46 protein-coding genes, 2 CRISPR repeat arrays and 2 other annotated features (1 of these 50 only partly in view) are annotated in these 57,671 nt (G+C 52.2%); of the genes, 8 read left to right on the top strand and 38 right to left on the bottom strand.

Annotation, left to right across the window (positions count from 1 at the left end; all coding sequences use genetic code 11):
* Positions 1–496 precede the first annotated feature (496 nt).
* The 30 genes from yajC to ezrA form a co-directional block, all read right to left on the bottom strand.
* The gene (gene yajC, locus NGM66_RS05055; RefSeq protein ID WP_245155247.1) at positions 497–946 is read right to left on the bottom strand and encodes a preprotein translocase subunit YajC; all 450 of its coding nucleotides are present in this window, start codon (positions 944–946) and stop codon (positions 497–499) included.
* A 71-nt stretch (positions 947–1,017) separates the two neighbouring features.
* On the bottom strand, positions 1,018–2,163 hold the full coding sequence (tgt, locus tag NGM66_RS05060) for a tRNA guanosine(34) transglycosylase Tgt (protein ID WP_208910052.1): 1,146 nt from the start codon (positions 2,161–2,163) through the stop codon (positions 1,018–1,020).
* Positions 2,164–3,101: 938 nt separating this feature from the next.
* A complete protein-coding gene (gene queA, locus NGM66_RS05065; protein ID WP_208910054.1) occupies positions 3,102–4,136 on the bottom strand; it encodes a tRNA preQ1(34) S-adenosylmethionine ribosyltransferase-isomerase QueA in 1,035 nt (344 codons plus the stop codon).
* A gap of 15 nt (positions 4,137–4,151) precedes the next feature.
* Complete coding sequence (gene ruvB / locus NGM66_RS05070) at positions 4,152–5,171, bottom strand: Holliday junction branch migration DNA helicase RuvB (protein ID WP_208910056.1); 1,020 nt, start codon at positions 5,169–5,171, stop codon at positions 4,152–4,154.
* Positions 5,172–5,190: 19 nt separating this feature from the next.
* Positions 5,191–5,796: a Holliday junction branch migration protein RuvA gene (gene ruvA / locus NGM66_RS05075; protein WP_208910057.1), complete on the bottom strand. Its 606-nt coding sequence runs from the start codon at positions 5,794–5,796 to the stop codon at positions 5,191–5,193.
* An 80-nt stretch (positions 5,797–5,876) separates the two neighbouring features.
* Complete coding sequence (mutL, locus tag NGM66_RS05080; RefSeq protein ID WP_208910059.1) at positions 5,877–7,883, bottom strand: DNA mismatch repair endonuclease MutL; 2,007 nt, start codon at positions 7,881–7,883, stop codon at positions 5,877–5,879.
* Between the two features lie 592 nt (positions 7,884–8,475).
* A complete protein-coding gene (gene mutS, locus NGM66_RS05085) occupies positions 8,476–11,187 on the bottom strand; it encodes a DNA mismatch repair protein MutS (RefSeq protein ID WP_208910060.1) in 2,712 nt (903 codons plus the stop codon).
* 28 nt (positions 11,188–11,215) lie between these two features.
* The gene (locus tag NGM66_RS05090; protein ID WP_208910061.1) at positions 11,216–12,010 is read right to left on the bottom strand and encodes a TIGR00282 family metallophosphoesterase; all 795 of its coding nucleotides are present in this window, start codon (positions 12,008–12,010) and stop codon (positions 11,216–11,218) included.
* A gap of 555 nt (positions 12,011–12,565) precedes the next feature.
* Positions 12,566–14,125, bottom strand: a complete 1,560-nt coding sequence (rny, locus tag NGM66_RS05095; protein WP_208910062.1) for a ribonuclease Y — start codon at positions 14,123–14,125, stop codon at positions 12,566–12,568.
* Positions 14,126–14,339: 214 nt separating this feature from the next.
* Positions 14,340–15,473, bottom strand: a complete 1,134-nt coding sequence (gene recA, locus NGM66_RS05100; protein ID WP_208910063.1) for a recombinase RecA — start codon at positions 15,471–15,473, stop codon at positions 14,340–14,342.
* A 90-nt stretch (positions 15,474–15,563) separates the two neighbouring features.
* Entirely contained in the window at positions 15,564–16,814 is a 1,251-nt protein-coding gene (locus NGM66_RS05105) for a competence/damage-inducible protein A (protein ID WP_208910064.1), read from the bottom strand.
* 210 nt (positions 16,815–17,024) lie between these two features.
* Positions 17,025–17,724: a CRISPR direct-repeat array (repeat unit 28 nt; unit sequence GGATCACCCCCACACCTGTGGGGAATAC).
* Between the two features lie 170 nt (positions 17,725–17,894).
* The gene (gene pgsA, locus NGM66_RS05110; protein ID WP_208910066.1) at positions 17,895–18,482 is read right to left on the bottom strand and encodes a CDP-diacylglycerol--glycerol-3-phosphate 3-phosphatidyltransferase; all 588 of its coding nucleotides are present in this window, start codon (positions 18,480–18,482) and stop codon (positions 17,895–17,897) included.
* A gap of 69 nt (positions 18,483–18,551) precedes the next feature.
* Positions 18,552–19,490, bottom strand: a complete 939-nt coding sequence (locus NGM66_RS05115) for a helix-turn-helix domain-containing protein (RefSeq protein ID WP_208910068.1) — start codon at positions 19,488–19,490, stop codon at positions 18,552–18,554.
* A gap of 112 nt (positions 19,491–19,602) precedes the next feature.
* The gene (gene yfmH / locus NGM66_RS05120; protein WP_258115418.1) at positions 19,603–20,892 is read right to left on the bottom strand and encodes an EF-P 5-aminopentanol modification-associated protein YfmH; all 1,290 of its coding nucleotides are present in this window, start codon (positions 20,890–20,892) and stop codon (positions 19,603–19,605) included.
* Positions 20,882–22,162, bottom strand: coding sequence for an EF-P 5-aminopentanol modification-associated protein YfmF (yfmF, locus tag NGM66_RS05125; protein ID WP_208910072.1), 1,281 nt, complete (start codon positions 22,160–22,162; stop codon positions 20,882–20,884). The genes yfmH and yfmF overlap by 11 nt, the downstream gene beginning before the upstream one ends.
* Before the next feature lie 867 nt (positions 22,163–23,029).
* A complete protein-coding gene (locus tag NGM66_RS05130) occupies positions 23,030–23,878 on the bottom strand; it encodes an amino acid ABC transporter substrate-binding protein (protein WP_208910074.1) in 849 nt (282 codons plus the stop codon).
* Between the two features lie 12 nt (positions 23,879–23,890).
* Positions 23,891–24,526 (bottom strand): amino acid ABC transporter ATP-binding protein, encoded by a 636-nt coding sequence (locus NGM66_RS05135; RefSeq protein WP_208910076.1) that lies wholly within the window; start codon positions 24,524–24,526, stop codon positions 23,891–23,893.
* 18 nt (positions 24,527–24,544) lie between these two features.
* Positions 24,545–25,186, bottom strand: a complete 642-nt coding sequence (locus tag NGM66_RS05140) for an amino acid ABC transporter permease (protein WP_208910078.1) — start codon at positions 25,184–25,186, stop codon at positions 24,545–24,547.
* A gap of 179 nt (positions 25,187–25,365) precedes the next feature.
* Positions 25,366–25,595, bottom strand: a binding site (T-box leader).
* 108 nt (positions 25,596–25,703) lie between these two features.
* Positions 25,704–26,510, bottom strand: coding sequence for a septum site-determining protein MinD (gene minD / locus NGM66_RS05145; protein ID WP_208910080.1), 807 nt, complete (start codon positions 26,508–26,510; stop codon positions 25,704–25,706).
* A gap of 2 nt (positions 26,511–26,512) precedes the next feature.
* Complete coding sequence (locus NGM66_RS05150) at positions 26,513–27,184, bottom strand: septum site-determining protein MinC (RefSeq protein WP_208910082.1); 672 nt, start codon at positions 27,182–27,184, stop codon at positions 26,513–26,515.
* A gap of 18 nt (positions 27,185–27,202) precedes the next feature.
* Positions 27,203–27,733 (bottom strand): rod shape-determining protein MreD, encoded by a 531-nt coding sequence (gene mreD, locus NGM66_RS05155; RefSeq protein WP_208910084.1) that lies wholly within the window; start codon positions 27,731–27,733, stop codon positions 27,203–27,205.
* Between the two features lie 12 nt (positions 27,734–27,745).
* Positions 27,746–28,597, bottom strand: coding sequence for a rod shape-determining protein MreC (gene mreC, locus NGM66_RS05160; protein WP_208910086.1), 852 nt, complete (start codon positions 28,595–28,597; stop codon positions 27,746–27,748).
* Positions 28,598–28,681: 84 nt separating this feature from the next.
* Complete coding sequence (locus NGM66_RS05165) at positions 28,682–29,686, bottom strand: rod shape-determining protein (protein WP_125575288.1); 1,005 nt, start codon at positions 29,684–29,686, stop codon at positions 28,682–28,684.
* Between the two features lie 153 nt (positions 29,687–29,839).
* Entirely contained in the window at positions 29,840–30,505 is a 666-nt protein-coding gene (locus NGM66_RS05170; protein WP_208910088.1) for a JAB domain-containing protein, read from the bottom strand.
* A gap of 44 nt (positions 30,506–30,549) precedes the next feature.
* Positions 30,550–31,869: a bifunctional folylpolyglutamate synthase/dihydrofolate synthase gene (locus NGM66_RS05175; RefSeq protein WP_208910090.1), complete on the bottom strand. Its 1,320-nt coding sequence runs from the start codon at positions 31,867–31,869 to the stop codon at positions 30,550–30,552.
* A gap of 564 nt (positions 31,870–32,433) precedes the next feature.
* Positions 32,434–35,100, bottom strand: coding sequence for a valine--tRNA ligase (locus tag NGM66_RS05180; protein ID WP_208910091.1), 2,667 nt, complete (start codon positions 35,098–35,100; stop codon positions 32,434–32,436).
* 69 nt (positions 35,101–35,169) lie between these two features.
* Positions 35,170–35,384 (bottom strand) — a binding site (T-box leader).
* A 21-nt stretch (positions 35,385–35,405) separates the two neighbouring features.
* Complete coding sequence (gene tpx / locus NGM66_RS05185) at positions 35,406–35,915, bottom strand: thiol peroxidase (protein WP_208910094.1); 510 nt, start codon at positions 35,913–35,915, stop codon at positions 35,406–35,408.
* Positions 35,916–36,092: 177 nt separating this feature from the next.
* A CRISPR array of direct repeats spans positions 36,093–37,036; the repeat unit is 28 nt; unit sequence GGATCACCCCCACACCTGTGGGGAATAC.
* Positions 37,037–37,193: 157 nt separating this feature from the next.
* Positions 37,194–38,411: a tRNA uracil 4-sulfurtransferase ThiI gene (gene thiI / locus NGM66_RS05190; RefSeq protein ID WP_208910096.1), complete on the bottom strand. Its 1,218-nt coding sequence runs from the start codon at positions 38,409–38,411 to the stop codon at positions 37,194–37,196.
* A 20-nt stretch (positions 38,412–38,431) separates the two neighbouring features.
* Entirely contained in the window at positions 38,432–39,577 is a 1,146-nt protein-coding gene (locus tag NGM66_RS05195) for a cysteine desulfurase family protein (protein ID WP_208910098.1), read from the bottom strand.
* Between the two features lie 571 nt (positions 39,578–40,148).
* Positions 40,149–41,897, bottom strand: coding sequence for a septation ring formation regulator EzrA (gene ezrA / locus NGM66_RS05200; protein WP_258115423.1), 1,749 nt, complete (start codon positions 41,895–41,897; stop codon positions 40,149–40,151).
* 176 nt (positions 41,898–42,073) lie between these two features.
* Between ezrA and msrC the strand changes: the two genes are divergently transcribed.
* Both msrC and rpsD read left to right on the top strand, forming a co-directional pair.
* Complete coding sequence (msrC, locus tag NGM66_RS05205) at positions 42,074–42,544, top strand: free L-methionine (R)-S-oxide reductase MsrC (protein ID WP_208910102.1); 471 nt, start codon at positions 42,074–42,076, stop codon at positions 42,542–42,544.
* A 198-nt stretch (positions 42,545–42,742) separates the two neighbouring features.
* Entirely contained in the window at positions 42,743–43,348 is a 606-nt protein-coding gene (gene rpsD / locus NGM66_RS05210) for a 30S ribosomal protein S4 (protein WP_208910111.1), read from the top strand.
* 140 nt (positions 43,349–43,488) lie between these two features.
* Here the strand turns inward: rpsD and NGM66_RS05215 are convergent, their stop codons facing one another.
* A complete protein-coding gene (locus tag NGM66_RS05215; RefSeq protein ID WP_258115426.1) occupies positions 43,489–44,532 on the bottom strand; it encodes an AI-2E family transporter in 1,044 nt (347 codons plus the stop codon).
* Positions 44,533–44,554: 22 nt separating this feature from the next.
* A complete protein-coding gene (locus NGM66_RS05220; RefSeq protein ID WP_208910225.1) occupies positions 44,555–45,154 on the bottom strand; it encodes a DUF1054 family protein in 600 nt (199 codons plus the stop codon).
* 78 nt (positions 45,155–45,232) lie between these two features.
* On the opposite strand from NGM66_RS05220, the gene NGM66_RS05225 reads away from it, so the two are divergent.
* From NGM66_RS05225 to NGM66_RS05240, 4 genes are all read left to right on the top strand, one after another.
* On the top strand, positions 45,233–45,685 hold the full coding sequence (locus tag NGM66_RS05225) for a YueI family protein (protein ID WP_208910227.1): 453 nt from the start codon (positions 45,233–45,235) through the stop codon (positions 45,683–45,685).
* 43 nt (positions 45,686–45,728) lie between these two features.
* Positions 45,729–46,982 (top strand): replication-associated recombination protein A, encoded by a 1,254-nt coding sequence (locus NGM66_RS05230; RefSeq protein ID WP_208911051.1) that lies wholly within the window; start codon positions 45,729–45,731, stop codon positions 46,980–46,982.
* A 527-nt stretch (positions 46,983–47,509) separates the two neighbouring features.
* Positions 47,510–47,797: a hypothetical protein gene (locus tag NGM66_RS05235; RefSeq protein WP_208910229.1), complete on the top strand. Its 288-nt coding sequence runs from the start codon at positions 47,510–47,512 to the stop codon at positions 47,795–47,797.
* A gap of 96 nt (positions 47,798–47,893) precedes the next feature.
* On the top strand, positions 47,894–48,373 hold the full coding sequence (locus NGM66_RS05240) for a universal stress protein (RefSeq protein ID WP_125575355.1): 480 nt from the start codon (positions 47,894–47,896) through the stop codon (positions 48,371–48,373).
* 562 nt (positions 48,374–48,935) lie between these two features.
* Here NGM66_RS05240 and NGM66_RS05245 read toward each other — a convergent pair.
* A complete protein-coding gene (locus tag NGM66_RS05245) occupies positions 48,936–49,793 on the bottom strand; it encodes a helix-turn-helix transcriptional regulator (protein WP_208910231.1) in 858 nt (285 codons plus the stop codon).
* A gap of 492 nt (positions 49,794–50,285) precedes the next feature.
* Between NGM66_RS05245 and NGM66_RS05250 the strand changes: the two genes are divergently transcribed.
* Positions 50,286–51,506 (top strand): RNA-guided endonuclease TnpB family protein, encoded by a 1,221-nt coding sequence (locus NGM66_RS05250; protein WP_208910233.1) that lies wholly within the window; start codon positions 50,286–50,288, stop codon positions 51,504–51,506.
* Positions 51,507–51,624: 118 nt separating this feature from the next.
* Here NGM66_RS05250 and NGM66_RS05255 read toward each other — a convergent pair whose 3' ends face one another.
* Complete coding sequence (locus NGM66_RS05255; RefSeq protein ID WP_208910235.1) at positions 51,625–53,241, bottom strand: glycerophosphodiester phosphodiesterase; 1,617 nt, start codon at positions 53,239–53,241, stop codon at positions 51,625–51,627.
* Positions 53,242–53,349: 108 nt separating this feature from the next.
* On the opposite strand from NGM66_RS05255, the gene NGM66_RS05260 reads away from it, so the two are divergent.
* On the top strand, positions 53,350–53,604 hold the full coding sequence (locus tag NGM66_RS05260) for a hypothetical protein (protein ID WP_258115428.1): 255 nt from the start codon (positions 53,350–53,352) through the stop codon (positions 53,602–53,604).
* 197 nt (positions 53,605–53,801) lie between these two features.
* Here the strand turns inward: NGM66_RS05260 and NGM66_RS05265 are convergent, their stop codons facing one another.
* The 4 genes from NGM66_RS05265 to NGM66_RS05280 form a co-directional block, all read right to left on the bottom strand.
* Entirely contained in the window at positions 53,802–54,944 is a 1,143-nt protein-coding gene (locus tag NGM66_RS05265; RefSeq protein WP_208910237.1) for a D-alanine--D-alanine ligase family protein, read from the bottom strand.
* 74 nt (positions 54,945–55,018) lie between these two features.
* Entirely contained in the window at positions 55,019–55,993 is a 975-nt protein-coding gene (locus NGM66_RS05270; RefSeq protein WP_208910239.1) for a DUF2785 domain-containing protein, read from the bottom strand.
* A gap of 22 nt (positions 55,994–56,015) precedes the next feature.
* Positions 56,016–56,864 carry an SPFH domain-containing protein gene (locus tag NGM66_RS05275; protein ID WP_208910241.1) on the bottom strand — a complete coding sequence of 283 codons (849 nt, stop codon included), beginning with the start codon at positions 56,862–56,864 and terminating at the stop codon, positions 56,016–56,018.
* A 680-nt stretch (positions 56,865–57,544) separates the two neighbouring features.
* On the bottom strand, positions 57,545–57,671 hold the final stretch of the coding sequence (locus tag NGM66_RS05280) for a glycine cleavage system H family protein (RefSeq protein ID WP_208910243.1). Its footprint extends 176 nt past the window's final position; the window shows 127 of its 303 coding nt (coding positions 177–303); its start codon lies off the right edge, out of view; the stop codon is at positions 57,545–57,547.

The following is a 57,671-nucleotide window of genomic DNA, read 5'->3' on the forward strand; positions in this document are numbered from 1 at the left end:
AGGAAACTCCCACGGCTGAACCCATATTTGGCGAACTCTCGGCTACAAGTGTGCATGCTAATAACAGTCAGCTTAGCCCCAGATAGCAGCCCAACTGACAATCAATCTTTAGCTAACACAGTGTTGCCGATAATCATCAACCTGCCAGAGATGATGCCAACTGTGTCGAGCCGAGAGACCGCTCCGCAGGCTGGAGGTGTCTCCCATAAGCAGGCAAAATCCCTGACTGACGCAGGCTTATGGTTTCACCAATATTAGCGGACAGAACATTGGCCTCCTGGGAAGCAACGCGCTAATACAATCATTTATGGCCGCCTATCCTACGAGAAATGACATCAGATTTATCTGCTAACTGCCGTTACGTCGGGATTAGCCTAAATGTTTCGACGGATTCTTCAGCGAAAGGGTTACTTTTCTCCGGCTAATTTCGTTAGTACCAGTAAAGGGAAATTTATCGCGAAAAAAAAACGGCCTCCAGGAGACCGTACTTTTCGCACTATTTAGCTGAGTCATCATCAGTTGACTCGGTAGCGTCGTCCGTTGCTTTGGCGTCGCTAGCTGAATCATCAGCGGCACTGTCAGCTGGCTTGTCGTCGCTAGCAGCTTCACTGGTCTTTTCTTCAGCGGCTGGGGCCGTCACAGCTTGCGGTGCTTGTGACGTTACCTGCGCAATGGCCCGCAGGTCAAAGACTAAGTAGATACCATCACAGTCCAAAGTTGCCGTTTGGTCCGCTTGGTTGATTTCATCGATCACACCGTGTAACCGGCCAATCGTGATGACGTGATCACCCTTTTTAAGTTGGCTCATCATGTCACGGTGCTTCTTTTGTTGCTTTTGTTGTGGCCGCAACATCAAGAAGTACATCAACGCTAAGAAAACAACTAAGATAATCAACGTTGAGTAACCGCCACCAGCACCGGCAGCAATCGTTAAGTTTCCTAACACATTTGTTCACCCCTTTATGGTCTATCTATTGGACAACTTTACCAGAATCCAAGGAATCCGTCCAATTATTTTTAGAAATTCTTCGGATGTTCGGCATTGTAGCCGTACTTTTCAAACACTTCTGCCCGTAAGTCTAGTAAATTATCATCTAAAATGGCCTGGCGCACCCGTTTCATCAGGTGATGCAAGAAGTACAGGTTGTGATAACTGGTCAAGCGACGGCCGAAGTCCTCGTCTGCCTTGAACAGGTGCCGCAAGTACGCCCGGGTGTAGTGTCGGCAAACGTAACAGTCGCATTCGTCGTCGATGGGGCCAAAGTCGTGAGTGTACACGGCATTTTTGACCACCAGCCGACCGTGACTGGTCATGCAGGTCCCTTTGCGGGCGATTCGTGTCGGCAACACGCAATCAAACATGTCGACCCCACGCATGACCCCGTCAATCAAGGAATCTGCGGTCCCCACACCCATTAAATAGCGTGGCTTGTTTTCCGGCAATAATGGCGTCGTAAACGCCAAGATGCGGTTCATTTCTTCCTTGGACTCACCGACGGACAACCCACCGATCGAGTATCCCGGAAAGTCCAAGCTGACCAGGTCTTTGGCGGATTGCCGCCGCAGGTCCTCGAAGCCGGCTCCCTGAACGATACCGAAGAGTCCCTGAGTATCTGGATTAGCATGGGCCTTCAAGCCCCGTTCCGCCCAGCGACTAGTCCGTTCGACGGAATGCTTCACGTAGTCATAACTTTCAAAGAATGGCGGGCATTCGTCCAAGCTCATCATGATGTCGGGACCTAATTTATTCTCGATATCGATGGCCTTTTCCGGTGACAAGAAGAGCCGGTCGCCGTTGATCTCATTTCTGAAATGAACGCCTTCTTCGGTCAACTTACGATGCTTGGCCAGTGAGAAGACTTGGAAGCCCCCGGAATCAGTCAAAATTCCCTTATTCCAGTTCATGAATTTGTGCAGGCCCCCGGCCTCTTGGACCAGGTCCGGCCCGGGTTGGAGCCACAAGTGATAGGTGTTGGCCAAGATAACTTGTGAGCCCATCTCGTCCAATTCCTCGGGACTAATGGCGCCCTTCATTGCGGCCTGGGTGCCAACCGGCATAAACATCGGCGTTTTAAACGTGCCGTGCGGGGTAATCAATTCCCCTAGCCGCGCGCCAGTGTGTTTTTCAGTTTTAATCAGGCGATACTTAATCGCGGGTTCCATGGATCATCCTCCGTTAATTCTAAATCTTTTCTACATTTGCGTTTGGTTTTGGGCAGCATTGGTGGTGTAGTCGCCTCCCGTTACGCGATCTCTAGGCTGGAACGCTGGGGGAGGACGGTCCGAGCCAAAGACCGGTCTCGAACCTTGCTTTAAGCCGGAAAATCACCGTCTTAAAGTCACCAATTTAGCAGTAAAGGACACTGCTAAATTCCCCGGCTGAGCCTAGAATCGCTCCACTCCCGGCTAAGCTAGTACTCATCCGCAACCCAGACCGAACTTTCTCGGCCTAATCCAGTCAGCAATACCGGAATCAGGTATCCGCAGCCTAGATGAACCTGACCATCAGGTAGCATCAGCGAGGTTAAACCAGTGGTACTACCATCATGTGAACCATAAAGTAGATCATCCACTCTCGATATCAGCTACGTAAATTATTCATCGTCACAACTCAGCTATCAGAGCCGAAAGCCGCTATCCGCAACTTAGATTGATTTTCCCACCAACATCACCTTAGTCCAGTTAAGTCAGTGCTACCATGTGAGTCGTGGTCAGGCAGGTGTGGAACCCTGTGTCGGTGGTGTTAGACCGCGTTCTTCAGCGACCTTACACCACAAAACGCCAGTGAGATTCAACCAGTGGCACTATCATATGGACCATAAAGTAGATGCTCTCACTCCCATGGTATCAGTGCCGTGAAGCATTCATCGTCACGACTCAACTATCAGAGCCGAGAGTGAAGCCCAATCTGGGCTCAGCCGGGGAATTTATCAGCGCCTTTTGCTGGTAAATTGGTGACTTTGAGACGGCGATTTTTCCGGCTCAAAGCAAGACACAAGACCGCTCTTTGGCTTGTGTCGTCCTCCCCCGGCGTTCCAGCCCAGATTGGGCGAACGGCAAGGCGCCAGCCACCGCTACGCTGACCACGACGGAATAACACACTACTTGATAAACATGGCGTCGCCGAAGCTGAAGAAGCGGTACTTTTCTGCAATAGCGTGGTGGTAAGCGTTGAGAATCTGATCACGCCCGGTAAAGGCCGCCACTAGCATGACCAACGTTGACTTCGGCAAGTGGAAGTTGGTGATAAACGCATCGACCACCTGCCAGTGATAGCCGGGCTTGATGAAAATATCCGTCCAGCCGGAATCCGCCTGGATCTTACCGTTGAACTTGGTCCCAATGGTTTCCAAGGTTCGAATCGACGTGGTCCCAGTTGCGATGATGCGGCCACCGTTGGCCCGTACGTCATTGAGCGTGGCTGCGGCGTCGGCGTCTAACCGATAGAACTCGCTGTGCATGGTGTGGTCTTCAATGTTAGCCTCTTCAACCGGTCGGAAGGTCCCCAGGCCGACGTGTAAGGTCACGTAGACCAATTTGACACCCTTGGCGGCTACCTTGGCTAACAAGTCTTCCGTCCAGTGCAAGCCAGCGGTTGGTGCCGCGGCCGACCCATTTTCCTTGGCATAGACCGTTTGGTAGCGGTCCGGATCATCGAGTTTTTCCTTGATGTACGGCGGCAGTGGCGTTTCGCCCAGACGTTCCAAGATTTCCATGAAGATACCGTCGTAGTGGAATTCAATCAACCGAATGCCATCGTCGCGCTCCTCCGTCACCGTGGCGGTCAATTGGCCATCGCCAAAGACCACCTGTTGACCGACGCGCAACCGTTTGGCCGGCTTCATCAAGGTCTCCCAGACGTCGCCTTCCACGTTGTGCAGCAACAGTACCTCCACGTGGCCGCCGGTTTCGGGTTTGACCCCGTACAACCGGGCTGGCATGACCCGCGAATTGTTCATGACCAAGGCATCCCCCGCGTGTAGCTCGTCGAGGATGTCATAGAAATGTTTGTCCGCTAAGGTTCCCGCCGTGTGGTCCAGTACCAACAGCCGCGAGGTGTCGCGCTGCTTAATCGGTGTCTGTGCAATCAGTTCGTGAGGTAAGTCGTAATCAAAATCATCTAAGGTGTATCCCAAGGTGGTTCAACTCCTTTACGCGTTGTCCTGAGGCATGGTCCGCCCCAAGTGCTCATAACCGGCAGCCGTGACGACCCGTCCGCGCGCGGTACGTTTCAAATACCCCCGCTGCAGCAGATACGGTTCGTACATGGCCGCGACCGTTTCCGTTTCTTCACCAACGTTGGCAGCCAGGGTGTTCAACCCGACCGGTCCGCCGTCGTAAAAATCAATCATGGTTTCCAGTAACTTGATATCCGTGGCGTCCAAGCCCGCCGAATCCACCCGCAACAACGTTAACGCGTGGTCAACGATAGCCAGGTCGATCGTACTGTGGTCGGGCGACACTTCCGCAAAGTCCCGAATCCGTTTCAACAACCGGTTAGCAATTCGCGGCGTCCCGCGTGAACGCAGGGCAATCTCGTGGGCGCCCTCGGTGGCAATCTCCGTGTTAAAGATATCCGCCGAGCGCGTGACGATTTCCTGCAGGTCACGGGTCTGGTAGTAAGCCATGTGCTCCACGATACCGAAGCGGTCGCGCAGTGGCGAGGACAGCAGGCCAGCCCGCGTCGTCGCCCCAATCAGGGTGAATGGCGGCAATGGGAAATGCACGGGATGGGCGGTGGGTCCTTGCCCAACCACGATGTCGATGTAAAAGTCTTCCATCGCCGAGTACAGCATTTCTTCCACAATCTTAGGCAATCGGTGAATTTCATCGATGAACAAAATATCGCCGGGTTGAAGCTCATTTAACAACGCCACCAGGTCCCCGGGTTTCTCGATTGCGGGGCCGCTGGTCGTGCGAATGTGGACACCCATTTCGTTGGCAATCACCATCGCCAGCGTGGTCTTCCCTAAGCCAGGAGGGCCGTACAACAGTACGTGGTCCAACGACTCTTCCCGTTGCTTAGCCGCTTGGATGTACACAGACAATTCGTGCTTGATAGGATCCTGACCGATGTACTGGGCCAGGGTCTGCGGCCGCAGGGACTTTTCAATCGAGTCTTCGTTGTCGTCCGCTGGTTCCGGGGAAATGATGCGATCATCATCAGCCATGGGTCAGCCTCCTTTCGTCTTATTCCGTCAGTAATCGTAAGCCTTCGCTTAAATAATCATTGGTATCTTGACCGGCAAATTGCCGTAACTTGGGCGTGATCTTCTTGACTGCGGCGGCCCTGTAGCCCAATGCCGTCAGCGCCGCAATGGCGTCGTCCAGTTCAGGGTTTTGCCCGTCACCGGTCGCAACTTCGGGTGTAAATAACGCGCCATCGTCGGCCGGTGCCAGGTCATCTAATTTGTTTTGCAGGTCCAACACAATCTGCCCGGCCGTCTTCTTGCCGATTCCCGGGAACTTCGTCAAGAAACTCACGTCGTTGGTCTTGATGGCCAGCATCAGCCCTTGATGGTCCGGATTGGCCAAGATAGCCAACGCACTCTTGGGCCCAATGCCGTTCACGTTGATCAGCTTCAAAAACAACTGCTTTTCCGCAAAGTCCGCGAAGCCATACAGCGTTTGCGCCGTGTCACTCACGGCCTGGTAAACGTAAATCGTCACTGCCTTGGTCCCCGCAGCGTAGCGGTACGGATTGGCCGTGTTGACCAAATAACCGACGCCGTTAACGTCCACGACCACATGGTCCGGATAGACCGCCGCAATCGTGCCGTGAAGGTATTCATACATGCCCATTAATCTCCTTTAAGAAAACATATGTTTGCTTTTTAAATTGTACCACATTTACCTGGCAAATGGGCAGTTAGTTGCTACTCGCCCCAATCATCCCCGGAATGGTGCGGGTCTTGGATGCGTTTGAACAACTTCTCCAAGTCCTGATCGGTAAAGTGGACCAGCACCGGCCGGCCGTGGGGGCAATTAAACGGATTCTCCGCCGTCGCTAACTTCTTGAGCAAGGCGCGGGCCTGTTGGTCGTCCAAGTGATGATTGGCCTTGATGGCCCGTTTACAGCTCATCATGATGGCCGTCTTCTCGCGAAAGGCTGCCACACTGATCTTGCCGTCCTTCAAGACCCAATCGATCATTTCTTTGATCGTGTCCGTTTCCTGACCGGCTTTGAACCAGGTCGGGTGTTCGTGCACGATGAAGCTGTTGGGGCCAAAGGATTCCAAATGAATCCCGACACTGGCCAGCGTTTCCAAATGGTTGGTCAGCTCCAAAACGTCGGTCGTCGGGTAGTCCAAGACGATGGGCACCAGTAATTTCTGCTCATCATCACTGACCTCACCAATGGCCTGCCGGTAGAATTCATAGTTCACCCGTTCCTGGGCGGCGTGTTGGTCGACCAAATACAAGCCGTCATCGGCCTCCGCCAACAAATACGTCCCGTGGACTTGTCCCAGGTAACGCAACTGGGGAAACCGTTGGGCTGGAGGCTCTGGCGCCGTTATCGCAGCGCTAGGCGCCGGATCAAGCGTCGGGGGCGTCACCGCACGTCCGCCTAAGGGTGCCGCCACACGTTCAGTCCGGTATTTCGTATCAAACGCCTGCGCGGCGGGTAAGGCGAAATCGTGCTTGTCGTGGATGACCACGGGCGCAACCGGCACCTCTTCTGGCGTCTCAAGCGGCTGCGGACCCGCTGCCGGCGTCGACTTGGCTTGGGCCGGCGTTGGCGTGGTTGCCGCGCTTTCGGCCGGTTGCGGTGCTGGCTGCGTGTGCTGGGCCGACATGTCATATTTAGCCGACACGTCGTTTAGCGCCATGGTCAGTTGATCCGTGGTCCGGGCCTCGCGCTTCTTGGCGGGTATTTCGTCGAACACGTCTGGAATCAAGTTTTCTTGCGAGAGACGTTTGAACACCGTGTCTTGAATCAGCTGCGTCAGCTCAGGCTCCTGGCTGATACGCACCTCTTGCTTGGTGGGATGGACGTTCACGTCGACCAACAACGGATCCATGGTGATGTCCAACACGGCCAACGGATAACGGCCGACCATCAGCTTGGAGCCGTACCCCGCAATCAGGGCCTTGCTCAGCTGAAAGTTGTGGATGTACCGCCCGTTTAGCAGGAGCGAAATGTACTGCCGACTGGCCCGCGTCAATTCCGGTAGGCTCACGTACCCCTTGACCTGAAAGTCCGGGTTCTTGCCGTTGATGGCCACCATTTTGCGCGCACTCTGTACGCCATAAATACCGGCAATCACCTGTTGTAGGTCGCCGCGCCCCGTGGTCCGTGTCAGCTCACGGCCATTGTGAACCAGTGAGAAGGCCACGTTCGGGTAACTCAGCGCCAAGCGGTTGACGATATCCGTGATACGCGCCAATTCAGTTGCCGGCGACTTGAGGTACTTCAGTCGGGCCGGCACGTTGCCAAATAAATCCCGTACCGTCACCGTGGTCCCCTTGCGCGCAGCCGCGGCGGTGTGTTCTTGAATCACCCCGCCGACGTTGTGGATCAAGGTCCCCACACTACCAGTCGAGGTCGTCAGCGTCACGTCCGCCACGGAAGCGATACTGGGCAACGCTTCACCCCGGAACCCCAGGGACTTGATGCGAAATAGGTCCCGGCGGTCGGTGATCTTACTGGTGGCGTGGCGTTTGAAGGCCATCTCGGTATCCTCATCGGCGATCCCGTCGCCGTCATCGACCACGGTGATCAGCTTTAGGCCAGCCTCTTCCACCGTGATGTCGATCTGCGTGCTGTGGGCATCCACGGCGTTTTCGACCAGTTCTTTGACCACGGATGCGGGCCGTTCGACCACTTCACCCGCGGCAATTTGGTCGGCTAAGACCGACGCTAGTTCATGAATCTTGGTCATCAACGACCCTTCCTCTCTTTTTTGCTTAAGCTTGTGTTGTCATTTCAAAATTGGTGAAAATTTCCGCCTACCGTTCGCCAAATATGGGACTGGAACGCTGTGGGCGGACGGGTCGAGCCAAAGTGCGGTCTCGACACCTCGCCTTTGAGCCGAAAGTCACGTCTCAAAGACGCCAGTTTCCTAACCGGCGTAAACCCATGCCGCTAAGGAAACTCCCACGGCTGAGCCCATATTTGGCGAACTCCCGGCTACAACGATGACTGCCATCAGCAGCTGGTTTAATCACCGGCAACCTAGCCGAAGTTGGCTAAGCGCAAAGTAGCTGACAGGCAGCAATCTAGCCGGAGGTCGCCAGGGTGTAGCCAGCTGTGACGACGGTGTTGGCTGAGGTTTTGTCTCAGCCTACAGCGTGGGACGACTTTGGAGACTTGCGGGTTGTGCAAGGCTTCAAAGCGAGGTGGAAGCCCGCTTCTCAGGCTGGAAGCGTTCCCCAGAGCAGGCGGAACCCTGGCAGCCGCAGGCGGTCGGTTACCTCTTACCTTATCAACAAACAACTTCGGTAGGCGGACAGCCCAACACTGTGTTGCCCGTTCTACGACTTTTTCGCCAACTTTTGTTGCCATTGGTAGACTTGGTTCATGACGGCCATGGGGGTCATGCCCATGAGGTTTAAGTCGCTGATCTGGCTGAGCACTTTGGCTTGGGCCGGATTCAGTTCTGGCTCGTCCGTGAACAAGGACAACTGTTGGTCCGTAGCGGGCGTTTCCGCAGGCGCTTCGGCCTTAGCCGGTTCGCTGGCGGTGGCCGCTGCTGACTGCGGTTGGGCGTCGGCAACTGGTGCCGGTGTAGTTAGGGCTTCAGCCGGCTGTTCTGGCGTCTGTGACGTTGTCTGAGCCGTTTCTGGTGCCACAGCGGGTTGGGCGTCGGCCGATTGCTCTAATTGCTCTAAGATGACCTCAGCGCGGTCTAGCAGCTTGGCTGGCATCCCCGCCAACTTGGCAACGTGAATCCCGTAGGACTTGTCAGCCGGTCCCGGTTGCATTTGGTGCAAGAAGACCAGGTCACCGTCGCGCTCAACGGCACCCACGTGGACGTTGCGGAGTTGCTTCAAGGATTGGTCCAAGGCCGTCAACTCGTGGTAGTGGGTCGAAAACAGGGTCTTGGCGTGGACGCGGTTGTGGACGAACTCAATGATGGCTTGGGCTAACGCCATCCCATCATAGGTCGCCGTCCCCCGCCCGATTTCATCGAATAAGATCAAGCTGTTGGCGGTGGCCTGGCTCAAGGCGCGGTTGGCCTCTTGCATTTCGACCATGAAGGTACTTTGGCCCGAAATCAGGTCGTCGGCCGCCCCAATACGCGTGAAGATCTGGTCAAACACGGGCATGGACGCTGATTCGGCGGGCACGAAGCACCCCATTTGCGCCATGATGACGGTCAAGGCCAGTTGCCGCATGTAGGTACTCTTCCCGGACATGTTGGGCCCGGTGATCAGCAAAATATTCGTGTCGTCAGCCATCGTCACGTCATTGGGCACGTACGATTGGCGGCCCAAGACCTTTTCGACCACGGGGTGACGTCCCTGAACGATTTTCAAGTCATGGCCGCTAACCAGCGTAGGCTTAACGAAATGGTAGTCTTCACTGACCACAGCGAAACTTTGGAGCACGTCCAGCGCCGCAATCGTGGCTGCTAATTTCTGCAGGCGGGTGATGGCTTCCTTGACCTGTTCGCGCAGGTCAACGAACAACTTGTACTCCAACGCCACGGACTTTTCTTCCGCCTCCAAAATCAAACGTTCTTTTTCCTTGAGTTCTGGCGTGGAGAAACGTTCGGCGTTGGCCAGCGTTTGTTTCCGTTCATACCGGTCGGCTGGCAGCTTGTCCAAGTTGACCTTGGTGACTTCGATATAGTAGCCAAAGACGTGGTTGTAGCCGATCTTTAGGTTATTGATGCCGGTGACTTCACGTTCGTGGGCCTCCATTTCAGCCAACCAGGTCTTACCGTTACGCATGGCGTCGCGGTATTCGTCTAGTTGGGCGTTGAACCCGTCACGAATCACCCCACCGTCAGAAACGGAAATTGGGGGTTCGGGCACGATGGCTTCGCGAATCGCGTCCGCCACATCATCCACGGGGTCCAGTCCGGCTAAGGTGTCGTCGAAAACGGGTTCGCCGAGTTCTTCAATGGTGTGTTGAATCTGGGGAACCTGTTCCAGCGATGTTTGTAACTGAATCAGATCACGCCCGTTGACGCTGCCAAACGCCACACGCCCGGCGAGACGTTCCAAGTCGTAAACCTTAACCAGTTCTTCTTGTAAATTATTGCGTTCGAAATAATGATCGAGCAGCGCACCGACCTTGGCCTGGCGCGTTTCGATCTGTTGCCGGTCGATCAAGGGCCGGTCTAACCACTGCTTCAGTAACCGCCCCCCCATTGCCGTCTTCGTTTGATCTAGCAGCCACAATAGGGTCCCAGACTTCTTCTTGGTCCGCAAGTTTTGGGTGATTTCCAGGTTGCTTTGTGAGGAATGGTCCATCTTCAAGAAGGCCTTGGGCTGGTAGGCCACGGCCCGTTGCAAGTGCGCCAGACTGCGCTTTTGGGTCACCGTGACGTAGGTGACCAGCACACCCACGACTTGTTGCAAGAGGTCGCTGGTGAGGTCTTGTTCCACGTAACTGACCTCAGAACTTGCCTGCACGTCGGTTTGATTAGAGATCATCATCCCCAGTTGCTTCATTCGGGCCTTCAAGTCGTCAGTGATCGTCGTGTCGACCACGACTTCCTTAGTCTGCAGGCTCATCAACTCATTCATCACGGGGTCCTCGCCAGTGATCTCGGCGGCCTTGAGCTCCCCAGTCGACAGGTCGGTGTACGCCAATCCGTAGTGCGACGGGGTGCTCATCGTCAGCGCCGTCAAATAGTTGTTGCGCTTGGCCCCAGCGGCCCCGGTATCGGTTTGCGTCCCCGGCGTGACCAGCTGGATGACCTCACGCTTGACCATGCCCTTGGCTAACTTCGGGTCTTCCATTTGCTCACAAATCGCGACCTTGTAGCCTTGGTCCACTAAAATATCAATATAGTTTTGAACGGCCTTGTGTGGCACCCCACACATTGGAATCGGGTTCTTGGCGCTGTGACTCCGCGTGGTCAACGTCAGTTCAAGGAGTTGAGACCCCTTGACCGCGTCTTCATTGAACATTTCATAGAAGTCGCCCAGCCGATAGAACAAGAATGCATCGGGGTACTGGTCTTTGATTTTTTGGTACTGCACCATCATGGGCGTCGTCTTCGTTTTCGTCATGAAAAATGGTTCATCCTTCCGTTTTATCCTAGCTTTGGTACGGGTGTTGTGGGCTGATCAAGATGGGCTTGATGCTCGACGCGTGGCCGGTCTTGTCGTTAAGGTCGATCACGGCACCGGACAACAGCCCTGGACCGGCTTCTTGCACCGTGTAGCGGGTCGGCCGTTGATTTTCAAAGCGCTCGATCACGCTGTCAGCCTGCATTCCCAACACACTGTCGGCGGGACCGGTCATGCCGGCTTCCGTCATAAAGGCGGTGCCGCCCTTTAAGACCTGCGCGTCGCTGGTCTGCACGTGGGTGTGTGTCCCGACCACTGCGGAGAGTTGCCCGGCAAAGCGCATGGCAAAGGCCCGTTTCTCACTGGTCGTTTCCGCGTGAAAGTCCACGAAGACAAAGTCCGTGTCCAGTTCCGGCAGTAGTGCTTGCATCTTGGCAAAGGGGTCGTCCATGGGATTCATGAAGACCCGGCCTTGCATGTTGACCACGGCCAAGACCTGTTGATTGACCTTGACCTTTGTCCAGCCTTGTCCCGGCGTGTCGCCCGGGAAGTTGGCGGGCCGCACTAAACGGTTCGCCCCGCCGATAAAGTCATACAGCTCGGCGTTGTCCCAGGTATGATTTCCCATGGTGACCACGTCAGCGCCGTCCTTTAATAATTGCTTGTAAATACTTTGGCTGATTCCACGACCAACTGGGGTTGAGTTCTCCCCGTTAACGATGGTGACCTGTGGCTTCAAGTCACGCTTGAGTTGTGGCAAATACTCGTGAATCATGTCCACACCAATGTTACCCACAACGTCACCAACAAACAGAATTCGCATCTTCGTTCCCCTATCTAGACCGTCTTTCGGCCCGCCTGGTCTGTTGACCAGTTCATTAAATAAACTCTATTTTACCATGCTTCGACCGATTCTGCGTCGTCCAAATTCAGCGAGGTCAAATCTAGCGGTTTACGGCTGACCCGCCTGCCGTTGCGCGAAAGTCTAGGCTGGAACGCTGGGGAGGACGGCCCGAGCCAAAGTCCGGTCTCAGGCCTTGTTTTGAGCCGGAAAACCGCCGTCTCAAAATCACCAATTTAGTAGCTAAAACCGCTACTAAATTCCCCGGCTGAGCCTAGATTTCGCTCCACTCTCGGCTACCATGGTAATTGTCTCAAGGTCACTTGGTTTAACCCGCCAAGGTCACTAATATTCCGGCGAATCTGGTAAATATAGCTGAATAGACCTATTAGTGTTTTCGGGATGCCAATCGTCTACTCACTGGCGGCAGTCTCGCCAAGTTTACATCGTCGCATCGTGTCCCAAAAGACAGCCGACTCCACGCTTATACCATCAGACGTAAAAAAGCTAGGACCACAATGGCCTAGCTTCTCTGACTTATTTCGCATATTCAACTGACCGGACTTCCCGGATAACGGAAACTTTGACGTGACCTGGATAATCCAAGTCGCCTTCAATTTGTTTCTTAATGTCACGTGCCAAGACAACGGCATCCGTGTCGGAAATCTTCTCGGGCCGCACAATAACTCGAACCTCTCGTCCCGCCTGGATGGCAAAACTGTGATCAACGCCGTCAAACGCATTGGCGATGGTTTCCAGTTTGTCCAACCGGTGAATGTAACTCTCCAGAGAATCTGAGCGTGCGCCTGGTCGGGTCGCTGAAATGACATCAGCGGTGCCCACCAGTTCCGCAATAACGGATTGCGGAGCCGTTTGATCTGCTTGTGCAGCGATAGCGTTGACCACGACAGAACTTTCCCGGTATTTCTTAGCCAGGTCCATTCCCGTCGTAATGTAGGAACTATCGTCTTCATGCTCAGCAGCGCGGCCAATATCATGTAACAATCCTGCACGCTTTGCTAACGTAACATCCTCACCTAGTTCAGCCGCTAAGACCCCAGTGATCTTAGCAACTTCGATTGAATGGGCCAACGCGTTTTGCCCATGAGAAATACGGAAGTTCAAGCGCCCAACCAACTTGACCAATTCGGGATGCATGGAATGAATTCCGAGGTCAAAGGTTGCTTGCTCGCCAAGCTCCCGGACATGCTCGTCCAGTTCTTTCTTGGCTTTGGCGACCATTTCTTCAATTCGGGCTGGATGAATCCGGCCGTCTTGAATCAATTTCTCTAAGGCAATCTTGGCGACTTCCCGCCGTAACGGGTCAAAGCCACTCAAGACGACGGCTTCCGGCGTATCATCAATGATCAGGTCGATCCCGGTCAAAGTCTCTAACGTCCGAATATTCCGCCCTTCGCGACCGATAATGCGGCCCTTCATGTCGTCGTTTGGCAACGTGACCACGGAAATCGTGGTTTCGGTGACCATATCGGCGGCACTGCGTTGGATGGCGGACACAATCAGGTCCTTGGCATTTGCCTGGGCCGTCTTGCGAGCCGTCTCTTCGCTTTCTTTAATCATTTTGGCACGTTCACCCGCCAAAGCCGTCTTGGCTTCAGAAATAATCAGGTCCCGTGCATCTTCCTGGGATAAAGCAGCTACGTCTTCCACCGCAGCCTGGCGTTTTTCAATCAGTGAGTCTGCTTGTTGCTGTTTCTTCGCTAAATTCTGCTCTTCAGCACTCAGCTTCTTGTCCCGACGATTCAGGGAGTTTTCACGTTTTTCTAAGGAATTGTCTTTCCGGTCTAACGTTTCTTCTCGTTGAATCAAGCGGTCTTCTTGCTTCTGAACTTCGGCACGACGTTCTTTCAGCTCGGTTTCGACCTCTGCACGGTACTTATGACTATCTTCCTTGGCCTCTAATAACGATTCCTTGGTCGCAGTCTCAGCTTGCTTCTTAGCTTCAGCCAGCACACCTTCAGCAGTGTACTTAGCCGCATCTAGCTTTTTTTCATGGACAGATTTACGCAAATAATACCCGCCCACAACACCAACAACGATAGCGATGATTGCGAGGATTATAATTGGAACACTCATGATTCCACCTCCGCATCATCAAAAATGACTAATTTAAAATCAGACTTTTTTAAGATGTTGATTTGATAACTGACACAAACTCAATTTTAATGGTTGCCATGAACGCTGTCAACTAAACTCACTGGAAACTGGTGGGTCTGGTCGGATTTATTCGTTTTTTTATCACGATGACATCAAAAAAGCACCAACCACCCGAGGCAGTCAGTGCTCTTCATTATTTATGACCGGGCTTGCCGTCCGGAATTAATTCGCTTTGTTCAGGTTTGGCCTTACCCTTTGGGGCGTCGGTCTTGGCATCCGTCTTTTTGCCAGCTTTATCGGTAGCATCTTTCTTGCCATCGGCAGCGGCATCGTCGCCTTCACCAACACCATAGGCGGCCCGGACCCGTTGATTGACTTCGGCCATCACGTCTGGATGGTCCGCCAAGTACCCCTTGGCATTCTCACGACCTTGACCAATTCGGTCATCACCGTAAGAGTACCAGGACCCACTCTTATCAACGATATCTTTTTCAACGGCCATGTCGAGCAACTCACCGGTTTGTGAAATCCCCTTACCGTACATGATGTCGACTTCGGCCCGCTTGAATGGCGCCGCCACCTTGTTCTTCACAACCTTGATCCGCGTCCGGTTCCCGATAACATCGGTCCCGTCCTTGATCTGTTCAGCCCGCCGAACTTCTAGACGCACAGTGGCGTAGAACTTTAAGGCCCGACCACCAGGTGTGGTTTCAGGGTTCCCAAACATAACCCCAACTTTTTCCCGAATCTGGTTAATGAACAGGGCAATCGTCTTGGTCTTGTTGATGGTCCCAGACAGCTTCCGCAGCGCCTGTGACATCAACCGGGCTTGCAGCCCAACGTGGGCGTCACCCATTTCCCCTTCGATTTCTGCACGAGGAACCAAGGCAGCGACAGAGTCGACAACCACGATGTCCACGGCACCACTGGAGATCAAGGCGTCCGCGATTTGCAGACCTTGTTCCCCAGTGTCTGGTTGAGAAAGCAATAATTGGTCGATGTTAACACCCAAAGCCGTCGCGTAAGCTGGGTCCAAGGCATTTTCAGCATCGATATAAGCAGCAGTCCCGCCACGCTTTTGCACTTCTGCTACCGCGTGGAGCGCCACAGTCGTCTTCCCAGATGATTCTGGACCGTAAATTTCTACGATTCGACCCCGTGGGTAGCCACCGACACCCAAGGCCACATCAAGGGCCAACGAGCCAGATGGTACGGTTTCCACGTCCAAATTACTGTTATCACCCAGACGCATAATCGAACCTTTACCAAAATCCTTTTCAATCTTCTTCAGCGCTTTGTCCAACGCCGCTTGTCGTTCGTCAGCCATCCAAATCCTCCTTTGGTACATCAATATTCAAGTAACACTATACGGGTTTTGTTCGCAAAATGCAAGTAAAAATAGAACAAAAGTTCCCCTTTATTTTGACCCATTTAAAATCCGCCGTAGCCAATCCAGACCAGTCATGACCGACCGCTCCCGAATTGCTGCACGGGTGCCCGTCAAGTGGACTAGCCGGGCGCGAGGCTCGTGCCCCCGTTGCGCTAAGCCTAGCCAGACGGTGCCTGCCGGATGGCCCTCTAGACTATCCGGACCGGCGACACCCGTGAAGCTCAAGGAGAAGTCTGTGTCCAGCAAGGCCCGCGACCGTTCGGCCATTTGCTGCGCTGTCGCGGCACTCACGACCCCGTCACGGTCAATGATCTCTTGGGGGATTCCCAACAGGTCATGTTTGGCCGAATTGGCATAGGTCACGAACCCACCAGGGAAAATTGCGGAGACGCCGGGGACATCCCCCAACGTGCTTTGAAATTTCCCGGCTGTCAGACTTTCCGCCCCGGTAATCGTCAGGTGCCGGTCAATCATCTCGTTCACGACCACGGCCGCCAGACTATTGTCATCACCGAAACCGTACAGGTAGTCACCCACCCGTTCTTGAATCGTGGCCGTCATTTTGTCCAGCAATTTTTCTGCCGTAGCCTGCTCATGCGCCCGTGCCGTCAATCTGAGTGTGACCTCATTGACCTTGGCGTACGGCGCAATCGTCGGATTGGTCTGTTGATCGATCAGGTCGGCCAATTCCGTGACCAATTTGCCTTCGCCAATTCCAAAGAACCGCAGAACTCGCGAGTCCAAATATTCGCTTCGATGGTAGGTCGCCTTGAGTAGCGGAACCCCCTGCTCCGCAAACATTGGTTCCGCTTCGCTTGGTGGCCCCGGCAATAACATGATGTCAGCCGCGTCAGGATCCTGATAAAAGGCCCCTACAGCCATTCCCGTCCGATTCTTGAGTGGTTGGCTGCCTTGCGGGTAAAGTGCCTGTAACCGATTATTAGGCGTCATGGGCCGCTCCGCTGTAGAGAAGTGTTGGCGAATCTTAACCATTGCTGGCGCATCTTCTACTAGCTTGACGCCCAATAGCTGGGCCACGGTCTGCTTGGTCAAATCATCCTTGGTCGGTCCTAAGCCACCGCTGATAATCACCAGGTCACTGCGCGAACGGGCCTGGTTCACCACCGCAGTCAGTCGATCAGCATTGTCGCCCACCAATGAATGGTAGTACACTTCAATTCCCGCTTGCGCGAGTTCCTGGGCAATGAACGCCGAATTGGTATCGACGATTTGCCCCAATAAAATTTCCGTTCCGACCGCAATAATTTCCGCTTGCATGCTGACCCCTCCTGAGGTGACTTAAAGTTAACTCCGTAAAAACTCCCGTGTTTTTTTATTTTTCTCAATTTATTTTTCACCGGTCGTTAATTAGCGAAAAACACTTGTACTGAAATCGTACCACACCTGAGACCAATTCCGCTAATTTTGCCCTCAAGAGTCATCATTTTTCAGTAAAAAAATAACAGCCGGTTTGGCTGCTACTTTTTGGGATCACCCCCACACCTGTGGGGAATACAGCCATTTTATCGATTGGCTTTAACATATGACAGGATCACCCCCCACACCTGTGGGGAATACACTAGCTTCTTTTTCGTCGCGAAGTCTTTGATGGGATCACCCCCACACCTGTGGGGAATACAAAGGCCCGGACACCTGTAAGATATCCGAACCAGGATCACCCCCACACCTGTGGGGAATACTCTACACCCTCTACTTCAAGCCATTTTGGTTCAGGATCACCCCCACACCTGTGGGGAATACTTGGCGATGTGGAAACAATGCCAAAAATTTTCAGGATCACCCCCACACCTGTGGGGAATACACACGGGAAGACTTGGAATTTGAGCTAGCTTTGGGATCACCCCCACACCTGTGGGGAATACGGGGGCAAGGTAAAACGTACCTAATGGCGATTAGGATCACCCCCACACCTGTGGGGAATACTCGCGGATTGCTGACAGTGTCGACTTACTCATGGGATCACCCCCACACCTGTGGGGAATACCGGCTTTCGGATCGCCGTTAGACTCACGTTTGAGGATCACCCCCACACCTGTGGGGAATACGTTCGCAGCGTTCACTATTTGAATGAAACGGAAGGATCACCCCCACACCTGTGGGGAATACTCTACCAAGTTTTTCATTGATGGAACCTATACAGGATCACCCCCACACCTGTGGGGAATACACTAAACAAATCCCGTCAGACCGGCATTCCAATTTCGCAAAAGTCCGAATTTTGTTTAACTTGCTTTTTTACCAGCATACCCTATCTGCTTTCGATGCGCAATTTACTTCAGTTATCACAAAGGGCCGCGACAATTGCCGCAGCCCGAAACATAACCGTATTTTTCGCAATTATTCAGCTGAAGATTCCGCAAACACTTGGCGATTTTGCACGAAGTAATCGATACCTGAGTAGATCGTGAAGAACAGGCAAATGTAGAAGAAAATCAGTGCCATTGGTACGTTGATGGCGCCAAAGCCGATGTTGTTCAGCAAGAGTAGGATGATGCCCACCATTTGGGTCGTCGTCTTGATTTTTCCTGGCCATGCGGCGGCTAAGACCTTGCCACCAGTTTCCACGACGATTAATCGCAACCCGGTCACCGCCAGCTCACGGCACACGATGATAGCTACCGCCCAAGCTGGCACGGCGCCCATCGACACCAGGATGATGAACGCCGTCATGACGATCATCTTGTCAGCCAACGGATCGGCAAATTTACCGAAGTTGGTGACCAAGTGGTTGCGCCGGGCGATTTGGCCGTCCAAAAAGTCGGTGATGGAAGCGGCCGCGAACACAACGGCCCCCCAGACCTGAGCGACGGGAATCGCGGTGCCAAACCAGGTCACTTGTCCCCAATCCAGTGGCAAGACCAACAACAGGATGAAAACGGGAATCAAGATAATGCGAACAATGGTTAAGCGATTTGGTAGGTTCACGAAAAGTTCCTCCTTAAATTTCTAACTAAAAAGGCGCGCCGGTCGCCACGGACCGACCCGCCTTGAGTCTTACTTAAATTCCAACGTCACAGTTTGTACTTGTGAAGTCGTCGTGCTGGAGCTGGTCGTCGTGCCAGTCGTTGAACTGGAACTCGTGGCGTTGCTCGTGCTGGTTGCGGACGTAAAGTTGAAGGACTTGCCGTCAACCTTCACCTTGGTAGCTGGGGCGTTTCCAAACTTCAGGGTAACACTCGTCGCTGAACTTGGAATCGTCAGTGAATGTGACGTTGAAGATGACAACGTGCCTTGCCAAACGGTTGAGCCGCTGACCGTAACGGACATCCAAGCACTCCCGGTAGCTGACAGGCTCATCTTCGGCTTAGAAGAAGCGTTCTTCATTTCCCAAGTTGATCCAGAAGTCGTCGAACTCAATTGCTTGAAGCTAGGCGTCTTAGTGGCCTTCTTGGAAGAAGATTTCTTCGAGGAAGACTTACTGCTGCTACTGCTACTCTTGGTCTTGTTCGAGCTACTACCAGAAACGCTGACTGAACTGCTGTCGACGTTATCCTTCGTGGTACCGCCGCCGTTGTGCGACGCAGCGACCCAGATACCCACCAAGATGACCAAAACGACGATGACGATCCCAATAACGGGAATCGTTCGGCGTAATTTCACATAACGCTCATCGACTTGTCGTTGTTGTGAACGGGTCTCCGGATTGTTTTCATTTACCTTATCAACATATTCTTGCGTCTGTGTACTTGGCAAAGCACTGTCAAATTGCTTTAACAGCTCCGCACCGTCCAAGTCGACCATGTCGGCATACTGCTTGATAAATGCCCGCACGTAAAAGTCTCCGGGCAACTCATCGAAGTTTTGATCTTCAATGGCAATCAGATAACGCTTTTGAATCTTCGTCGTCTGTTGCAGGTCGTCCAGCGTAAAGCCCTTCGCGATACGCGCATCACGCAGCGTTTTTCCCAATGTAATTTTGCTGTTATCACTCATGATTTAATTCTCCACCTGTTCAAAATTTCTCTATAAGCAGTATAGCATAGGCATCGCCGCATTTTCAGCCACAACACCCATAATTCAGGATTTAACGGTTTCTTAACCTCCGTTACGGCAAAATCGTATAGACGGTTTGCCGGCTGGCTGCCTGAAATTGCGCCATGGCCGCTTGAACATCGGCGAAGGTCATCCCCTCCAGAACCTTCAGCTCATCAAAGATGGTCGCCCCGCCAAATAGCGGTCCGTCGTACTGATTAGCGATGGCTTCGACCGAGTTGATGGCCCCAATCGTCCGGCCAATTGCTTCACGTTTGACCAGGTCAAATTGTGCTTTAGCTGCCACCAATTGTGCAGGCGCATCGGTTAAGATGGCAGTTAGTTCACTGACAAAAGATTCTGGGTGATCGGTGTCACCGGCCAGTTGGGCAAAATGCGCCCCGCGCTGAATCTGGAAGTCGTAACCAAAGCTGTCGTCGATCACGTTGGCGTCGTACAACCGCAAGTAGTTGTCACTGGTATCGTTAAACAACAGGTCAAAGGCCAGCGACACCGCGACGTTGTAGGTCAGACCTGCCTTGCCCGCAGGCACCTCATCGTACCCGCGCAGGCCAATGCTGACCTTAGGCCGATTAACGGTCAAATGCCGCGTGGTAGTCGGCTTGATCTCATCAGCGGGCGTTTGTGGGGCCGGCACCCGTTGAATGGGCTGGTTAGGGCCGAACGTCTTGCCGTCTTGGTTGGCCGTAATCCACGCCAACGTTTCTTCGGGATCTAACTGTCCCACAACAATTAAATTCATATTGCTGGGGTGGTAGAACGTGTTGTACGCCGCGTACAGGTCGTCTGCGGTAATTTTATCAATGGAATCCACCGTCCCCGCGATGTCGATGTGCAGCGGCTCGCGTGGATACAATTGGCCAATCATGCCAAAGTAGCTTTGCCACCCGGGGTCATCGTCGTACATTTCAATTTCTTGGCCGATGATGCCCTTTTCCTTGTTGACCGTGGCCGCCGTGAAGTACGGTTGCTGCACGAAATCCAGGAGAATATCCAGGTTCTCGTGCAGGTGGCTGGTGGTCGCAAACAAGTAGCTGGTTTGTGTAAAGCTGGTGAAGGCATTGGCACTGGCGCCGTATTGGCCAAAGAGGTCAAAGGCGTCGTGGTCCTCTTTTTCAAATAACTTGTGTTCCAAGAAGTGGGCAATTCCATCGGGGAACCGCACTGGTTGGCTTTGCCCCCGCGGCACAAATTCGTTGTCGGTCGACCCATAGTTCGTGGTCATCACGGCAAAAGTCTTGTGGAAACCGGCTTTGGGAACCAAAATCACTTTCAACCCGTTGGCCAAGGTCGTTTGAAAGACGGTCTCGCCCAACCGCGAATACGTTTGTTTAGTTAGCATGTTGCGCACCCCCGTGTAAGCAATAAGTGGCCTGCAACGTGACCTGTTGGGCCACCCGTTGCACGTCGGCGACAGATACCGCCGCTAATTTTTCCCGCCACGTCTTGAGTGGTTCCGTCAAATGCGTCAGTTCACTGTTGAGCAGACTGACCAATTTGCGTTGGGGACTATCCAGTCCGGCCAAGCGCGCATTTAACAGACTGGCCTTGACTTCGGCCAGCAGTTCTGCGGACAACTCACCGCGCTGTAAGGCCGCCAGTTGTTCGCCAATAATGGCCACGACCCGGTCCTGGTTCTCCGCTTGAATCCCGCTTTGAACGCCCAACGTCCCGGTAAATGGATTGTAGCTACTGCTGGCGTAGTAGGCCAGACTTGCCTTCTCCCGCACGTTGGTAAACAGCAGGGACAACGGCGTACCCCCAAAGGCCGCGTTAAAGACCACGGCGGCCATGAAGTCCGCGTCATCGCGATAGATTGGCAGTTGGTAAGCCAAGTTTAATTTGGCCTGCACGACTGGCGCCACGTCATCACCGGCCTGCACATCAGCGCGCTTGTCCCAACGATAGTACGGGGAATCATCGACCAGCTGTCGGTCCGTCAACGGCCAAGACTCGAGCGCAGTTTGCACCCGTTCGGCCGTCACGTCACCGACTACGGCCACATGAATTGCGTCGTTGGCCAACATCTCATGGTAGGTACCCAAAATATCGGTCGCCGTCAATTCACCTAAGGTCGTGGTATCACCCAAGGCACTCATGGCCTGGGCTGGCTGACCGGTGAACAGCAATTCCTGTAGCCGCCGGTTCGCCAAGTATTGTTTATCATCATCTAACGATTTAATTGCCGTCAAGAGGTTCTGGCGTTGCTGGGTAAAGGTGGCCGGGTCGAATTGCCCATTTGGCAACAGCGGTTCGAACAAGACGGCCTTCAAGAGTGCCATCCCCTGTTCAAACAGCGGCGTCTGATCGGCAAATTGATCCAAATACTGTTCGTCAACGACCGAGCACGTTAAACGAATCACGTGCTTGGTCCCCAACTTCACCACGCTGATGCCAAAGCTGGCACCATACAAACGTGACAGTTGCCGGGCCAGCGCCGTTTGGGTCGGATATGCTGCCGTACTGGTCTCTAAGACTTGCGCTAACAGCGCCCGCGCGGTAATCGCCGTGGCCGTCAGTGGCGCAACGAAGTCCACCTTAATGCCAATCGTTTTAAATTGTTTAGTGGGTAACAGGTCGAGCGTTACCCCGTCTCGTATGCGAAAATGCACGCGCAATTGCCTCCTCTAGCAAAATACTAATCGGTGTTTAATTTTAAGGGAAGCGCGCCAGAAATACAAGCAACCGCGCCGAAATTGTCGGATTTTACCGAAACGTGTGTGAGCTGGCTGGCTGCCTGCCGTTGCGCGAAATCTAGGTTGGAACGCTGGGGGAGGACGTTCTGAGCCAAAGCCCGGTCTCAGAACTTGCTTTGAGCCGAAAACCACGTCTCAAAGTCACCAATTTACCAGCAAAGAACGCTGGCAAATTCCCCGGCTGAACCTAGATTTCGCGCCACTCTCGGCTACAGTGGTAGCATATTGGCAACAATCACCTAACTCGCCACGTTTTACCACTCATTGTATTTCTGGCACGATTGTACCTTCCCAACCGGTTACTTCCAAGCTGACATCCATTCCCTTACTAATACTAACGAAATTCGGCGGCAATTAATTACCCCTTGTACTAGCTTCTTAAGAAAAATTTCAATTCCAGCTGCCTACAAAAAAGTGGCAATCCACATTCAAAGCAAATGGATTGCCACTATGATTCATTGAAATAACAATTGTAATCTGACTAACATCAACCTTGCCGGAGCCCCTGCCTGGTGGCGGCAGCGGTCAAACCACCACTAGAGCTTAACTAATTGGTGGTGACTCACGCCCGTAGCCGTGAGTCCGCCAAATATGGGTTCAGCCGTGGGAGTTACCTTAGCAGCGGTTTGGGCTGGTTAGGTAACTGGCGTCTTTGAGATGCGGTTCCCCGGCTCAAAGGCGAGGTGTCGAGACCGCTCTGTGGCTCGACCCGTCTGCCCACCGCGTTCCGACCCATATTTGGCGGACGGTAGGCGGTCGCCTCACACCAGCTGTCGGTAGCGCTTATTTCTTCGGCAACAGTGGCGTATCCACGTTACTGCCGAACCATTTCTGATTGATCTTTTCCAAGGCTCCGTTGGCAGCCAATCGCTTCAAGCCGGCGTTGATCTTGTGCCGCATGGTGACATCACCCTTGCGCATCCCCACCGCAAACTTTTCCTTAGGGAAGCTGCCAACCGTTACCCGGTAATCTTCGGGATGCGCTTGGTGTTTGATGTAGTAATTGGCGTACGTACTGTCGATCAGTAGGCCTTGAATCCGGCCGACGTTCAGGTCGATGAACGCGTTGGTAAAGGAATCGTAGGTCACTGCCTCGTGGTTTTTGATCCGGTCCTTCAGCAGCTTGGGGTGGGTCTCAATATCGTTGGCCCCCGACGACCCGGTTTGAGCGCCCAAGACCTTGCCTGTCATGTCCTGATACGAACTGATGTGATTTTTCTTCAGCGTGACCAAGACCTGGTCATTATTCAGATACGTATCAGAGAAGGCCACCTGCTTTTCCCGTTGTGGCGTGATGGAAAAGCCGTTCCAGATCAGATCGATCGTGCCGTTGTGCAACTCCGTAACGTTCATGCTCCAGTCAATGGATTGGAAATCGACCTTGACCCCGTACAGCTTGAAGACGGCGCGGGCCAAGTCGATGTCGTACCCGACCAGTTGGCCACTCTTTTGCCGAAAGCCCATGGGAACGAAGCTGTCGTCCAGCCCCACGACCACTTTTTTCTTCTTTAAAACGCTGGACCAGGTGTCATCTTGGTTGGCCCGTTGCGTGACGTTGTTGCAGCCCGCTAGGATGCCGCCCAGGCCAACGATGACGGCGAGTAAGGCCCAGAATCGTAAATACTTTTTCATCAAATGACCTCCCTAGTTCTTGGGTTCCACACGTAGCATTTGGTCCGCAATGGCCTCTGCGAATGGCATGTCGTGGGTCACCACGATTTGGGTGATGCCCTCGTCACGTAGTTTCAAAATGATTTGTTCCACTTCTTTACGCAGGTCTGGGTCCAAGGCCGACGTGGGTTCGTCGTAGCACAGTAACTTGGGGTGCATCGCAAGTGCCCGGACAATGGCGACCCGTTGCTTTTGCCCGCCGGATAACTCGTAGGGGAACAAGTCCGCTTTGTCGCCCAAGTCCAGTTGTTTCAGCAGCCGGTCGGCTTCAGCATTGGCGTCTTGCGTGGATTGCTTGAGCACCATGGTCGGCGCCAACGTCACGTTCTGGCGGACGGTGAGGTTCGGGAATAATTGATAATCCTGAAAGACCACGCCGATGACCGCATCGTTATCCCGGTTCGTGGCGGGATCAAAGGGTTGGCCGTCTAGTAGAAATTGGCCGCTGTCAACGCTGGCCAAGCCACTGATACACCGCAGTAACGTTGTTTTCCCGGCCCCAGACGGCCCAACGATCGTCAAAATCTTGCCATCTTCAACGGTCAGGTTGACGTCGTCCAGGATGGTTTTGCCACCAAATTTTTTCGTAATGCCTTTAAGTTCTAACATATGTTGACCATCCTTTCCTTAACGCCAGAAACTGTAGTGCCGTTCGAGCCGCTTCAAGACCAGCGTGCAGACGGCCGTCAGTAGTAAGTAGATCACGCCGACCAATAACATGGGTACCAGCGTCACGTCTCGTGCCATGGCCACGTTGCCGGCCCGCAACAGGTCGCCTAACCCGATGACGTAGACCAATGAGGAATCCTTGACCAGGTTAATGACTTCATTACCGATGGAAGGCAAGACGATCTTGACCACTTGGGGAATCACGATCTTGCGTAGCGTCTGCCAGTTGGTCAGCCGTAAGACCCGGGCACTTTCGTATTGCCCCGCCGGAATAGCTTGCAGGCCACCCCGGAAGATTTCAGCGAAGTAGGCCGTGTAATTTAAAATAAAGGCAAACAGCGCCGCATCGTAACGCTGGAAGACGATGCCGATGATGGGTAACCCGTAAAAAACGAAAATTAATTGCAGTAACAAGGGCGTCCCCCGCATCAGCCACACGTAGATATTGATGATCCAGGTCAGCGGTTTGAACCGCGTCGTCATCCCCAACCCGACCAGAATACCCAACGGAATTGCGATAATGATGGTCCAGAAGAAGATGGATAAGGTCATCCCCGTCCCGGAAAGTAATGATGGTAAAATTTGCGTCACGTAATTCATAATGATTCCTCCTTCGCCAAATAAAAAAAGCCCTCTCGAGAAAAGTCTTCTCAAGAGGGCGTCTCAACGCTGTGCCACCTCATGTTCTCGACGCGCTCACGCCACGCCGACTCAGTGAGTTCCTAGCGTCTCGCTGTTGCGGCGGGATCAAAAAAATCGCCCTCCTAGGTCCAAAGACCTAAGAGGACGATCACATCGTGGTTCCACCTCATGTTTGTTTTCATATCACTACGAAAACCTCAGCGAGTTGCTAGCAACTCCAGCGATAACGGGGCTTTTCCCGAGTCATCTTACTCATTTCAGACGACCAACTCACAGATGTGGTTCGAATCGTTCAGTCCGCCCGTTTCCATCCGCGGGGCTTTCTGGAGAACCTGAACAACTCTACTCTTCCGTTCAACGTTTTTCATTCATTGACAGTATATTACTTTTTTTCAGAGATCGTGTCAAGTCTTGAAAATGAAAAAAGGTGTTCAACTCGTGCACGCACCAGTTAACACCTCGTTTTTTAAAATTTCTAACCGCGATGGAACCAGCTGCTGACACGATGCCAGAAACCAGTATCCTCTTGTTCTTCGATCTTCATCAAGGGCACAGTCTCCCCCTCAAGGCGGCGGGCCACGTTACGATAGCCTTGGCCAGCGGGATTGTCCGTTTGCATGACCACGGGTTCTCCTTGGTTGGAGGTCGTGATGACGGCATCATCGTCGAAGATAATGCCCAGCAATTCGATACCCAGGTGGTGGGTGATCTCGTCGATGTCCATCATAGAACCATCTTGCATCATGTTGCGCCGAATCCGGTTGATCAACAGCCGCGGGGCTTCGGTCAGTGGGTGTTGTTCCAACAGGCCCACGACCCGATCGGCATCGCGTACGGCGGAGATTTCTGGCGTCGTCACGACGATAGCCGCGTCGGCACCGGAGACCGCGTTGATGAAGCCTTGTTCGATGCCGGCTGGGCAATCGATCAGGACGTAATCGTATTCTGGCTTCAGTTCGTCAACGATCTCCTTGACCTGTTCGGGCGTTAACGCCGTCTTATCGGTGTTTTGTGCCGCTGGCAACAGGTACAATTTGTCGTCGAACCGCTTATCCTTGACCAAGGCTTGGGGCAATTTTGCCCGGCCTTCAGCCACGTCCACGATATCATAAATGATGCGGTTGTCTAACCCCAACACCACGTCTAGGTTCCGCAACCCAATGTCCAGGTCCATCAAGCAGACCCGTTTGCCCATCAAGGCTAACGCGGTCCCAATGTTGGCGCTGGTCGTCGTCTTACCGACCCCACCCTTACCGGAGGTGATCACAATTGCTTTTCCCATTTCTAAATTCCTCCAATCTGGTTATACAACTTTGGATTGATCTTCTTTAATTGCCCCAACTTGCCATACGACAAGACGTGCAGGTCATTGACGTAGGCCACCGTTTGTTGTGATGCAGACAAGGCGTCCGCTTCAATGATGTCAAACTGCTCGGCAATGTGCACCTGTTGGGCGGCCTGAAGATTTCCCATAATCAGCTTGGATTCGTCATCGGGATACCCCGCTTGCAGAATTCCAGCGACATTCCCCATGGAAAAGATGTTGCCCGTCGTCCGGAGCTTACCACCTTCGTGAATCGTCCCCAAGAACAGGACGTCGCCCTTCATGACGACCTCCTGCCCGTTACGAATCACTTTGCTTAACAGGTGAACGTTTTCCCGCTCACGCAACTGGACTGCATCCGCAATCGTCATCACGTTGGCGGCAATCTTATGGATCTCAAAGCGCGGATACTGCGCCACCATCTGTTCGATGCGTTTTTTTTCCTCCGCGGTCAAGATCCGGTCTTCAGTTAGCACATCCAGTGAAACCTTGGATGCCTCTAAAGCCTGGGGGTCCACCTTGAGATTTTCTAATAATGCTTTTAAATCAACCAAGATTTGGTCCAGACTCGCTGATTGCTTGAGGACCAAGTCATAGCCGTTTTGCGTTCCGCGTAATACGGCAGCCTGCATAGCGTTCGTTCCCTTCACCTATTTTAACCAATTATACACCCAACGGATTGGGAAATATAAAATCACAAACATCGCTAAATTAAATGCCAAGGTCGGGCCCAGCGTGTTCACTAAAAACGCGCTACCAGCTCCGGTATTTAACCGCATCGCTCGGCTAGCCAAGTAGCCCAGACCTTCCACCACGGTAATGTCGATAAAGTAGATCAACAGGCCGCTCAAAAAATTGGGCCGAATCCAGCTCGCTAGCCGGCGGGTCAGGTAAACGACGAGGGGGAAGATGAAGACGGCTATCCCGAAGATTCCGGTATAGTACAAATCAAACACGGCCCCCGCGACCGCAGCCCACCAGCCTAATGGCATGTCAAACGTGCCATCGTCGGCTTCAAACAGTACACCACACACTAACCACAAGACAACCAGATGACTGACCATGGCGGTTGGGTACCGAAACATTTGGACACTAAAGACTTGGCTAATCGATCCGTCTAGAAAGAGTGCCAGAAACAAGAAGACGGGAAAGCCGAAGCGTAACTTTGATAATCGATACACGACTAGTCCCCCCTACTGCTTGCTGACGGCAACGGTGACGATGTTCAGCGCACTGAGATCCGTGGCTGGGGTGATGTATAACTTCGTTGCCAACCCGTAGTCTGATCCGGTTGCCTTAGCCACCGTACCGACGTACAGGCCCTTTGGCGTCACGCCACCCAGACCACTAGTCACGACCTTGTCACCCTTGGCGAGCTTGGCCTTGGTCGTGATGTTGTCCATCGTAATCTGCCCCGTCGTCGCCTTGTAGCCACTCAGGACCCCGTTGACCGTCTTGCCGGACTTGGTGGTAATTTGAACCGCAAACCGGTTGGACGCATCATTGTTGTCGGTGATCAGTTCCACCTTGGAATTGGTCTTGTTGACTTCAGCGACCCGCCCAATCAAGCCAGAACCAGACATGACGGGCATGTTCTTCTTAACGCCCGCAGCGGCCCCCTTGTTGATGACCACTTGGCTTTGCCATGAAGATGGCGTCCGCGTGATCACGGCGGCAGAAACGGCGGTGTAGTCCGTCAGCGAAGCGTTCAACTTCATTTCTTTTTTCAGTTGCTTGTTTTCTTTAGCAAGCGTTTGGTCCCGGACCTTGGTCTGAGCCAGTTCACTCACTTGCTTCTTTAACTGTTGGTTTTCCTGATACGTGTTCAGTAATTCCGAAATGGAACTGACAGAGCCACTCAACCCATTGGTGGGAATCGCCACGACGCGGTCAACCAAGCCGACAATGTCGTTACCAAATTGTTGAACCAGGGGCGGCGTTGACTTCTTGTTACGCATGGTCACGGACACCGTCATCAAAGCAAAGCTAACAATCACGCAGACAATAATGATAACCAGTCGGCGATTGAGAGAAAATTTCTGCATGTTTGACCTCCATCTTGTGGGTATGGTTTTAGTTTGCCCATACCGTCACAATAAAGAAGCGGGAAGCTGCCTTCCCGCTAGTCCCTATTTTTTCTTCATGACATCGATACTCTTTAATGACTCCCCAGTACCAGCGGCCACACAATCTAACGGGTCGTTTGCAATGGAAACCGGCACCTTGGTTGCGTCCGCAATGACTTCAGATAAGTTCTGCAGCAATGCGCCCCCACCAGTCAAGACGATACCGTGATCAATCACATCGGCAGCGATTTCTGGTGACGTTTCTTCCAGGGTTTCTTTGATAGCCGTAATGACGTCTTGAACGGGTTCTTGGATGGCTTTGGCCACGTCGACAGCGGAAACTTCCACGGCCTTAGGCAAACCAGTGACCAGATCACGCCCACGAATCGTGGCGCCGTCGATCTTTTCGGCCGCTTCAACGGAAGCAGACCCGATATCCATCTTCAGCTTTTCAGCGGTCCGTTCACCAATCAACAGGTTGAAGTTCGAGCGGACGTACGTCGCAATGGCGTCGTCCAGCTTGTCACCGGCAACCCGAATAGAACGACTGGAAACGATCCCACCCAAGGAAATGGTGGCAACGTCGGTAGTCCCACCACCCATGTCAACGACCATGCTACCGGTTGGGTCCATAACGGGCAAACCAGCACCAATAGCCGCAGCGAATGGTTCCTCGATCACGTAAGCGTCACGAGCACCAGCTACCCGGGTCGCATCGATCACGGCCCGCTTTTCAACTTCCGTTACGCCGCTAGGCACACAAACCATCACGTAAGGCTTACCGTTCGACTTACCTACCGTCTTTTCGATGAAGTACTTCATCATGGCAACGGTCGTATCGTAATCGGCAATCACGCCGTCTTTCATGGGCCGAATGGCAACGATGCTAGCCGGGGTCCGGCCAATCATTGCGCGTGCGTCTTCACCAACGGACACAATTTCCCCAGACTTTGTGTTCTTGGCGACAACGGAAGGTTCGCGAAGAACGATACCTTTCCCGTCAACGTAGACAATCGTATTGGCGGTACCCAGATCGATCCCAATATTTTTCGTTCCTAATCCGAACAATGTGTTTCATCCCTTCATTGTCAACAAAACTTTAATTGATTTTTATTTTTGTACATTGATAGACGTATTATAACATACCTATCTACGTGAGAACACGTCGTCAATGTCAAGAATACCGAACTTTTAACGAGAAAGAAATAGGAAAGACGGATTTTAATCAGTTTTTAAAGGTTCTGTCGCATTTTCTTCCCCGTTGCCCGGTAGTTGGCCCGCTTCTCGTAGGCTAAAATAACTGTGGATGCCCACCACAAAGCCGTCCAACAGCGGAATCCCCATCAACCGGCCACAATCGGCCAAACGCCGCATGAAAGAAAGGTCATTGGGCGATGGCTGCGGCAGTCCGCTGGGATGATTGTGGGCGACCACGATAGCCGCGGCCCCGTTCATGACGGCGAGTTGAAAGATCTCGCGGGGATGGACAGGACAACTATCTAACGTTCCCTGAAAAACCGTCTGACGGGCAATGATCCGGTGCTTGGCGTCCAAGGCCAAGACTTCAACCCTCTCCTGTTGTAAATAGCGCAGGTCATCCATCAGCGCCTGACCTAACTGGCTACTAGCCGTCACCTCACCCAAGATGGGCCGAGGCGCCTGTTGGACCCAACGTCCCAGATCAATGGCCGTCAGTAGGCTGCGGCGCTGTGCCCGACCACCCACGTAGGCGCGGCACTGCCGATGACTGGCGTAACGCAGGTTAGCCACGCTGTGGAAATACTGAAAGAACCGCTCACTCTCCGTGATATGCGGCAGCCCCAGACTCTTGAGAACCTGGCCCACTAGTTGGCGTTCGTTGTGGATCGTCATTTTTTGTCGTTGCATCTCACTTCACCCCTCTACGGATTAACTCCGTAAAAAAGGCAGATTTATTTGTCAGAATCTTTAAAATATTGCCGGACTTCTGAAATAAAGTATAACGACCCGGTCAACAGCACCAGATCATCCGCTGAGATGCTAGCCAGCACGGTCTTCAGCGCGGTTGGCCAGTCCGGTGCCATGGTAATGCGCTTGTGGCTCGCCACAGCATCCTCCAGCTCCTTAGGCGTGGCCGCCGCCCGTTTACCCGGCCCCTGGAACTGCGTCACGACCAGGTGGACCTGAGGCACGGTCATCAACGTCTTGACCATCTGCGTGTACTGCTTATCCGCCAGTACGGCCAGGATAATGTAAATGTCGTGACCAGAAAAATGTTGTCGTAGTAAGCGAGCCATTTCCACCATGGCTGGCTCATTGTGGGCGCCGTCAATGGCAATCAGCGGTTCGTTCGTTAACCGTTCAAACCGCCCCGGCCACGCGGTGTGTTGCAGACCTTGGCGAATCTCAGCGATGTCGACCGCCGTGTGCTGTTCTTGATGATACGTGATATACGCCGTCAGTGCAGTCGCCGCGTTGTCGATTTGATATTGACCTAACAAATCGATCTGTAAATGGCGCCAGCGGTGGTCGCCCCAGACGTACCCAAAGCGCTCGCCCCACTCACTGCCGGGTTGGTTGGTCACCCGAAAGTCCCGGTCAAGCGCCCGTACCTGGGTGTCATTGGCCGCGGCCGTCTGGTCCATCACCGCCAAGGCGTCCGGGGTCAAACGGCCACAAACGACCGGTACACCGGGCTTGATGATGCCCGCCTTTTGTGTGGCGATCTTAGGAATCGTGTCGCCCAAAATCTTCATGTGGTCCATGCCAATCGTGGTAATGACGGACACGGCGGGGGTGATGATGTTGGTCGAATCATATTTGCCACCCAGCCCGACCTCAACGATCACCACGTCGACCGGATGGGCCGCAAAGTAGCAGAACATCAAGGCCGTATCGATTTCAAACTCGGTCGGCCCCTCTGGCCCCAATTGCGCGTCCAACTGGGCCACGATGGGTTCAATGTGCTGGACATCGGCCAACAGATCAGCGTCACTGATGGGCTCGCCATTGGTACTGATACGCTCATTAAAGCGGGTAATAAATGGCGAGGTAAAGGTCCCCACCGTCTCGCCCTCCGCCATGAACAGGTCCCGCAAAAAGGCGACTGTGGAGCCCTTGCCATTGGTCCCGGCCACGTGGATCATCTTGAGTTGGTCCTGGGGATTACCCAGCAAGGCCATGAACTCTCGCATGCGGGTCAGCGTCGGTTTCTTCTTGAACCGGTCGCGCCCGTGAATAAACTGTAATGCCTCGGCATACGTCTTGATCAAATTGAAAACCTCCCGGATAGTCACTGCCTCCCAGTTTAGCAGATTCCCCCTGTTGTTGCCTAGCTTTGTGGCGGAGAATTTTAGCAACTTTGGTGGGAGTTGGCCGCCTTACCGTTCGTCAAATATGGGCCGTGACGCTGTGGGCGGACGGGGCGAGCCAAAGGGCGGTCTCGCCACCTCACGGCTGAGCCCATATTTGACGAACTCTCGACTACGGTTGGTCGTTGCCAACGATAGTCCCAGTGCTCTTGTTAACTGACAACGTATCAGTCTCAATTACTATCAGCAATGGCCTTGAGAACCAATCATCCCCAAGACTGACAAACTCCTGGTTAACTTAGACGCCTCGCCAGACAAACTCGATTGACCCATACAAAAAGTGGAACCCCAACCGTCACCGATTAGCGTTCCACTTCATTTTAAAATTAATAGGCTAATACCTGTTCCTGAACTAGCACATCGTTACTGACACATGCTAACTCGCTGAAGGCAACTGGTTTCGCTACTCTTAAGAGTTCGAACGCTATCGTCCGCAGATTTACGAATTAACGTTTCACCCTCTAATTAAAGTTGTGCCTTGATGTCAGCCAACCGTTGCTTGGTTGCGGCCAACTTCTTTTCGTTATCAGCTTGCTTTTCGCGTTCCGCGTTGACCACGTCTTCTGGCGCGTTGGCGACGAAGCGTTCGTTGCCTAACTTCTTGGTTGCCCGTTCCACTTCAGACGTGAACTTGGCAACTTCCTTGTCCAGACGCTTGGCCTCATCGTTCAAGTCAACCAATTCGGCCAGTGGGACCGAGACTTCGGCGCCAGTGATGACCGCCGTCATGGCTAGCTTCGGTGCGACCAGGTCGGCGCCAATTTGCAAGTCCTTCGGGTGAACGAACCGGTCGATGTAGTCGCGGTTGGTCTCGAAGACGTGTTGTAGCTTGTCGTCACTGGACTTGATCTGCAAGTCGATTGGTGTGGACATTGGCGCGTTAGCTTCGGCCCGGATGTTCCGGACGGCCTTGATCAAGTCGATCAGGCTGGTCATATCCGTTTCCGCCGTGGCGTTGTCGAATTCTGGGTGATCGACTGGGTAAGCCGCCGTCACTAGGGATTGCCCGTCATGTGGCATGGCTTGCCAAATGGCTTCCGTCACGAATGGCATGATTGGTTGTAACAGGCGTAAGGTCTGGTCTAACACGTAGGCCAACAGGTCCTGCTTGGTAGCCTTAGCCGCCGCGTCATCGCCGTTCAAGACTTCCTTACTCATTTCGATGTACCAATCACAGAAGTCGTTCCAAATGAAGTTGTAGAGGGAACGGCCGGCTTCACCGAACTCAAACTTGTCAAACATTTCCGTAACGTGCTTGACCGTGTCATTCAAGCGGCTCAAGATCCACTTGTCAGTCAGGTCCCACTTGTCAGCGGCAGGCACGATTGGCTTGGTGTTCTCGCCCAAGTTCATGATGACAAACCGGCTGGCATTCCAGATCTTGTTGATGAAGTTCCAGGCTGCGTCCATCTTGTCATAGCTGAACCGCACGTCTTGCCCCGCCGTCGACCCAGTGGATAAGAACCACCGCAGTGCATCGGCACCGTACTTGTCGATGACGTCCATGGGGTCGATCCCGTTGCCCAAAGACTTACTCATCTTGCGCCCGTCTTCGGCCCGAATCAGCCCGTGTAAGAGCACGTGTTTAAATGGCCGCTTGCCAGTGAATTCCAGGCTTTGGAAGATCATCCGGGAAACCCAGAAGAAGATGATATCGTAACCGGTAACTAACGTGTCGGTTGGGAAGTAACGTTTGAAATCAGCGCTATCCTCATTTGGCCAACCCATCGTGGAGAATGGCCACAGGGCACTGGAGAACCAGGTGTCCAAGACGTCGGGATCTTGTTCCCAGTTTTCGATGTCCTTCGGTGCTTTTTCGTCGACGTAAACTTCGCCGGTCTTTTTGTTGTACCAGGCTGGAATCCGGTGACCCCACCAGAGTTGCCGTGAAATGACCCAGTCGTGAACGTTTTCCATCCATTGCGTGAAGGTATGTTCAAATCGTTCTGGCACAAAGTCGACCGCATCGTCACCCTGCTGGTTCTTAATGGCGGCTTCGGCCAATGGCTTCATCTTCACGAACCACTGCGTTGATAACCGGGCTTCGACTTGGACCCCGGTCCGTTCGGAATGCCCAACGGAATGGACGATTGGGTCGACCTTTAACAGTAACCCTTGGTCGTCCAAATCAGCGACCATGGCCTTACGGGCGTCAAAACGATCCATGCCAGCGTATTTGCCAGCCTTCTCGTTCATTGAGGCGTCTTCGTTCATGGTGTTGATGCGTTCCAGGTTGTGACGGTTACCAACTAAGAAGTCGTTCGGGTCATGGGCTGGAGTGATCTTCACCATCCCGGTCCCAAAGTTGATATCAACGTATTGGTCAGCGATGATTGGAATGTTGCGGTTGGCCAAAGGCAAGACAACTTCCTTGCCAACCAATTCCTTGTAACGGTCATCGTCGGGGTTAACGGCCACGGCGGTGTCCCCCATCATGGTTTCAGGCCGCGTCGTCGCAATTTCAATGTAGTGCTTGCCGTTGAAGGTGAAGTCAGGGTCAGCAAATGGGTACTTCACGTGGTAGAAGGCCCCTTTGTCGTCTTGGTGAATAACTTCGATATCGGACAGCGCTGTCCGGGCTTGCGGATCCCAGTTGATGATGTATTCGCCACGGTAGATGAGGCCCTTCTTGTAAAGGGTTACGAAGACCTTCTTGACCGCGTCAGACAGGCCGTCGTCCAGCGTGAACCGTTCACGAGAGTAGTCCATGGACAACCCCATCTTGGCCCACTGTTTGTGAATGGTCGCGGCGTATTCGTCTTTCCATTCCCAAACCTTGTCGACAAACTTTTCCCGGCCGAGGTCGTAACGGGTAATGCCTTGTTCACGCAACCGGGCTTCCACCTTGGCTTGCGTGGCGATACCGGCATGGTCCATCCCCGGTACCCATAACGTGTCGAAGCCTTGCATCCGCTTTTGCCGGATGATCATGTCTTGTAACGTGGTGTCCCAGGCGTGGCCTAAATGCAGTTTACCTGTGACATTTGGCGGTGGTAAGACGATGGAATAAGGGGTCGCCTTTTTATCCCCACTGGGTTTGAAAACATCTTCGTCCAGCCAAGTCTGGTACCGACCCGCTTCAACGGCGGTCGGATCATACTTAGTTGGCATATCAATTTGCTTATCTGCCATTTGATTCAATTCCTTTCTTGGCTACGGAAGCTAACGATCTAGGCGTAAAAAAAGACTCCTCATCCTAAAAATTAGGACGAAGAGTCTTCGCGGTACCACCTAAATTGGGCGTTCATGCCCCACTTAACTTCTTTGTTAACGGAGAGTGCTCCGGTTTGGCTTACTTTTGGGTTCAGCCCAACAGCTCACAAGCTACGTTCACGCAAGCGTCTCACCAGGTTTCCACCATTCCCGGCTCGCTATGACAGACGGTCTCACGCTACTGACTTGCTCAATGCTACTTTCACAGTTTACGCAATTTCTGACTAAAGGTCAACACGTTTGACCAACTTTTCCAGGGCATCAATAGCCGCCAGATAGTCGGGTTCGTCAGTTTGTTCAGTCACAATTTGCCGGTAAACGATCTTACCCGTCTCATCGATGATCCAAATCGACCGCGCCAAGTTACCTAAGTTCGGGACGTACAGGCCCATTTCGTAGCCAAACGACAATTCTTCGTCTGACAACAAATCGACGTTTTCGACACCCTGAGCCGCGCACCAGCCAGTCTGTTCGGCAATAGAATTGTTCGAAATCGTGGCAAAACGCGCATCTGGATAGTGATCCGCCTGCTGGGTGAACTTTCGCGTTTGAATCGTACATACTGGTGTATCCAGGTCTGGAACAACGCTAATCAGGGTAACTTTGCCAATCAAATTGGCGGTCTTGACCTTCTTATTTTCCTGATCGAATACCTTAAACTTTGGTAACTGATCTCCTACTTCTGGCAACGTACCAGACAAGGAGAATGTATCGCCGAGTCGTGTGACTTCCACGCAGATCAACCCCTTCAGTTGTTTATCGGCTCTCACCGATTAGTTACACCAATTATCGCGCAACTCCGGGGGTAATGACAAGCATTTTGCCATAAAATCATGAAAAACTCTGGACGACGTGTTCTGACCGGCTGCGGGAATAGCAGTGCGCTTGCTATCATGGCGTACGGCTACCTGGCATCACCCCCACACCTGTGGGGAATACTCCCACCATTCTTGGCTCTGCCACCGGCGTTTGGGATCACCCCCACACCTGTGGGGAATACACCACTTTTTTAAGATCCGACCCTGTTAACGCAGGATCACCCCCACACCTGTGGGGAATACCACCTCATGGATGATGTGAGCTGTATCATCAGCGGGATCACCCCCACACCTGTGGGGAATACTTCAGCGCCAGCGCTTCCCAAGTTGCGGCATGGGGATCACCCCCACACCTGTGGGGAATACAATTATAGCATAGCAAGGGGTGGCTCGCTTTGAGGATCACCCCCACACCTGTGGGGAATACTTAAGCTTGAATATGTTTGTCGAACTTAAAGCGGGATCACCCCCACACCTGTGGGGAATACCGGCAAGAACTTGTTGTCCGTCATGACCGTTTGGGATCACCCCCACACCTGTGGGGAATACACCAAAACTTGACAAAAGCAGCCTTCGAAGAAAGGATCACCCCCACACCTGTGGGGAATACCGCAAGGAAGCAGAGTGGCTATATCGTCGGGGGGGATCACCCCCACACCTGTGGGGAATACTCGGCAAAAATTACTTGCGCAACGTCACTGATAGGATCACCCCCACACCTGTGGGGAATACCCGCCTATGTGAAGTTAGTGGTGAAGACGGATGGGATCACCCCCACACCTGTGGGGAATACCAATTCTTGCTGTTAGCATTGGGGTCATTACTGGGATCACCCCCACACCTGTGGGGAATACATTCTATGGCCCATTTTTGACGCGTAAGAGCCGGGATCACCCCCACACCTGTGGGGAATACCAGGAGCAGCTGATGGCAGATAACCGCGAGCAGGGATCACCCCCACACCTGTGGGGAATACGTGTCCACCTGCTCCTGACTCACATCGGACTTAGGATCACCCCCACACCTGTGGGGAATACACTAAACAAATCCCGTCAGACCGGCATTCTGATTTTGCGAAAACCCGAATTTTGTTTAACTTGTTTTTACCAGCATACCTTAACTTCGCTGGATTCTCAACCAAATTTCTCATGACGAAAAGCCCAGGCAGTCATCCCACCTGGGCTTCATTTTTACTTATAGTAATTCAGCGAAGACATCTTCATTTTGATTGAGGTAGTTGTCTCCTGGCCGGATTTCTGTGATGACAATGCCGTCCAGTGCCTCTTTCATCAGACCATCTACGTCGATGTAGCCCTCGTACTTCCGGGACTTTTCCAGGCTCGGATGCGTCTTGGGTGCTGGCGGCGTGAAGATGGTACAGCAGTCCTCGTATGGCAGGATAGACAGGTCATAGGTGTCAATATTTTCGGCAACCTTGATGATTTCCGTCTTGTCCATGGACAGCAGCGGCCGCAAGATTGGCATAGACGTCACATCATTAATGGCCGCCATACTTTCCAGCGTCTGTGACGCCACTTGGCCCAGGGATTCACCGTTGAAGATTCCCTTGGCGTGCCGCATTTCAGCGATAGCCGCCGTCAACCGTAGCATCAAGCGCCGTTGAACCGTCATCAGATAGCCCTCGGGCACCCTTTCCTTGATGGTCTCTTGGATCTTGGCAAATGGCACCTGGATGAACTGAATACCACCCGAGTAACCGGCCAACCGCGCCGTCAGTTCCTTGGCCTTGGCCAGGGCTTGTTCGGACGTGTATGGCGGACTGTAGAAGTGGACCATGTCGATCTTAACGCCACGGCGCAACGCGTAGTAGGACGCGACTGGGGAGTCAATTCCCCCAGACAACATCATGACCGCCTTACCACCGGTACCGACTGGCAAACCGCCAGCCCCCTGAATGGTTTCGCCAGACAGGAAGACCCCGTTCATCCGCACTTCGACCCGTAACTCCAGGTCCGGGTGCTTCATTTGAACCGTTAATCCCGGCACGCTTTCCAGAATCGTGCTCCCCAGGATTTCGTTCATTTGATAGGTATCGTAGGCAAATTCCTTGTCTTGCCGCCGGGTGTTGATTTTAAAGGTCATCCCTGGCTTGAAGGCCTCTTTGACCATTGCCACGGCCGTTTCCTTGATGGCATCGATATCTTTGTCCACCTTGACCGATGGCGAGAAATTTTCAATCCCGAAAACACCCTTCAACCGGTTCATGACGGCATCTGAATCTTCCCCGTTCAAGGTAACGTGCAAGCGATCGTGTTGTGCTTTTACTTCTAGGCCCTCAAAACTGCTGAGCGCCTTACGGACGTTTTGGCCAAGCTGTTTGATGAAGTCTTTTTTGTTTTTCCCCTTCGTCGACAGCTCGCCGTAACGGACCATAATTTCACTATATTCCATTGCGCGACCCCTTTCGTGATTTAGCTTAACTTGGCAAATTGCGTGTAAAGTTCGTCAAAGACTTGGTTAAATTTCTCGGCTTCCGCCATGGTGTTGTGTTCGTCCAGTGAGATCCGCACGGCACTGGTGGCAATGCCATCGTCGACCTTCATGGCCTGTAACGTACTGGACTCCACGTGCTTCTTGGAAGAGCAAGCGCTGGTCGTGGAAATGTAGATGTCGTGTTCCTCGAAGGCGTGGACGATGGTTTCGCCACGGACACCGGCAATTGCGAAACACAAGATGTGCGGCGCAAAGACGGGCAGATCCTTGGAGAAAATCGTCACGTTCGGGAATTTTTCCACATGATGCAAGATAGCCAACCGAATGTCGCGTTGCCGTTGGACCTTGGCCGCTTCGTCATTGAGTAACAAGCGTAAGGCCTTGGCCATTGCGGCGATTGCTGGCAGGTTTTCGGTCCCAGAACGCAGATTCCGTTCCTGACCCCCACCGGCCATCAGCGGCGTGATTTTCCGGCCTTGGCGTTTGTACATGAAGCCAATCCCGCGGGGCGCATGGAACTTATGCCCAGAGAACGTGACGAAGTCGACCCGATCATTAAAGATCTTGTCGGCTAAGCCCTTACCGATTCCCTGAACAGCATCGATGTGCCAGTGAATCCGGGGAAAGTCCCGCATGACGGCCGCAATTTCGTCGAGCGGTTGGACCGCACCGATTTCATTGTTGACGGCCATCGTAGAGACCAGAATCGTGGTGGGCTTGATGGCCGCCCGCAAGTCATCTGCGGAGACCCGGCCGTTTTCATCAACGGGCAGGTAGGTCACTTCAAAGCCCTCTTGCTTCAGCTGTTCCATGGAATTGTGCACGGCGGGATGTTCCACCTCGGTGGTGATCAGGTGGTTGCCAAATTCACGTTTGGCCATGGCCGTTCCCTTGATGGCCCAGTTATCGCCTTCGGTACCGCCACTGGTGAAGAGAATCTCACTCAGCTTGGCACCCACTAAGTCAGCGATTTGCTGGCGGGACTGCTCCAACAGGTTAAATGCCTGTTCACCAAATTTGTGCAAACTTGATGGGTTACCCCAGTAATTTGCGCTGACCTTCGCGTAAGTATCAACCACTTCGGGCGCTGCCTTAGTGGTCGCACTGTTATCAAAATAAATCATGCTGAACCCTCTTATCCTTTTCTAATTGGTTCGACTCCAATAGAAATTCCTTTTCATTATAAACACAAACGTTGCTAACCACAAGCCTTTCAGCCAGAAGTACTTCCGTGTAAGCGATACCTTACCACCACCGAATAGGTATTAATCTTAAATTTGCTATTCTCAGCAACACCGGATGGTCTGGCCGCCTGACCGTTCGGCAACGATGAGACTGGATTGCTGTGGGCTGACGGGTCGAGCCACAAAGCGGTCTCCTCGACTGAACTTATAGTTGCCGAACTTTCGGCTACAGAGTGTTTGTCAGTACCAATCTGTTTAGTAATCCGTATTAGCCGACTTCAACATTCACATCAGATCAACAAACTCTTACTAAATTACTATCCATCAATATTAATCAGCCTAAAAACAGAACACTCGCAATTAATTTCAAAGTTATTTGTTTTTTTAAGACACCGCGTAATTCCGCTTTTCTAGCCGCCGTTTCCCGACAAAGCTCCTGGTTAACATCGATCTCGAACGCGAAACAAAAGAAGCACTACCGGATGGGGTCCGAATAGCGCTTCTTCATCTACTAATCTTGTTCAGTTTGCCGGCGTTTGGGTTTTGCCGTGCCTTTACGGTCGTAATAGGCGTCTTCCAATCGTTTGTAGGCGCCGGGTTCGACCTGTTCCAGCGCCGTGGCGATAGTTTCTAACGCCTGGGCGTACTGGTACTTGTGCTCGAACAAATCGGCCGCGGTGCGACTGGCCTCAGCCACGTCCTCGTGACTGGTTTGGTAACGGTTCGCGTATTGCAGGAGTTGTTCTGCCAACTGCGAACTGTCGACCAAGTCATCGGTCTTTTCTTGGAGCGTGTCCAAATCAGTTTGAATAATCAATAGTTGTTTGGTGATCCGTTCCATATCAATCTGGGGTTGGTCCATGTCGGTCGCCAACTGTGCCACCTCGTCACGTACCACGAAGAAGTAATCCAAATATTCTTGGGGAATCCCCGGCAAATTCAGGTTCTCCACTTGCCGCCGTAAACTATGTAGATTGAAATCAAACTGTTGCAGGGTGTCACGGGCTTGTCGTTCTTCATCGGCCAAGCCAGCCACGCTCTTCAAAATATCTGCCTGTTGTTCTTCAATCTGTTTCAGGTCTTTTTCCTGTTGATTTTGGTGGGCCAACACTTGGGAGTACACCGCCTGTTTGCCACTGAGTGCTTGCACGTCTTGTTGGTACGTGCCGTCGATGTGACGCAGCTGCTCATTCAACTCCCGCGCCGTTTCCAACTCTTGGTGGTCCAGCGTGTAGTTTTGACTCAACCGGTCCAGCTCATTTAACAGTGAGTGACTCTGGTTTTGCGCATGGGCAATGAACTTGGCCACGCGGTCCAGATTCTTGTTGACTGGTTCCTTGGCATCCATTTCCGTCTGCATCACGTCATAAATGTGGTCGATCTGCTTGGCGATCCGGTCATTCACGACCGCCGCGTCAGATGGGCGCAATTCCGCCAGCGTGTTGGCGTTGTCCTTGATGTGTTCCTCGACGTCTTGAATCAACCCCGGGACATCTTGGTCACCGAATTGGTAATGGTCCGCGGCCAATTGCTGGTAGCCGCCCTTCAATTCCTTGACTTGATCCGGGTAAACCACCGTCAAGTCTTTATACAATGGTGGAATTGCCGCAATCAAGTCTTCCAGGTTCGTGGTGTCCGTTTGTAATTGGCTTAAAACGTCCGCTGCCCGCTCGTGGTCGCCTTCTTGGGTCAGCCGGGTAAAGGTGTCAAAGTTGCCTTCCAACTGGCCTAACCGTTCCTCTAGGCCGTCAATGCTGGGACCAAACGCAAAGTTCTTGGCCAATAACGTTTTCCGCAAGTCCTGGTATTTCTTTTCCAATTCATGGACGGCCTCACGGTGTTGCTTATCCACTTCTTGCAGGCTTGCTAAATGCGCCTGTACTTCTTGAACCAATGTGTCAGTTTGGTTAACCAATAAGGTAATTTTAGCGAGGCGCTGGCGCAATTGTAGGAGATTGACGCCCCGCGAATCAGCCATGAGTTGGGATAACTCCTGGTCGATGCGCTTGAAGCGGTTCTCCGTAATGTCTTGATAGTCGGCTTGTAGCTGTTGGAACTGCGCCAACGATTGGCCGGTTAGGCTTAGCTTTCCGACCAAGTTGAGCTCATCCGTTAGCGGAATAGCCACCATCGATTCTTTTTTTGTGGTTAACGCCGTGACTTGTTTACGAATACGCTGCTGATATATCAGCACACCCACGTAGACGACAATCGCAAGGATCACGATTCCAATCAACACACCTACCATAATTGACCCCATCCTTCATCAGCATTTCAACGTTTAACGAGTTGCAAAATCGCTCGGTTCATTTTACAATTTAATCTAATTTCGATTATAGCATAAGTCACGCCTAGGCTTCACTAGGTTTTCACGATTCCCTAGTCATTTTTACCTATATCGGAATAATTTAATCTTTAAACTTTGGAGGCCTTTCTATGAGTGAAGCAATAAATTCTTTAATCACCGAACAACTCGATGCCCTCTTGCACGGCGAGACCAACTTGGTCGCTAACCTGGCCAACGCCTCAGCGCTACTGAAGCAGACGCTCGACGATGTGAACTGGGCCGGCTTTTATCTCTACCAACCGGCCACCGACGACCTCATCTTAGGCCCCTTCCAGGGTAACGTGGCTTGTGTCCACATTGAAAACAACCGCGGCGTCTGCGGGACAGCCCTGGCAACACAGACGGTTCAACGGGTTGCCGACGTGCACAAATTTGCCGGTCACATTGCCTGCGACTCCGCCAGCAATTCCGAAGTCGTGGTCCCTTTGATTTTAGCCAATGGTGAGCCCCTAGGCGTCATGGACATTGACTCCCCTAGCTTGGACCGGTTCAGCGCCGAAGACCAAGCCGTTTTGGAAGAATTTGCCCACGTTTTGTTAAAACACGTTGACAAGCAGTAGGCTTTCTGGTTATACTGGTCGTTGTGTAAAATAATGCAGCGATAAGTGGTAAGCTCGTCAACAGATTGTTGCCGTTACATTGGTTCAAGAAGTAACCTGCGGCTGCATAGGGTGAAACTTGCAAAGCAACCTGCACGAATACTAAACTTATAAACAGCTTATTTTACTCCAAATAATATTTTATTGGAGGAACTATCTATGTCTCGTTACACTGGCCCAAGCTGGCGTATTTCCCGTCGTTTAGGGGTATCCCTTTCCGGCACTGGTAAAGAATTAAACCGTCGTCCTTACGCACCTGGTGATCATGGTCAAGGTCGTCGTCAAAAGTTATCTGAATACGGTACGCAATTGCGTGAAAAGCAAAAGCTCCGGTTCACTTACGGCATGACTGAACGTCAATTCTACAACTTGTTCAAGCGTGCCGGCAAGATCTCTGAAGGTACCCATGGTACTAACTTCTTAATCTTGCTCGAACGTCGTCTGGACAACGTGGTTTACCGTTTAGGTTTGGCAACGACTCGTCGTCAAGCTCGTCAATTGGTTAACCATGGTCACATCACTGTTGATGGCAAGCGCGTTGACATCCCTTCATACGAAGTCGAAGTTGGCCAAGTCATCTCCGTTCGTGAAAAGTCCAAGGACATGGCCATCATCAAGGGCGCTGTTGAAGCCGTTGTTGGTCGTCCACAATACGTTCAATTCGACGCTGACAAGCTGGAAGGTTCCCTTACCCGCTTCCCTCAACGTGAAGAATTAGACGCAGAACTTGACGAATCTCTTATCGTTGAATACTACAACCGTTAAGATTAATTCTGACTGGTTTAAAGAATCTCGCCTTTGGGCGGGATTTTTTTGTACCGTTTTTGACTTGATTCCAGCTTAAATACTAACGGTTGTCATATTCAAAAAAACGCCAGACAAAACAGTCCAGCGCTCTATTTTACTCACTTCTGCGTCCCCTGCTCCGAGGTAATCCGGTGCGGCTTCAGCTGAACGTCAAAAACTTCTAGGAAGAACGCCACTAGCGGCACGCCGACAATCAGGCCCCAAGCACCAAAGATGCGTTCGCTGATAATCAGGGTGATGAACGTCACAAAGATGGGCAGGTTGGTGGCGTTGGCCATGAGCCGTGGATGTAAGAAATACGACTCGAACATGTGAATCAAGATTATCAATACCAAAACCGCCACAACGCGAATCAAGCCACCCGTCAAGAAGGCGACAATTGTCAAAGGAATTAAGGAGATCAAGACCCCGGCCACTGGAATCAGGCCCAGGAAGAAAATCATAATTCCCAGGATCAACAGGCTCGGCATCCCAATGATCCACAATCCCAAGACCATCAGAATCGTATTGATGGTGCAGATGATCAGTTGCGTTTCGATAACCGTCCCGAAGATGTGGACGAACTTTAAAATCAACTGGCCCATCGGCACGAATAGACCAGCGAACCGACTTTTCGTGAAGGCGTGGACAAACGTTTTCAACTGATTCTTGGTCAGATTAAAAATAAAGCTGAAGAAGAACGCCAACAGAATCGTTTTGACCCCCGAGCTGAAGCGCGACAACTGGCCCATTCCACTCGTCAAAATGGATTTGCCGTTGCTGATGACGGAAGCATTTTGCGAGAGCTGTTTGATCAGCCGGGTCAGGTCCGTCTGTAGCTGCGGGTAAGTCACAATGATTCTGTCGATCGCATGCGGCAGGTTCGACGCTTCTGAAACCAGTGGTGGAATGATTTGACCGAATGCCGCCACCAAGATACCCAGAAACAAGACGTAGACCAGTAGCGTCGACCACAAATGGTGCACGTGAAAATGGGTCTCGATGCCCATGATTGCCGCATCCCCCAGATAAATAAAAATCACCGTGAACAAGGCCAGCGACAAGAAGGCGTGGGCCTCCCAAGCAATGATGATCAGTAACAATAGGGCAATGTAGGTCATCGTCAGCGGATTTTGCCACACCCGCTTGAATAAGTTACTCACAGAAAAACTCCCTTCACTTCGATCAGATTCGGATCAATTGGTCATACAGCGGCAAGAGCGCCGCTACCGTGTCTTGAATGACCTGAACCTGCTGGGCAGGCGTGCCAGTGAAAAACGCACTGCCGCGGAGAAAATTCCGCCCGACCTGCCATTCGGCGTATCGCTGTGGCTGCTGACGCATCAGTTCTTGATACGTTTCCCGGGTCAACGGTCGCCCACAGTTCTTGTCGGTGTGGTCCCCACCACATTCGAACGTGGCCGGCAGCTGCATGACCAAGTCTTCTGACAGACTGCTTAACAGCGCCTGGCGGTTCTTCGCCTCCTGCAACACGGCCAGCCAAATGAAGAACCGGTCGTCCCAGAAACCGACCTCGATGTGCGGCAACATTTTGTATCCCCGCTTCGACGTGCTAAAAGCCACCCAGGTATCTGGCGGCGGATTTTTAGACCGTCGACGGTGCTGAGAAATGTGGTCGTAGATGGGCACAGCTAATTTGGCAAAGACCGGTTCCAGGTCCGTAACGGTTGCCTGAAACTTCGGGTCAATTTGCGCGCGAATCTTTCCCAATCGCCCGGGTAACGTGGTGTCATCCCAGACGTGAAAGTCTTGATCCCCATACATTTGGTAAAGTCTCCTTCCCTGAAACTCTTCACCATTCCATGGTATACTAGTGGGACTAACTTGAAAAGAGGGAAACGCATGGCTGAGAAGAGTCAAATGGAGCAACACTTACAGAATTCTGTCTACGGCACCCCGAAGATCAATCCGGACGAACAACGCCATTACCTGGGCACCTTCCGGGAACGGGTCTCGCTGGCAATGACGATTGCGGAGGTCACGGACCGAAAAAGCCTGGACGCCTTTATCACGGAAATCACGGCGCACCCGGATTACCAGGTCATCTTAAACGGCCACATTGACCAGGCCGACCTCGCCCCTTACCTCAAGCTGGCGAGCCAACACAATCTCAAATTCACGATTCGCCAAGACACCATCTACGGCGTTAACGACAGCGATTTAGGGCTGATCGTGGCCAGTGACACCGCCATCAACCAAAACCCAATTAGTCTAAGTAAAAAGTACCCTGAAAAGCCGGCAGAGAAACCAACTGCCCCCAAGAAAAGTTGGTTCGATAAATTAATCGGCCACTAGGAAAGGAGTCTCATTTTTGGCACAACATCCCTTAGCTTACCGCATGCGGCCCCAGCGACTGGAAGACATCGTTGGCCAGCAAGACCTGGTCGGGCCAGGCAAAATCATCGCCCGCATGGTCGCGGCCAAGCTACTTTCATCAATGATTTTATACGGGCCACCAGGCACCGGGAAGACCAGCATCGCCAGCGCAATCGCCGGATCTACCAAGTACGCCTTCCGGAAGCTCAACGCGGCCACGGATTCCAAGAAGGACTTGCAAGTCGTGGCCGAAGAAGCCAAAATGAGTGGCACCGTCATCTTACTGTTGGATGAAATTCACCGGTTGGACAAGACCAAGCAAGACTTCTTGTTGCCTCACCTGGAAAGCGGACGCATCATCTTGATCGGCGCGACCACCGAGAATCCCTACATCAACATCAATCCCGCCATTCGTAGCCGGACACAGATTTTTGAGGTCCACCCGCTCTCGCTCGATGACATTAAGACCGCGTTAAACCGCGCCATTACTGACAAAGAACGTGGCCTGGGGAAACTCGACTTGCACGTCGATGACGACGCCTTAGCCTTCATGGCCGGCGCCACTAATGGTGATTTGCGCAGCGCTCTGAATGGTCTGGAATTGGCCGCGCAGTCCACGCCACCAGATGATGCTGGTCAGATTCACGTGACCCTAGCCGTGGCCGAAGCCTGTTTCCAACGTAAGGCGCTGGTCGGCGATAAAAATGGCGACGCCCACTACGACGTGATTTCCGCCTTTCAAAAGTCCATTCGAGGCAGTGACACCGATGCCGCGCTACACTACCTCGCGCAATTGGTAGCGGCGGGCGACCTGCCGTCGATCTGCCGGCGGCTGATGGTCATCGCCTATGAAGACATCGGCATGGCCAACCTTCCCGCAGCGGCACGCACGGTCCAAGCCGTACAGGCGGCCCAACAGTTAGGGCTGCCTGAGGGCCGCATTCCTTTGGCCGATACAGTCATCGAGCTCTGTCTGTCGCCCAAGTCTAATTCTGGTATTGCCGCGGTCGATGCGGCCCTGGCCGACGTCATGAACGGCCACAACGGCGCAGTTCCCGACCAACTCAAGGATGCGCATTACAGTGGCGCCAAGAAACTGGGTCACGGGAACGGTTACCAATTTCCCCATGATTTTCCTGGTGATTGGGTCCAGCAACAATACTTGCCGGACGATCTCAAGTACGCGGAATACTACCATCCCAAGGCTAACGGCCGATTCGAAACGCAATTGGGCGAGCAATATCAGCGGCTTTTACGCGCCAATCGACATCACTAATTGAAATTTTAATATTTATATGCTAATATACAGATGGTTCTAAGGTGTACGCGTTGTCTCACTACAAGTTGCCGATCAAGTAATTTATAAACGGGATTGCAAGACGCTAGAGAACATGACATGCCTTTTCACTTGGAAGTCAGACGCTCTAGCTAGCTTTCCCCCCTGCATTGTCATCGCGGGTCAACATGACTAGACAATTAACGGCACCACTTAGATCATCAAAGCTCTGCTTTGGAGGCCATTCCTTTGAATGGTCTTTTTCTTTTGCCCGTAAATCAGTCACACTGGTCATCTTGGCCGCCTCGTTTGCTAGAGACGCGTCAAAATGCGGTGGGCACTGGGGCCGCGCCATAGAACGGTCTCAGCGCTCAGAAAAAACGCTTAACCATTCTGGCTGTCATATTTCCAAAGAGTATCGCCCAAAACCAATCCGTAGAACGTGTCCGCGGTTCAGTCTTGGGTTCTGGCGCGTAATCGGGTATACTTAATCTCACAGAACCGAATTTTTAAGGAGGAGTCATCCCTTGGCCATTACGATTTTAATGATTTGCTACACCCTCTTAGCCCTTGGCATTGGCTGGTACTTTTACAGCCATCGCAAACGGGCCTTTCTGGTTTTTCATCCCGAAGAATCCGTTGCTCTCAGTAACGTCTTAAGCATTGGTGGCATCCTGATGATGTTGGTTGGTGTCGTTGCCGCCGTCGCCACCCTGATGAACAACACAATCTTCATTTCTGCCGTTTTGCTAGTCGGCGTTATCGTGGTGATTGGCCTGCAATTGATTCTGGTCCGGTGGCTGCCTAAGGGGTAACCGGTTTCAATTTTCTTTCATTTTTTGACCATTTCGCTTTTTATTTCACGTTAAATAACGTATGATAAGAGTATAAAGTAATGAGAGGTGAACAATATGTTACAACAATACAAGCACATTTTAGTCCCAGTTGACGGTTCCTACGAAGCAGAATTAGCTTTCAAGAAAGCGGTCGCTGTGGCTAAGCGTAACGATGCTGATTTACATCTCGTTCACGTTGTTGATACGCGGGCTTTCCAAAACATTTCCAGCTTCGATACCAGCATGGTTGAACAAGTTACGGAAACAGCAAAGAAGACACTCGACAAGTACGTGGCTGATGCGAAGGCTGATGGCCTGGCAAACATTGACTACGCCATCGAATACGGCGCACCGAAGACCATTATCGCACGGGATGTTCCGCGTGATAATGACACGGACCTGATTATGATTGGGGCCACCGGGTTAAACGCCGTGGAACGCCTCTTGATTGGTTCTGTCACTGAATATGTTACCCGGACAGCCGTTTGCGACGTCATCGTGGTACGGACAGACCTCAACAACCAACCGGCCAAGGTTACCCACGCCGAAGCTTAACAAAGATTGCAATTAAAAAACGTCGCTGCTCTGAGCAGTGGCGTTTTTGTTTACCTTCATTTTAAAATTAACTAAAGGTTACAAGCTTGAAAGTGGCTAGATTTATGGTGACACTAGGGTTTACAGGGACAAAATTAGTCTTTGAATGTCATGTGATCCGTGCTGGTCGCCTTACCGTTCGCCAAATTTGGACCGTGACGCTGTGGGAAGGACCGGTCGAAGCCAAAAGTCGGTCTTCAACCTCGCTTCGAGCCGAAAATCACGTCTCGAAGGCGCCAGTTTCCAAGCAAATCACTTGAAAACTCCCACGGCTGAGTCCAAATTTAGCTCGCTCTCGGCTACGTGACAGGTTACCCATTAGTGTGGATGAACGTTGCCATTTCGGTGATTTTCCTGCAAATTTTGCGGGTAATCACTGATGTAATCGGAGGCAGTCAGAGGTGTTCCCCATAGCTACCGGAATCTCTGACAGCCGCAGATGGCGGTATGGACTAATTTAGTGTTCACAATTCTGGTCAGCTGAGTATTATCAGGTGTTTTTGCACTTGCGACCTTTAGTAAATCAATCCGCCAATGCTGAACCAGCCGCTGGTGCCAGCCGTTGTTGTAACGCGATATTGTGGGTCACTAACGCCAATGTCTTGGCAATGGTCAGGCTCCGACGCGCGGCGGCCTTTGCACTCAGGGCGGCTTCCGCCTGGCCACGAATTTCGTAGAGGACGTCGATCAGGTACAGTGATGCCTGTTGTTTGACCGCACGTAAGGCCGACTCGACACTTTCAATCACCAGTTGGGGCTGTTGGAGTTCCAGATACATTTGGGCAATCCGGTACCGGGCCCAGATCAGACGGCGAAAATCGGACTCATCATGCCATTCAAATTCATCGAGGTAACCCACGGCTTCACTCAGGTAGTACCGCGACTTTTCTAATTCTTGACGCCGTAAGTAAGCCGCAGCCATCCCGACGTTGCCAACGATGGCGTACAGGTCCCAGGGCATTTGATACGACCGGCGTAACAACAGGTTGAAGTGGAAAATGGCTTCATCGGGCCGTTCGTGCGCGCCCAATTCGACGAACCCTCGGTAATAGTGATACCGTTCGCGGTCAAAGGCACTCGCTACGTCCGACATTTCGACAGCTGCTAAGAGATCGGCCGCTTCCCGGAAGTTCTCCTGGCGAATCGCCGCAGAGATCTCATCGAATTGCTCATCCATCCCGCTGCCCACACCCGCTAAAATATCATTAAAGGACACATTCAGCCGGCGGCAAACTTGCAGCATGATCTTGATGCTTGGAATCTTGTTTTTCTTTTCCATCAGACTCACCGTGGCTTGGGTACAAATGCCATCAGCCAGTTCCTGCTGTGACATATTTTTTTGTTTCCGATACTGTTTTACCTTATTCCCTAATAAACGCATCTGCTCTCTCTCCCTCACGTATCGCACGTTGGTCAGTTGCCAGTTTCGATAAAGCCGAACATTACTTGATGATTGCGAGTGACGGCACCACGACGGTAATTTCCCATCCAGCGCCTCCGGATTTCCCTAGAAAAGCGATAGCCACGTCCAGCTGTTTATCATTAATACTAATAATAAGGGATTTATCACTGAATACAAGTGTTATGCGAGTTTATTAAGGAACTCTAATTTGTCTAGTCCATTTTATCATCTTAATATAAAAAGAATTATAAACGGCTACTTTTACCGGATATAATTCTTTTAATGATGTTGTTTATTCGTATTTAATCCATTAATTAAATTCCATAGCAATTTATTTAGAAATTAAGCAGAGTACCTTTGATTTCAATCAAAGGATGAATGCGAAATCTTAACCTTTTCCGAAACATATGTTCCCCTTCTTGAACTCTAGCATATGCTATACTTAATCCAATCTTTCGGGGAGGTGAATATATGACGACGCTAGGACGAACACTGAAAGTTAGACTCTATACCAATACAATTCAAGCAACTCAACTTTTAGATATGAGCCGAGAATACCAGCGTTTAGCAAATCTAGTGAGTCAATGGGTCTTTGATCACGATTTTCCATTGAATAGTTTAAAAATCAATCATGCCCTGTACAAAAAATTTCGACAAGGATCTCCATTGAACAGTCAAATGATCCAGTCTGTTTTTAGAACGGTGGTCGCACGGTACAAGACGGTTTTGGAACAGTTGAAGCAACATCCTTATCGTTACCAAGATGAAGATAAAAAGTGGATGCGCGTCGCCAAAGATTTGACCTGGCTGTTTAAGCCGCTTCATTTTTCTCGGCCACAAGCGGATCTGGTCAGGCAAAGCAATTACTCTTTTGGAAATAATTTAACTGAGATTTCCTTAACGACTCTGGGGAAAAGAACTAAAGTGCCCTTTACCATCAAAGGATTTGAACAATGTTTTCAAACCGGCTGGAAACTGGGAACAGCCAGATTAGTACATAGCGGGGGAAAGTGGTACTTGCATATTGGTATCACTAAGGAGGATACAGATTTTGATCCAACTGCTCCAGCTCAAGTTGTGGGTATTGACCGCGGCTTACGCTTCATAGCCACAATCTTTGACCAACAAAGAAAAACCAGATTTTTTGATGGAAAGAAAATTCTCTTAAAACGTCACAAATTCCAAAAAACACGAGCAGAATTACAGCATCGCGGAACCAAGTCTGCGAAGAAAAAGTTGAAGCAGTTACAGCAACGAGAGAACCGCTGGATGACGGATATCAATCATCCGCTATCTAAGACACTCGTTACGACGTATGACCCTCAAACGCTCTTCGTCCTGGAAGATTTGACAAATGTGACGTTCAACACTGATGATCTGCCTAAGTCTTTGAGAAATAGTCACCGCTCCTGGGCTTTCTTTCAGTTGGAAACTTTTCTGACCTACAAGGGCCAGGCTGTTCAAAGTCAGGTGTTAAAGGTAAGTCCGGCCTTCACCTCCCAGCGTTGTCCCAAGTGTGGTCTGATTGAGAAAACCAATCGTCATCACGACATTCACGAATACCATTGTCAACAATGTCGGTATCAATCTAATGACGACCGACTAGGTGCCATGAATATTGCGATGTTAGGTCAAGAATGGTTGGATGGGGTCAAACACCCCAGAATCAAGAAAGTAACAGCTACCGGGTAAACCTGGCAGTTAAACGGGTAGCCGTCAATTACCCGACGATGTTGCCACTACGAGTAGGAGTTCTCCGTGAACGTTGGACTACTGTGTCGAGAGACACGTGAGCGACAAGCTGCCGAATTTATTCGGCGGTAATTGACAAATAGCTATGGATAAAGTTCTGGACCACGGCCCACCAATTTTCACTGGGCGACTGCCGCATGACGCTTTGCAGGCGCGACAACTCGTTGGTGATCTCACCATCCGCCCCCAATGCCCACATCCGACTCATGGCTGCCCGAGAATCTGGGGTCCACACCCAGGCTGGTGCGCCGGCTTGATGCGCGGCCAGAATGAACTGCTGGCTAAGTGAGATGCGCTGAAACGAGTAAAAGTCGGCGGGCACCGCAGCTGGCGAGACCCAGTTGAACGGCGTGATGTACCCCACCCGCAATTGCGGGACCACTTGCTTGAGCTGGGTGACGACCCGGTAATCCAACGAATGGACGGCCGACCCATCCCGCCGAAGCCGCGTGCCGTATTGCCGGGCAAATTGGTGAATTGCATTCGGCGAATCTTGAGGCGTAGTCTTGATTTCGACTAACAAGGGTTGCCGCAGCCGTTCAGCAACTTTCAAGTAGGTTGCCCAGCCCACCAATCGGTCGTGATAGCCATTCTCATGGACTGTCAGCTGTTCCAACTGGGCCAACGTCAATTGGTGTGGGGTGACGTTGCGCCGGGCTAACACGGCCAAATTTTCGTCATGGAGGACGACCCACTGGTGGTCACGGGTTTCGTGGAGATCCATTTCGACGTAGGCCGGGTGTTGGCGACTCACGTGGCGCAAGGCCCCCAACGTATTTTGCACGCCCACCCCGTGATCAACGCCACGATGACTAATGGCTACCATGGGCGCGAACTGCGGCGGACTGAGCAGTGCCTGCCCGCTAACGCAAGCTCCGGCCACCACGAGCACGCCCATTAGCCACCAGCCCTGATGACGCGGCACCGGTCGGCTGACGGTCGGCTGACCACACCAACTCCAGACCAGCGTGATGGCTGCCAAAATGACGGCGACCACGAAGCCCAGAAAGATTAGGAGCAGCGACCCAGCCGCTAACAGCTTGGCCGGTCCTGGCGACAGGTGCGCATCTCCCCACCAGTTCAGGGCAACCAGGCCTTCTGCCAGTCCCCACCAAACCGCCAGCAACCCAGCGCTGACCAGTAACGCTGTGGCCATTTGCCGCCAGGTACCGGGATGCTGAATTTGCGGTGCCAATCGGCGAAAGACCCACGGCCCGCGCAACAAGCAACCACTGGCCACCAGCAGATAAATAATTGCCACAACTATGCCGACCGGCCGCCGATGCAGGCCCACGTAGTTGATGAACCCAGCTGGCAGCGGTACCCGGACCAACAGTCGACTGCTGAGGCCCCCTAGGCCCAGTGGCAACGCTAAAATGGTCAATCCCAGCTCGACCAGAATCCAGGTGCCCTTGTGCCGCCAAAGCAGTTGCCAACTTTGCCAGCCGGCGGGTCGACGCCCAATCAAGGTCAACGCCAGATGAGTCAGTTGCCAGGCGCTCAAGATCATGAGACCGCCAATCAGCACGACCAAGTCAACGTGCCACCCGGGCCGCTGACCTAGTAAACGCAGGCCGGCGAAGAACAGAATGGCCAAACACCACCCCAGTGTCAGCCCAGGCGCAAAGATACCAGTTCGCCAAACCTGCTTCAATTGTCGTCCCCAAGACCGCACGTCCATTCCTCCTCTACACCGTTACCATGAAATTAGTTGTTTCAGCAATACTAGTTGTGCTCCGCTTTACCGTTACGAATATCAAGTTGAAACGCCCTCCTTGTGCAAATGGTGAAACCAGATGACTACGACCGCCCGGGTTCCGCCTATTCTGGAGGACACCTTGACGACCTCCGGCGAAATTTCACTTTCTCTGAAACGGTGTGTGACCTCTACCTCACCAACGTTGCCAACACAACAGTATCAGCCCTACTTCAGCATGGGTACTACCGCATTGTGTGGCCAATCACCACCGTAGCCGTGAGTTCGCTAGATATGAGTTCAGCCGTGGGAGTTTTCTTAGCGGTGGGCTTTACCGGTTAGAAAACTGACAACTTGGAGACGCGGGTCATCGGCTCCAAGTTGAGGGTCGAGACCGTTTTTTGGCTCGACCCGGCCCCCACCGCGTTCCGACTCATATCTAGCGAACGGTAAGGCGGCCAGCATCCTTGTGTTGCCCAAACAGATGATTAAACAAAAAACCGGCCGGAACGTTTCCGCTCCTGACCGGCTTTTGAACCTTAATTTTTAGGCTTGTAAGTTGACGCTGCCGAGTGGTCATCCAATGGAATAAAGTCATAGGCCAGTTCGTCTTGGTACTTGAACTCGTCTAATCCCAGTTGGATCAACCGGTCAATCAGGTCAGCGTAGTTGATGCCCGTTGCCTGCCACAGTTGTGGGTACAGGCTAATGTTGGTGAACCCTGGCAAGGTGTTGACTTCGCCCACGTAAGGCACATTATCCTTAGAGACCAGATAATCGATGCGGGCCATGCCCTTCAACCCCAGGGCGGCATAAGTCTGCAACCCCATTTGGGTAATTTCCTTGGTCAAGTCTTCTGGTAACTCGACTGGCACCTCAAAGGTCACCCCACTGGCATCCACGAACTTGTTGTTGTAGTCGTAGAACACGTCAGAGTCAGGTACCCGAATCGCACCTAACTTCGACGCAATCGGTTGTTCGTTCCCCAAAATGGAAATTTCGACTTCTTCTGGGCCGTCGATCGTCTGTTCCACCAGCACCTTGTAATCATACCGGAAGGCGTCTTCAATGCCGTCGTTGTATTCTTCGGCGTTGCCCGCCTTGTGAATACCGACTGAAGACCCTTGGTTGGCTGGCTTGATGAAGACGTTCGCGCCCAACTTGGCTTGAACAGTGTCATAGTCATACGCATCGCGGTTCTCTGGCGTCAAGACCAGATACTTGGTGTTGCGAATGCCGTGAGCCGTCAAGACTTGCTTCGTCATATCCTTATCGAAGGACACGGCCGATGCCAAGACGCCACTCCCCACATAAGGCTTTTTCAACAAGCGGAAAAGCCCCTGGATCGTACCGTCTTCACCCAGGTTACCATGAATAATCGGGAAGAAGACATCGATGTCCTTTGCTTGGGATAAATTCCAAATGGGTGCCAATGGGTTAGAAGCGTCTACCTTGGTTTGTTCCGCCGCCGCAACAGTCGCTTCATCTTCGCCATCAAAAACCCGGCGTGAAGCGGCATCACTCAGGACGAAGCCATCGCGCGTCAGTAAGAATAAACTCACTTCGTAGCGAGACTTGTCCATTGCATCGTAAATGTTGTGCGCTGAGCGTTTAGAAACGTCATGCTCAGAAGAATTTCCACCGAATAATAGACCTACGTGAATCTTCGTTTTCTTTTCCATGTTGTCACTCATCCTATCGTATATATTTCGGTTAGCCTTCAGTATACCATTTCTCTAAAAAATTGAGAATAAAATCAGCCTAAAAAATCGATAGTTGAGCTTAAATATCCCTTAAGGGCGGCGGGCAGGTCCTTGCGTAAACGTAAGGCATCCAGCAACCGCTTACGATTGAAGAAACGGTTCCACCCCGCGATGGTGTCCGGCCGGCGGTTCAACGCCACCTGTTGCCGCCAATTTTTCAAGATCAACGTCAGGGCGTCCGCGTACAACCCGCTGCGATTCGTAGTCTCTGCTAAGTAGTTGGCAATGCGGTCATTTTCGCCGTAAATCAGTGGCGTGTTCAACCGCTTTAGACGTTCCATCAGCGCCGTCATCAAGAAGAGCTTGTCAGCCCGCGCCAATTTGTGATTATTGCTCAAAACGGCCAACAGATCCGCAATCGCGGTAAAGGCGTGTGCCCAGCCCGATTGGTTCACAAAGCCCCGCGTGTCCGTTTCCAGGCACAGGTAGCCCGTGGCTAAAATAACGATTCGTTGGAGCTTGTCGACGGCAATGGGTTCAAGCGTCTGGTCCAAGAAATGCAAGACCACGCTCAGCATGGCCACGTGCCCGGCCCGGCCGAAGACGGCATTGTTGGCTGGCTCCAAGATGTGGTCAAATAAAGCTTCGGGCCGGGACAATTCATCCAAGATAAAGGTTAATTGCTGTGAATCGAGGGCATCCTGCTGAAGGGCATCGTAGAACGTAAAATTAATGCCTTGGTAGCGGAGCTGGGCATCGGTCGACGCCAGATGCGCCAGCAACAATTTGATCTTGTCCGTCGTTAACGTCACCGGTACCTGTTGGTCCAATTGATGGCGGAAATCAGCTAATACGTCTTGGACCCCGTCTTGGTCGTCAGGTAACGTCACGGTCGTACGCCGGTGCCGTTTGATACCGTCCATGATGTGGCCTAACCGCGGCCCCAAGGACTGGTACACCTCACCCTGTTTGACCTGTTCATTCAGGGCCGTTAAGTCGCTTAACATTATTTTGAGCTGTTCATCCATCAAGAAACCTCCAGTGTTTGTCTTACTCCGCAATCTTCCCGGTATTGATCACCGGTTGGGAGCCCCGTTCATTAATAATTGAAACCATCATATTGTTGATTAATTGAATCTTTTGATTGTCAGATAAATTCAAGCTTGTCTCTGCCGATAACCGTTCGATAGCGCCTTCGGTAATGGAGACCGCCCCTTCCACGATAATCTTTCGGGCAGAGAGGATGGCTTGTGATTGTTGCCGTTGTAACATGGCCGAAGCAATTTCGGTCGCGTAGGCTAAGTGCGTCAGCCGTGTCTCAATGATTTCGACCCCCGCCACATTCAACCGTTCCTGCAATTCCTCGGTCAAATGATTCGAGACCTCAGTGGGATTACTCCGCAACGTCAGCTCTTTGCCATCGCCAAAGTTATCGTAGGCGTATTCCGACGCCACGTGCCGAATGGCCGATTCACTTTGAATCTCCACAAATTGTTCATAGTCTTCGACGGCAAATAACGCCTTACTGGTGTCCACCACCTTGAACACGATGACGGCAGCGATTTCCACGGGATTCCCCTGTAAATCGTTGACCTTTAAAATAGCGCTATTAAAGTTGCGCACCCGCAAGGACACCGTCGACTTATTGGTCAGCGGCACGGTTAAATACAACCCCGCCTCACGAATCGTCCCGATGTAGCGCCCAAAGAAAGTCAGTACCTTGGATTGATTGGGACTGATGATCGTCAAACTGCTAGCGGCCAAGACTGCCAACACCACCAGAATGGCACCAATCACGGGCGCTGCGGCGATGCTCAAGTAGATACCCCCGGCTAAGACCAATAAGACCAATACCAAGCCGAGATAGCCATTAATGTGAAATACATTTTTTTCCTTCATACGGCTTTCCTCCCATTGCTTTGATACCTTCATTATACCCGACTACCCCGGGAAAACCCAAGGAAGCGCAGAAAATGATGGCCTTGCGTGGTATCTGTTATGTTGTCTGTACTGTCCGCCTTACCGTTACGTGAAACTCTAGGCTGGAACGCTGGGGAAGGACCGGTCCGAGCCTGAGACCCGGTCTCAGCCCTTGCTTTGAGCCGAAACCCACGTCTCAAAGACACCAATTTGTCAGCAAAGGACGCTGCCCAATTCCCCGGCTGAGCCTAGATTTCACTTCACTCACGGCTTTGATTGCTGAGCAACGATCGACACATATTAGACTACTTCGACCATGAACGTTGGCGGTACTGATAGCTGATCGAGTTGTTGCTGACAACCACTACCGTAGCCGAGAGTTCGCTAGATATGAGTTCAGCCGTGGGAGTTCCCTTAGCGGCGCGATTTTTGCCGGTTAGGGAACTGGCAATTTGGAGACGCGGGTTATCGGCTCCAAATTGAGGTCTGAGACCGCACTTTGGCTCGGACCGGCGCCCACCGCGTTCCAACTCATATCTAGCGAACGGTAAGGCGCCCAGCCCCAACCACCCTCCACCCAACGCAGGTCAGTAAAATAGGCCATGGAACGCAACAAGGCCGGGACATATGCCCCGACCTTGTCAGATGACGATAGTTGATTAGTCTTCTTGTACGTCGACAAACCAAGCAGCGTCAGTATCGCTACCGTTTAAAGCATCGAAATCGCTACCTAAAGCTGGGTTAACCGCCGTGACCTTACCGGAAACGGGGCTAGGAATGTCAGAA

This window comes from Levilactobacillus yiduensis (assembly GCF_024718525.1).
In the GTDB taxonomy this organism is placed as follows: domain Bacteria; phylum Bacillota; class Bacilli; order Lactobacillales; family Lactobacillaceae; genus Levilactobacillus; species Levilactobacillus yiduensis.

Excerpts from the sequence above, each read along its gene's own strand:
- NGM66_RS05240 (WP_125575355.1), top strand. The coding sequence starts at position 47,894 with ATGTTACAACAATACAAGCACATTTTAGTCCCAGTTGACGGTTCCTAC.
- NGM66_RS05170 (WP_208910088.1), bottom strand. The coding sequence starts at position 30,505 with ATGCAACGACAAAAAATGACGATCCACAACGAACGCCAACTAGTGGGC.
- NGM66_RS05135 (WP_208910076.1), bottom strand. The coding sequence starts at position 24,526 with ATGTTAGAACTTAAAGGCATTACGAAAAAATTTGGTGGCAAAACCATC.
- tgt (WP_208910052.1), bottom strand. The coding sequence starts at position 2,163 with ATGGAACCCGCGATTAAGTATCGCCTGATTAAAACTGAAAAACACACT.
- mreC (WP_208910086.1), bottom strand. The coding sequence starts at position 28,597 with ATGCAGAAATTTTCTCTCAATCGCCGACTGGTTATCATTATTGTCTGC.
- ezrA (WP_258115423.1), bottom strand. The coding sequence starts at position 41,897 with ATGGGGTCAATTATGGTAGGTGTGTTGATTGGAATCGTGATCCTTGCG.
- msrC (WP_208910102.1), top strand. The coding sequence starts at position 42,074 with ATGAGTGAAGCAATAAATTCTTTAATCACCGAACAACTCGATGCCCTC.
- yfmH (WP_258115418.1), bottom strand. The coding sequence starts at position 20,892 with ATGCTAACTAAACAAACGTATTCGCGGTTGGGCGAGACCGTCTTTCAA.
- NGM66_RS05270 (WP_208910239.1), bottom strand. The coding sequence starts at position 55,993 with ATGGATGAACAGCTCAAAATAATGTTAAGCGACTTAACGGCCCTGAAT.
- NGM66_RS05275 (WP_208910241.1), bottom strand. The coding sequence starts at position 56,864 with ATGAAGGAAAAAAATGTATTTCACATTAATGGCTATCTCGGCTTGGTA.
- NGM66_RS05195 (WP_208910098.1), bottom strand. The coding sequence starts at position 39,577 with ATGATTTATTTTGATAACAGTGCGACCACTAAGGCAGCGCCCGAAGTG.
- recA (WP_208910063.1), bottom strand. The coding sequence starts at position 15,473 with ATGGCTGACGAACGACAAGCGGCGTTGGACAAAGCGCTGAAGAAGATT.
- mutS (WP_208910060.1), bottom strand. The coding sequence starts at position 11,187 with ATGACGAAAACGAAGACGACGCCCATGATGGTGCAGTACCAAAAAATC.
- NGM66_RS05260 (WP_258115428.1), top strand. The coding sequence starts at position 53,350 with ATGGTGAAACCAGATGACTACGACCGCCCGGGTTCCGCCTATTCTGGA.
- rny (WP_208910062.1), bottom strand. The coding sequence starts at position 14,125 with ATGAGTGTTCCAATTATAATCCTCGCAATCATCGCTATCGTTGTTGGT.
- NGM66_RS05150 (WP_208910082.1), bottom strand. The coding sequence starts at position 27,184 with ATGCAGGCTGCCGTATTACGCGGAACGCAAAACGGCTATGACTTGGTC.
- NGM66_RS05225 (WP_208910227.1), top strand. The coding sequence starts at position 45,233 with ATGGCTGAGAAGAGTCAAATGGAGCAACACTTACAGAATTCTGTCTAC.
- thiI (WP_208910096.1), bottom strand. The coding sequence starts at position 38,411 with ATGGAATATAGTGAAATTATGGTCCGTTACGGCGAGCTGTCGACGAAG.
- NGM66_RS05115 (WP_208910068.1), bottom strand. The coding sequence starts at position 19,490 with ATGAGTGATAACAGCAAAATTACATTGGGAAAAACGCTGCGTGATGCG.
- NGM66_RS05090 (WP_208910061.1), bottom strand. The coding sequence starts at position 12,010 with ATGCGAATTCTGTTTGTTGGTGACGTTGTGGGTAACATTGGTGTGGAC.
- NGM66_RS05130 (WP_208910074.1), bottom strand. The coding sequence starts at position 23,878 with ATGAAAAAGTATTTACGATTCTGGGCCTTACTCGCCGTCATCGTTGGC.
- NGM66_RS05105 (WP_208910064.1), bottom strand. The coding sequence starts at position 16,814 with ATGCAAGCGGAAATTATTGCGGTCGGAACGGAAATTTTATTGGGGCAA.
- NGM66_RS05220 (WP_208910225.1), bottom strand. The coding sequence starts at position 45,154 with ATGTATGGGGATCAAGACTTTCACGTCTGGGATGACACCACGTTACCC.
- NGM66_RS05265 (WP_208910237.1), bottom strand. The coding sequence starts at position 54,944 with ATGGAAAAGAAAACGAAGATTCACGTAGGTCTATTATTCGGTGGAAAT.
- NGM66_RS05140 (WP_208910078.1), bottom strand. The coding sequence starts at position 25,186 with ATGAATTACGTGACGCAAATTTTACCATCATTACTTTCCGGGACGGGG.
- ruvA (WP_208910057.1), bottom strand. The coding sequence starts at position 5,796 with ATGTATGAATACCTTCACGGCACGATTGCGGCGGTCTATCCGGACCAT.
- NGM66_RS05250 (WP_208910233.1), top strand. The coding sequence starts at position 50,286 with ATGACGACGCTAGGACGAACACTGAAAGTTAGACTCTATACCAATACA.
- NGM66_RS05180 (WP_208910091.1), bottom strand. The coding sequence starts at position 35,100 with ATGGCAGATAAGCAAATTGATATGCCAACTAAGTATGATCCGACCGCC.
- ruvB (WP_208910056.1), bottom strand. The coding sequence starts at position 5,171 with ATGGCTGATGATGATCGCATCATTTCCCCGGAACCAGCGGACGACAAC.
- rpsD (WP_208910111.1), top strand. The coding sequence starts at position 42,743 with ATGTCTCGTTACACTGGCCCAAGCTGGCGTATTTCCCGTCGTTTAGGG.
- NGM66_RS05230 (WP_208911051.1), top strand. The coding sequence starts at position 45,729 with ATGCGGCCCCAGCGACTGGAAGACATCGTTGGCCAGCAAGACCTGGTC.
- NGM66_RS05245 (WP_208910231.1), bottom strand. The coding sequence starts at position 49,793 with ATGCGTTTATTAGGGAATAAGGTAAAACAGTATCGGAAACAAAAAAAT.
- minD (WP_208910080.1), bottom strand. The coding sequence starts at position 26,510 with ATGGGAAAAGCAATTGTGATCACCTCCGGTAAGGGTGGGGTCGGTAAG.
- mutL (WP_208910059.1), bottom strand. The coding sequence starts at position 7,883 with ATGACCAAGATTCATGAACTAGCGTCGGTCTTAGCCGACCAAATTGCC.